This is a genomic window from Bacteroides sp. AM32-11AC, assembly GCF_003603515.1.
Taxonomy (GTDB): domain Bacteria; phylum Bacteroidota; class Bacteroidia; order Bacteroidales; family Bacteroidaceae; genus Bacteroides; species Bacteroides uniformis.
The window spans coordinates 374,810-432,480 of record NZ_QTNH01000002.1 but is presented as its reverse complement, the minus strand read 5'-3'; the positions used below and the strand labels follow the sequence as shown (position 1 = coordinate 432,480).

Sequence of the window (57,671 nt, the reverse complement as noted above, 5' to 3'; positions counted from 1 at the left end):
TGTTGGAGGCAGACAAACCCAGTGCCTCGGCTATCTCACTGGAGGTAAGCTTAGGAGTATTGAGCAGCGTGCACAACAGCATTCCTTCATTCAGCGATAAATCATACATCTGCGTAAACTGCACCTCGAACTCGGCAATAGCCCGATAAACATCACGGATTTTACATAAAGTCTCCATATCTTGTCCTCCTATATAAATAAGTTCACATTTGCCTTGTCCGCACGTTCCATATAGGTAGCCACGCCGCCGATGGTTACTTCATCCAGAAGTTCTTCGTGCTGGATGCCCATCATATCCATAGACATCTGGCAAGCAATGAATTCCACTCCCTGCGCCAATGCCTGCGAGCGCAACGACTCCAAAGAATCCACTCCCTTGCGCTTCATCAAGAAGCGCATCATGCGGCTGCCCATGCCAAACATATTCATCTGCGACAACTTCAGTTTCAAAGAGCTGGACGGCAGCATCATGCCGAACATCTTGCCGAAGAAGTCCTTCTGCACACTGGGTTTCTGCACTTTCTTCAAGACGTTCAGTCCCCAGAAGGTGAAGAAAATGGTTACTTTCTGTCCCGTTGCCGCTGCTCCGTTTGCTAGTACGAAGGTTGCCAGCGCTTTGTCCAGGTCGTCACTGAACAGAATCAGCGTCTTTCCCCTACCCCCGGCTGCGGAAACATTGGAAGCAGATGTACAAGCCGGAGCACCTTTCTCGATGACTACCGTATAGCGTCCTTTCTCGTCATGCTTCTCTATCAATTTATTTCCCGTCGTATCACACCAGGCAGAAGCATCGCGTGCAAAACCGGCATCGGTTGCCACAATCTCCACACGCTCGCCCACAGCAATGCTATCCATCGCCTTTTTCACCTGCATGATAGGTCCCGGACATTGCAAACCGCAAGCATTTATCTTCAACGTTTCCTTCTTGGACACTGATGCATCCGCAGGAACATCATCAGTAGCAGCCTCTACCGAAGAAGAAGAAGAGCCGCCGCCTGCCGGAGCAGATAGAGACGGCAGAGGTGCTGTTGCCGTGGAGTAGGTCTTATAACCACCTATCAGATTGCGCACATTGCGATAGCCGCACCCCATCAGGATGCGCAGGGACAGATAACCGCGCAGACCCACAGCACAGAAAAGCACTACCGGCTTGTCTGTAGGTATCTCTGCCAAATGCTCGCGCATTTCGTCCAACGGAATATTGACGGCTCCCGGAATGGTGCCGAAAGAGAATTCCTCGGGCGTACGGGTATCTATCAGCATCACTTTATCCTTCTCTTCTACCAGCTCGCGCCAAGAGATGACAGGCATAGCACCGCTGATAATGTTCGATGCTACATAGCCGCCAATAGCGATGGGGTCTTTGGCCGAGGAGAAAGGAGGCGCATACGTGTGCTCCGTCTCCATCAAATCGTAGACTGTGCCACCCCGCTTGATGAGTCCGGCTATCTGGTCGATTCGCTTGTCCACTCCCTCGTAACCGATACATTGCGCACCATAGAGTTTACCGGTTTTGGGATGGAAAGTCAGTTTCAAGGTCAAAGGCAGGGCATCCGGATAGTAACCGGCATGAGATGCCGAGTGAGTCACCGAGCTTTGATATTCCATGCCCCACTGCTTCAAGCGTTTGGCTGCAAGGCCCGTAGAGGCTACCGTCATGTCGAATACTTTGGCAATGGAGGTGCCGATAGCTCCTTCGTAGGAAACAGTATTGCCAAACACCATATTATCAGCAACGATACGTCCCTGGCGGTTGGCAGGATTTGCCAGATAATTGAGCCAGGGCTTTCCGGTCAGCGGATGAGGATATTCGATGGCATCGCCCACAGCATAGATGTCTTTTTCGGAAGTCTCCAAGTGTTCGTCTACCCAGATACCGCCCATCTCGCCCAGTTTCAAGCCGGCTTGTTGCGCCAATGCAGTGGCAGGACGCACACCGATGGAGAGTAACACCATATCGGCAGGAATGGCCTTTCCGCTTTTCAGGAATACGGTGATTCCGTTGTCCGTACGCTTGAAATGGGTTACTCCTTCTTCCAGATAGAGAGAGACGCCTTTCTGCAACAGATGCTGATGAATAGGTGCCGCCATAGAGAAGTCGATAGGTGCCATCACCTGATTACCCATTTCGACTACAGACACATGAACACCGGCATGATGCAGGTTCTCCGCCATTTCCAATCCGATGAAACCGGCACCTACCACCACGGCGCGTTTCACCTGCTTGTCCGAGATATAAGCCTTGATATGGTCGGTATCTTCTACATTGCGCAACGTGAAGATGCCTTCGGAATTAATGCCTTCCAAGGGGGGCTTCACGGGGTTGGCACCGGGAGAAAGCAAAAGTTTGTCATAGCTTTCGTCGTACTCCTTGCCTTCCACATTGCGTATGGTAACGGTCTTGTTTTTGGGATGGATGGCGATTACTTCATTCTGCACACGCACATCAATGCGGAAGCGCTTGCCGAAAGATTCGGGTGTCTGCACCAGCAGCTTCTCGCGCTCTGCTATCACTCCACCTATATAATAAGGTAAACCACAATTAGCATACGAGATGTAAGGGCCTTTCTCCAATAAAAGGATTTCAGCCATTTCGTCCACTCTTCTCAGTCGGGCGGCTGCCGTGGCTCCACCTGCTACACCGCCAATGATTACATATTTCATAATTCTTCGTTTTTTAAGTTTGATGATGCAAAGAAAAGAGTTATTTTCAATAAAACATAATTTCCAAAGGAAAATATTATTAAAAGACTCATTTTTAATAAGAATAGGCATAAAAAAACGGATTATTACAAGTTTTTACACCTATAATAATCCGTTCAGTATGCAAGTTTTTATAAGCTTACCAACCAAGCCGAGCAAGACCGACAGCACTATACCATGAAGTAGAACGATAAGCGGCATTAGCAGCTTGAGCAGCAGCAGAAGTGGCAGTGGAAGGTATATAATGGCTAACCCCATTTGCCCGCTTCATGGAGAACATACCAACAGACATCGAATAAATCATTGGCGTTTTTTTCCAACAGACAGAAGCTGCATCATATGCTTGCTTCCATTCATCCAAGACAACTTCATCCACAACAAGTTTTTCCATCATTTCTACGAAATCATAATAGCCTACATAATAAGACGATCCTACTTTACGCTGATCATAATCAAAGACCGATGATCGAAGAACTTCCCTATCTGCTGTCACTCCCGACAAAGCATTTGCTGTAGCAGCAGCTAAGTTCTCAAGCTCAGAAGATTTCAGCACATCTATAGCAGTACCCATTGTCCAATTGCTATTACTCCCTATTTTTCCAGTATAAATTTCATCATAAGCAGCAAAAGTCCCAATAGCCATTTCTACCGCTGCACCTTTCTGAAATATAAATGGAAACATTCTATCATAGGCAGCACCTGGACCTGGATTCTCAGCAGGGAAACCAATATAGTAATCGCAACAATCACGCAACTCATACGCGACTTCCACCGACTGCATAAAGCAAGCATCAAACATAATAAAGTCAAAATGAGGGGCATTCTGTAATACCGATTTCAAGTCCTCAATATTCATATAATGCCCTCCTCCAGTCTTATCATTTCCTATCCAGCGAGTAGAAGGCAATGGAGTAGGTATCCATCCTTCCCCATGCGACCAATAAATCAAACCATAACTTTCCGCTTTATATAAAGAATTCCCAAACACATCATTGAATACCTCTTGTGTCTCAGCTACTCCACATGAATTTCTATCTTCGTATTCTTTGACTATTGTTTCAACAACAGTACCACCTTTATTTTCAATTTCAATCAAACGAGGAGATCCCGTATCTATATACACCAATAAATGCATATCAGATGTATTATCAATTGAAGCCATCCCAGCTTTCAATTCCTCCAAATCCCCATCCGTAAAGCTAGCCAATGGATTTATACTATTATCCGCTGCCATATATACCAGCACAGTACGTTTCCCATCAACCGGAGGATCAGGTATCGGGTCATCACCACGACACGCCGACATGAACAAGGGGAAAACGAAGAAAAAAAGAAGATATAGTTTTGTTTTCATACTTGAAATCTTATTCCTGCGGTTTTGCAAATGTGAAAGCTTCAGGCTTCACCACCTGCAAAACCATATTCTTACTCTTCTTATACTTACCTTTTACCTTTACAGCCTCTTTTTCCAACTTTTTCCTGTTTTCAGAGAAATAAATCATACAAGTATAGTCCGGCTTCTTCAGATTGTACTCCAGATAGTTCTTGAGCTGGTAAGTGTATAAATCACGCTTGGGCAAGAATCCATTCTTATCCAGCTCTACGCTGTCCAATACCTGGATGTCTGTATAATATACGATGGAGTCATTGAAAGAAGCCGCCACCCCAAAAGCATATACAACCTTTTCCTTATCTTTCATTGTAAAAGCCGAACACAACGCAAAAACCAAAGCTACGGCACAAAGTATACGAACGTATTTCATTGAGTTATGAGTTATAAGTTATGAATTATCAATGGGGCAAAGATATAAAAAAAACCGCACGCCTACTAAAGACGTACGGTTTTTTAATTCCTTCTATTTGTCGGAAACTGATATTTCTTATTTATCCCAAATAAGATTTGAGCAATTTACTACGATTACTTTGTCTTAATCTTCTGATTGCTTTTTCCTTAATCTGACGCACACGCTCACGGGTCAAGCCGAATTTGTCGCCGATTTCCTCTAATGTCATTTCCTGCTGTCCGATACCGAAAAACATCTGTATGATTTCTTTTTCCCTATCGGTTAACGTAGAAAGAGCTCTATCAATTTCCCTCGCAAGAGACTCGTTCACCAAAGAGCGGTCGGCCATAGGGGAGTCGTCGTTGACCAGCACATCGAGCAAGCTGTTGTCCTCTCCTTCTACAAAAGGTGCGTCCACCGAAATGTGACGGCCGGACACCTTCAGCGTATCAGAGATTTTGTCAACAGGGATTTCCAGTTCATCGGCAAGCTCTTCAGGAGACGGACGACGTTCGTTTTCCTGCTCGAACTTGGAGAAGGCCTTGCTGATTTTATTCAGCGAGCCTACCTGGTTCAACGGAAGACGTACAATACGCGACTGCTCTGCCAAAGCCTGCAGAATGGACTGACGTATCCACCATACTGCATAACTGATGAACTTGAAACCACGTGTTTCATCGAACTTTTCGGCAGCCTTGATCAGTCCTAAATTACCCTCGTTAATCAAGTCGGGCAAACTCAAACCTTGGTTTTGGTACTGCTTGGCCACAGATACAACGAAACGCAGATTGGCACGTGTCAATTTCTCCAGTGCAACACGGTCACCCTTGCGGATGCGCTGAGCGAGCTCCACTTCCTCTTCAACAGTAATGAGGTCTTCGCGACCGATTTCCTGCAAATACTTGTCAAGAGAAGCGCTCTCTCTGTTAGTGATACTTTTTGTAATTTTAAGTTGTCTCATTCTTACTAATACAGATTTGGGTTGCAAAGGTACGACAAATTATTTTGTTACAATAATCTCATCCTAACTTTTTCACCTTATTTATATCTTATCCTATATAACAAAAAGGATGCCGGTATGTATTGTACCGACACCCCCTTTTCGCTATTGTTAGCTAATATTACAATCTTCTTACCTAACTATCCTTATTTTTTATTCTTGAGTCAAATCAACGGCATACATTGCACGTTTTCCTGACGGGAACATACCGGTGATGAACAAACCTTGCTCAGGAGACTTTCTTGCCTCTTTCATCGCCTTTTCCAAATCGTCCACCGTCTTCATCGGCACTCCGTTGGCTTTCAGAATGATGAAGCCCTTGCGAATACCTGCATCGGCCATCTTACCATTGGTAACCCCGGTAACTTCCAGACCGTACCCCAGGTTCAACTGCTTCTTCAGCTCGGAAGATACGGGCTTGAAGGCTGCACCCAAGATTTCCATTCCGGCATCCTTCACTACCTTCGTAGTGCCTTGCTCATTCTTCAGCGTGATTTCGAATTCCTTTTCCTTCTTGTCACGAACCACTGTTACCTTCACTTTGTCGCCCGGACGGTGTTTTGCCAGCATTTCCTGCAAATCCGAGAACTTGTGAATCTTCTTGCCGTTCAATGCTATGATTACATCATTTTCCTTCAAGATGCCGGCAGCGGAACCACCTTCAACAACTTCGGCCACATAGATACCCTCTTTCACACCAAGTTCGTCGGCCTTCTTCTTCAGTTCTTCGGTCCAGCGTTCGTCCATCTGCAGGTCTGTGCTCAAATCACTACCCTTGATGCCAAGGAGCGCGCGCTGCACGGTACCAAACTGTTTCAAGTCGGCTACCACCTTTGTCATAATGCTGGTAGGGATGGCAAAACCATAGCCGGAATAAGCACCCGTGGGTGAGTAAAGCATGGCATTGATACCAACCAGCTCGCCTTTGGCATTCACCAACGCACCACCACTATTACCTTGGTTGATGGCAGCATCCGTCTGAATGAAAGACTGGATGTTTGCAGCTTGTCCATTGGAGGCAGAAGAGCCAATGGAACGGGCTTTTGCACTGACGATACCAGCTGTTACGGTAGAGTTCAGGTTGAACGGATTACCTACTGCCAATACCCATTCTCCCACCTTCAACTGGTCGGAGTCACCAACCGGAATTGTCGGGAAGTCATCCCCTTCAATCTTAATCAATGCCAAGTCCGTGCTGGGGTCAGTACCGATGATGCGTCCTTTCAGCTCACGGTCGTCATTCAGTTTCACAGTGATTTCATCAGCACCTTCCACCACGTGATTGTTCGTCACAATATATCCGTCTTTGGAGATGATGACACCCGAACCGAAACCTACACGCGGCTGGGTCTGTATCTGGCGCTGGCGTCCACGACCGTCTCCAAAGAAGAAGTCAAAAATATCCGGCTGTTCTTGCACCGTCTGAGTCTTGCTCAACTGAGTGGCACGTATATGCACTACAGCATGGAGCGAACTCTCCGCTGCTTGTGTCAAATCCACAGGCTGGGCATCCGTTGCATGGAAAGCCGCCGGTAGCAGATTATTGGGGTTCTGTTGGAACAACTCGCTGAATGCGGCAGGCTTTTCCTTATTCAGCATCTTATAAGTGGTCAATCCAGCCACTCCAGAGCTCAGGAGCACGATAGCCGCAACTCCAAGGATGTTTTTTGTTGTCTGTTTCATACTATTCTTCCTATTCTTTAAATTGTTAATATTCAAGTTTCGTTTAACATTACGACGTTAAAATAACGACAAAAAACGTTCAGTTATTCCGCTTGTCACTCTTTTTTGTTCTCTTTTAACAGAGGATATTTAGGGCTTAACAGCGGTTAACGGCAAAGACTGACAAATTAGCATTTATGTACGATTGCTGACTGTTAAAGAACTGACAGATAGGGCATAAAAAGACGCATCACCCGTTGCGGCCGAAACGGATGATGCATTTGGGGTAAACAGATGATGCGTTTATACCAAACAGATGATGTGTTCGGGCTGAACGCATCATCTGTTTTTAGAGGGCAGATAGCACCTTAATAATTCAAGTAATCAATGTCCATGTGGTAGTCCCACTGCGGGAAGTAGAGGTTACCTCCCTCCCACTCCACCTCGCCACGCTGGAAGTCGACGGTCTCGCTGCGGGGATACTGCTTTTCGGGCTGTAGCGGCATGCCGTAATCAGTGTTCACAATCATGCGCCAAGAGTCTATACCACCCAGGAAGAAATATTCTTCGTCGGCATTGCGGGCAAAGGCAGGAATGCCGAATGACTGGTCGACAGGCACCCAACCCACACCCTCGAAGTAGACTTCTGCCCAATCGTGCAGATTCCATGCACGGGGATGCATCATGAAGCCGCTCTGGAAATGTGCGGGAATTCCACTGATGCGGCAAAGCGTAATGAACAGCAGGCTGACTTGGCCACAGTCTCCGTGACGGTTGTCCAACACATATTCCGGGATATTCTCAATGGTGGAATATTCGCGTGCAGAAGCCCACGGGAAGTTGTCATTCACCCAACGGAAGATACGTTTGGCTTTCAGGTAGGGGTTGGTTTCACCGGCTGTCAATTTGGCAGCAAGTTCGCGCAAGCGCGGGGAAAAGACGATATGCTTCTCACGCTCGGCAGTATATTCCTTATAAAGGGCGGTCGTCGTATCATAGGGCTGCACGTCTTCCGGCTTCAGATTATGCCATTCGCCGTTGGCGGTAAACTCAAAGGTTTCGGAGAATACGGTCGGTTCGCCTTCGACAGCACGTTTCTCCATGTACAATGTACTGTGACGGCACTCGGGCGACGAAAAGGTGTATTGCGGTTCGCTGGCCGAAATGAACTTGACATCCTGCTGCCGGGCCTGGTCCTGACGGGGATAGGGTAACCAGCAACGGATGATTTTCCCGGCAGGCACGGCATTGGTATCTACGGTCAACGTGTAGGTGACGCGCATGCGCTTCGGCGCAACAATGGCCTTGCCCTCTTTCTTCACAGCAGAAATGATTTCGGGCAGGTTCTCCATATTCACTTTCTCGCTGCCACTCGGCGAAGTGCCTTCCTTGGCTATCTTGATGTCATAGCAAGTGGAGTCCACACGAAACAGATTAGGTCCGGCATTGCGGAAATAGCGTTTCTCTCCATCCAGCATCATGCACTCCAAAGCTTTGGAGGCTTCCCACTGGCGCATCTGCTCATCGGTCACGTCGGGAATATACTTGCGGATATAGTCCTTCACCTGGGATTCCGTCATACAGAAATCCGTAAGCAGACGTTGGTGCAGGTCGTCCTCCCAATTATAGGGCTTGCTCTCGGGCTTCGTGCTGCATGCAGAAGCCATCACAAACAGAGCGACGGTATACAATAGCTTTCTCATAACTTCACCACTCCAATACCCGGCAAATCGGGCAACGTTATCTTACCTTTCACAACCTCCATACCCTTGAAACGGTCGTTCGCAATCAGCAGACTACCGTCCAAGTCGGCAAAGTCCACTGCCGGAGAGAATTGGGAGGCAGCGGTAATGGCACAAGAGGTCTCGGTCATACATCCTACCATCACTTTCATGTCCAATACACGTGCCAAAGTCACCATCTTCCAGGCTTCGCGCATGCCGGTACACTTCATCAGCTTGATGTTGATGCCCGTAAAGGCGCCCTTCAAGCCTGCCACATCCTTCAGACGCTGAATGGACTCATCGGCAAATATGGGTAACGGGCTTTGCTGGGCGACCCATGCGATATCGTCCAATTGTTCCTTGGGCATCGGTTGCTCTATCATGACAATTCCTTTTTCGTGCAGCCAATGTATCATATCGAGCGCATGATGTTTGTCTTTCCAGCCCTGGTTGGCATCAATGGCAATCGGAAGGTCTGTCACCGAACGGATGGTCTCTATCATTTCTTTGTCGTTCTCCCGCCCCAGCTTCACTTTAAGGATATTGAACCGGTCGGCACACTCTTTCGTCTTTTCACGCACCACGTCGGCCGTATCAATGCCGATGGTGAAAGTTGTAGAGGGAGTCTTTTCCTTGTCCAACCCCCATATCTTATACCAAGGGGCTTGCAACAGTTTGCCCACAAGGTCGTGCAAGGCGATGTCCACAGCAGTTTTAGCAGCGGAATCCCCTGCCGAGAGGCTGTCTATATAAGCCAGTATATCTTCCAGCTGAAAGGGGTCTGAGAATTGGCCGATAACATCCTGCACCTTCTTCAGAAAAGCCAGTACACTGTCCATCGTGCCTAATTCGTGTTGCAGGTACGGGGGCATGGAGGCTTCACCATAACCGATAATGCCATCATATTCTATCTCGACTTGAACGTCGGGAGTGGTAGTACGCGAGTAGGTGGCCACTGTAAAGACATGGCGCAATTTCAGTTCATAGGGGAAGAAACGCAGTTTCATTTTGGGGGTTACACCTGCCCTACTGTTCACGTTGAACAAGGAAGGAGCGTCATTTCCTCCGGCAAATACATGATTGATTGCCATGCCTGAGCCGAGTGCGGCAAAAGCGGCGGTTTTCAGGAAATCTCTTCTGTTTGACATAATTGTGTGTGTATTAAATGTGCCAATATGCTAATGTACTAATGTGCCAATGGGCTGCGCTATATATATGCTACGTCATGTTTGCACCGTCACGCCGAGGTCATTGGCATATTGGCACATTAGCACATTGAATATATTGGCACATTAGCATATTATTACATTGAATAAAATGGATTCGTTTTCGTTGTATTGAGCGACGCCTCCTTATTTATATAAGGTAACACGCGCGTAGCGAACAACAGTCTACCGAGGTTGTATTCATCGAACAGCTCGTCGTCGGGGCTGAAGCTATTGACGCGCACATCGCCTTGCGAATGGATGAAACGCTTGTTGCCGATATACATGCCGACATGTACCACACGTTCCTTGCGTTCCGGCGTCGCCTTGCGCCCGAAGAAAATCAAATCGCCCGGCTGGAGGTTACTGAAATCAGGAGCAATATCGATATGCTCGCCCACGTATGCCTGCTGGGAAGCATCCCGCGGAATGATGATGTCGTGCATGAAAAGAACGGTGCGCATGAAGCCGCTACAATCCACCCCTTTGGAGGAAGTGCCAGCCCAAAGATAAGGGATGCCCATCATGCTATGCGCCGTAGCTATAATGCTGGCTGCGTCCTGCTTCAAGGCTGCCCGCCATTTCTTCTCAGGCATAGAGATGGATTTGGAGATATATCCCTGGCGGCCGTCGGGATAAGCCACCTTATAAAAGGCACCTTTTGTCCCCTCCCACTTCAGGCGGTTTCCGGCAGCAACATCAGAGACGGTCTGCGATGCCTGGCTGGGCTGTGAGTAGACAAAGCCATAATGCGAAGTCACCACTATTTTCTCTGCATTGTTCCAAGCGGTCAGCTCTTCCCGCGTGACGGGATGTATGCCTACTCGGTGTACCCATGCAATGTAGTTGTCCGGTGTCTGGATACGGTACCAGCCGTCGCGCTGCAACACCCGCACCGGCATACCCATCAAGCCTTGCGTCATCATTTCTGAAGAGAAATCCGGGGCTACCCGAAGATTGCACACAGACACATTGACAATGCCATACGTCTTGCCTTCAAGTCCGGCCTCATCCGGAAGCACTTGCAGACAATCCATCACCGCATATCCTTTCTTTGCCAAACCATCCAGCAAAGCCGTCTTTGCCTCTGCCGAAGTGGTGACACCACGCAACATCACATTCTTTCCGGAGAAAGAGTAATCCACATCGAACAAAGCCACGCGCTTGTCCGGTGCAAACTTTTGTTTCAAACTGTCAGCGAGTTGCGCCACTTCTGCAGGTATTGTACGGTCACCCACTTCCGAAGCGACAGCAAAAAGCGGGATTAACAGAAATAAAGAAAAAAGAGAGGATAACTTTTTCATTGGCCAAAAGGATTTGGGGGTTATTACTAATAGCAAAGCTACGAATTTATTCCGAAATAGATACATGTTTTTAAGATAATTAAGGGTAAAGAATGAAGAATGAAGGATTCATCCGTACTGCATCCGCACACTGCACAACAAATTCTTCATCCTTCATTCTTCATTCTTCATTAATATTCCGTATCTTTGTACCCTATAAAGCAGTTGGTCGGTCTGTCGCTTGCGCCTCGTGCGTATGAGGAAAGTCCGGGCAACACAGAGCGTCCCACTTCCTAACAGAAAGCTGTCCGTGAGGGTAGAGTAACGTAGAAGAAAATAACCGCCGTCGCCCTTGGGCTACGGTAAGGGTGAGAAGGTGGGGTAAGAGCCTACCAGTCTTGTGGCGACACAAGGGCTGTGCGTCTTGGGAGTTGTAAGGTCATGTAAACCGACGTTATGAGAGTTGCTCGCTCCATGTCGGAGGGTAGACCGCTAAAGCTTGTATGGTGACATGCGGCTCAGATAAATGACAGACACTTCTTTAATGGAGAATGGATAATGAAGAATGGATAATTCCTAATTAGGCTTTTTCAGAAACAGAAGAACAGAACCCGGCTTACAGACTGACTGCTTTTTTATTGACAATGGATAATCGAGATAATAGCATGAACAAGCGTATTGCTGCCCTTTGGAAATTCCTCACCTACGACATCTGGCGTATTACGGAAGATGAAGTCACGCGAACGACCTTTTCCGTATACAATATCATCAAGACGATTTATCTTTGCATCAACCGCTTCACCAAAGACCGGATAGTAAACAAAGCCTCGGCGCTGACTTACAGTACGCTGCTTGCCATCGTGCCTATTCTTGCCATTTTGTTTGCCATAGCCCGCGGTTTCGGATTCGATAATCTGATGGAAAGCCAGATTGTCAACGGTTTCGGCGGTCCTACGGAAACCACGGAAGTCATCCTGCAATTCGTGAATTCGTATTTGTCTCAAACCAAGAGTGGAATATTCATCGGAGTGGGTCTGATTATGTTGCTGTGGACAGTCCTGAATCTAATCAACAATATGGAAATCACCTTCAACCGCATCTGGCAGGTGAAAAAGGCGCGCAGCATGTACCGCAAAATAACGGATTACTTCTCTATGCTTCTGCTGATGCCCATTCTGCTGGTGGTGTCCGGTGGTCTTTCCATCTTCATGAGTACGATGGTGAAGAACCTCGAAGACTTTACCCTGCTGGCTCCCGTCGGCAAGTTTATGGTGCGCCTCATCCCCTTCGTGCTGACCTGGTTCATGTTTACAGCACTGTACGTCTTTATGCCGAATACAAAGGTCAAGCTGAAACACGCACTCATATCCGGTATTCTGGCAGGTACGGCACACCAGGCATTCCAATTCCTTTACATCAGCAGCCAGTTGTGGGTTTCCCGTTACAATGCCATCTATGGTAGTTTTGCCGCCCTTCCGATGTTTCTGCTATGGTTGCAGGTATCCTGGACCATCTGCCTATTCGGTGCCGAACTGACCTACGCCGGACAGAATATCCGGAACTTCAGCTTCGACAAGGATGCGCGCAATATCAGCCGGCGCTACCGCGATTTTATCTCCATCCTGATAATGTCTCTCATAGCCAAGCGCTTTGAACAAGACGCCCAGCCCTATACAGCCGAAGAGATATCCGAAGAGTGCCAGATTCCCATCCGGCTGACACACGAAACCCTTTATGAATTGCAGGAAATCAACCTCCTACATGAAGTGGTGACCGATGAAAAGAGTGAAGACATCGCTTACCAGCCTTCCATGGATATCAACAAAATGAATGTGGCCCTCCTACTGGACAAACTGGACACGCACGGCTCAGAAGATTTCAAAATTGATAAAGAAAATGAATTCAACAACCAATGGGGAGCATTGCTGAAGGCACGGGAGGAATACTACAAGAATGCAAGCAAGGTGCTGCTGAAGGATTTGTAAGCACGCGGAAGTCTTTCCGGAAACTCCGTATCTGCTTTCTTTTTGATTATTTTTTAGACGCGGATGACGCGGATTGGAATATTAAAAAAATCCGCGTCATCTGCGTCATCTGTGTCTAAAAAGTAAATCACCGATATTTCTCAGGCTCCACGGCACGAGTCATATCATAGGCACGGTCACTCTGACGGGATGCCACTAATTGCAGGAAATCGTCCATAGTGCCGTTACCTTATTTATATTGTATCATGCGGCTGATGTACTTACCAATGATATCGAACTCCAGATTCACCACACTGCCCACTTTGAAAGCATGGAAATTGGTATGCTCAAAGGTGTAAGGAATAATGGCCACCTGGAAAGTATCGTCGGTGGGATTGCACACGGTCAGGCTGACACCATTGACCGTTACCGAGCCTTTGTCTACCGTGATGTAGCCGCGCTTTGCCATCTCCTTGTCAAAAGCATACCGGAAAGTAAAGTAATAGCTTCCTTCCGCATCCTTTATATCGATGCAAGTGGCAGTCTGGTCCACATGTCCTTGAACGATATGGCCATCCAGCCGGCCGTTCATCATCATACTACGCTCCACATTCACTTCATCTCCCACCTGCAACAAGCCAAGATTGGAACGGTCCAGCGTTTCCTTCATGGCCGTCACGGTATAGGTATCATCTGTCAGACTGACTACCGTCAGGCAAACACCATTGTGAGACACACTCTGGTCTATTTTTAATTCACTGACGAATGAACACTTGAAAGTAAAATGTACATTCTCCTGGTCTTTGACCATCGCCACCAATGTGGCACATTCTTCTACTATTCCGGAAAACATGGTTCTATATACTTTTAGGTTATACGCGATTTATTATTAATATGCGCAAAGATACAAAAAGCCCTTCGTATAGGTACAAAAAAAGGAAGCTTTTCACAAAGCCTCCTTTTTCAGTTTTCAATAGGTATTAGTTTTTTTTTAAGGTAAAAAGATTGTTTTCAGGATAACGATGCAAATATAGGCGCTTTTCGTGATACTAACCAAATTAAAAAACATGTCTTATAACATCTTTTTGAAAAATCATTTAAGTTTATTATCATTTCAAAGCATTTTTCTACACCTGCAATCGTTTTCAATGGACAAATATAAGGCTATTTTCCATGAAACACTGAAATTATCCTAAAATTTTGTTTATTTCTTATCATTTAAGTAGTGTTCGTCTGTCCGCCCACTATGTTTTAACACTTTTGCGTCGATAAAGAACACTATTTCTTCGGCAATATTCGTGATGTGGTCGCCGGAACGCTCCAATTTGCGGAACACGCTCACCAGATTCAGACAAGAGAGTGCACTCTCCGGATGCCGGCTGATGTAGTCGGCAAGAATGGCAGTGGCCTCCGCATTGATTTCGTCCAGCATATTGTCCTTGGCAAACACGGCGGTAGCCAGTTCCTGGCTCTCCTCCTGAAGTGCCTGCTTGGCAAGCTCGAGCATGGAGAGCACCTGGGCTATCATCTCTTCGAGACGAAGTTGCTTGACCAGCTCAGTATCCAATGCCGGTTCATGGCAGTTGAGGGCAAAGCGGGCGATGCCTTCTGCAAAGTCGCCCAGACGCTCCAGATTCGTATTGATTTTGAGCATGGCAAGCACAAAGCGCAGGTCGATGGCAACGGGGTTGTAAAGGGCAATGATATCCTCCACGTCGCTGTCTATTTTCAGTTCGAAAGCATTGACGCGACGTTCGCGCACCAATACCTGCTGGGCCAGTTCCCGGTCCAGCGTAAGCACGGCATCACCTGCACGGTCGAGCTGATTATATACCAGGGTCCACATTTCGTCTATTTCCTTTTTCAGCAAGACGAGTTCAGATTCGATAAACTTCACCATAATGTTTCTATTTTAAAATTACTTTTGTACAACTTATTTTTGCTTGTATGGAACAATCCGCTACCCGAAACGTCCCGTGATGTAGTTCTGCGTCTCCACCTTATCGGGATTCGTAAATATCTTCCGGGTATCTCCAAACTCCACCATCCGCCCCATATAGAAGAAAGCCGTATTATCACTGACACGCGCTGCCTGCTGCATGTTGTGGGTGACGATGACGATAGTGTACTGCTTCTTCAACTCGTGGATAAGCTCTTCCACCTTGGCGGTGGAGATGGGGTCGAGGGCGGATGCCGGCTCGTCCATCAGCAGGACCGAAGGAGACACCGCCATGGCACGGGCTATGCAGAGGCGTTGCTGCTGACCGCCGGAGAGGGCGTAGGCGGAGACTTTCAGCTTGTCCTTCACCTCGTCCCAAAGGGCGGCGCCTTTCAAGGTTTCTTCCACCCGCTGACGGATGAAGGCGTTATCGGTGATGCCATTCACACGAAGTCCGTAGGCAACGTTCTCGAAGATGCTTTTGGGGAAAGGATTGGGCCGCTGGAACACCATGCCTACGTTCTTGCGGAGTTCGTCCACTTGCACTCCTTTTCCATAGATGTCTTGTCCGTCAATGCGTATCTCGCCGGTCAGACGGGTGTCGGGAATCAAATCGTTCATGCGGTTCAGCAGGCGCAGGAAGGTAGACTTTCCACAGCCCGAGGGGCCGATGAAGGCTATCACAGACTTCTCCTCAATGTCCATGCTGATGCCTTTCAGGGCATGGAAATCGCCATACCAGAAGTTCACGTCACGGGTTTCTATCTTGTTCTTCATACCTATTGTATATGTTTTCAATTCGTCTTAATCTTCTTCTCAAAGTATTTCCGCAGGGCGTTTGCCAACAGATTCACCAGGAGGATAATCAGTATCAGCACCAATGCTGTGCCATAAGCGATGGGAAGCTGCGCTTCCATATCCGTACCGCTGGTAGAGATGACATAGAGGTGATAAGGAAGCGCCATGCACTGGTCGAAGATACCGGTCGGCAGTTGCGGCAGGAAGTAGGCGGCACAGGTGAAAAGGATGGGTGCCGTCTCGCCCGAAACGCGCCCCAGCGCCAGAATCAGTCCGGTGATGATATTGGGCATTCCCATCGGCAGGATGACATGCCAGATGGTCTGGAGCTTGGTGGCTCCCAACGCGCGGCTTCCTTCGCGCATGCTGTCGGGGATGGCTTTCAGTGCTTCTTCCGTGGTGCGGATAACCAAAGGCAGACTCAGCAAGCCCAGTGTCAACGAACCTGCCAGGATGCTGTCTCCAAAATCCATATAGTTGACGAACAGTGCCATGCCGAACAGACCGAACACGATGGAAGGGATGCCGCTCAGATTATTCGTCATCATCCGTATGAAGCGTACTACCCAGCCTTTCGGCACATACTCATTCATATAAATGCCGCTCATCACTCCCACCGGAAAAGCAAACAAGGCACTACCCGCCATCAAACAGAACGTACCTACAATGGCAGGAAGGATTCCGCCGGCAGTCATACCGTTGGTAGGAGCTGTAGTGAGGAACTCCCAATCGATGACTCCTATACCTTTATATATAATGAAACCGAGGATTGCAAAAAGAATCCCCACCACACTCAGGCTCAACAGACGGAACAAGCCGAATGCCATGTTTTGCGAAAGATGCTTCCTATTAACCATATCTATCTTCTTTTATTTTCGTCTTGGCGAAACCGCTTCCACCGTGAAGTTTATCAATAAACTGATGAAGAACAGCACAACACCCAACAGGAACAATGCTTCGTAGTGAGGTCCGCCGGCAGGCGCCTCGCCCAGTTCGGCGGCAATCGTTGCCGGAATGGTGCGCAGCGGTTCCAAGATGGTATGGGGAATGACGGCGGCGTTGCCTGTCACCATCAGCACAGCCATCGTCTCGCCCACCGCACGGCCGATGCCTAACACCACCCCGGAGGTGATGCCCGAAATGGAGTAAGGAATCACCACCTTATATATAGTTTGCCATTGCGATGCTCCCAGTGCCAAGCTGGCTTCGCGCATGGCGCGGGGACAATTCCTCATCGCGTCTTCTGTCACCGTTATGATGGTGGGCAACGCCATAATGGCAAGCACAATACTGCCCGCCAGCCCGCTCTCGCCTACCGGCAAGTTGAACACCTGCTGCAAAAACGGCACAATGACAATTAAGCCGAAAAAGCCGTAGACCACCGACGGTATGCCACTCAGCAACTCAATGATGGGCTTCAGCAGATTCCTTACCCGGGAATTGGCTACCTCCGACATATAGATTGCCACCGACAGACCAAACGGCAATGCAAAGAGGATGGCAAACAGACTGACCCACAGCGTCCCCGTAATGAGCGGCAAAAAGCCGAACTGCGCAGCAGGTATTGCCGTGGGAAACCATTCGGCACCGGCAAAGACGTCCTTCACCGAAATGGTGTTGTCTTTCAGCAGATGCACCGAATCCGGACGGACAATGAACTGCTGCGGTACAAAGGCTATAATGCCAGGCGTACGCTCCACCAGCTCCGTAATGCAGGCACCTGCATTTTCGTAGGAAGCGCCCAACTGCTCTTCCGTATAATACAGTGTGATGTCCTCCAAACGGAAAAGGAGGATAGGAAGGTCCTCCCCTCCCACTTCGTTCCAGTTTGTCAGCTCTTCATCAAAGACATTCTTTATCTGTGCCGGAGTCAGTTCGCCCACCCGGTTCTCCTTATTCAAGGCCAATACATACCCTTCTTCTATCACCTTGCTGCTGAACAAGCCCAGCGCTTCGGAAAAGAGGAACACGACGATAAGTACGATGGTAAGACTCGTCACAAAGCCGCTACAAGCCAGTATACCTTCTACAATCTTCTCAAAAATCTTTTTCATGTTGCCTATTGATTTCTGTATGCAAAGGAACGAGCCGGATGTTAAGGCAGTGTGACTAACGTTTGAAAGAAATGTTTCAAAGGTGTTACAAAACTATTACAACGACTCAAAGCACATTCCATGTAACACATTTGTAATATCCATTACCTTAATTTGCATCATGTGTTTACCCTATTTGCACCATGTGTTTTATGAAGACAAGAAAATTACTCCTACTCCTCGCCCTGGCAGCTGCCACCACTGGCATGCAGGCGCAACGCATCAAAGGCAGCGACACCGTGCTCCCCATAGCGCAGCAGACCGCCGAACGCTTTATGACCCTAAACCCCTCTGCCCGTGTCACCGTGACCGGCGGCGGAACCGGTGTCGGTATTTCAGCCCTGCTGGACCAGACCACGGACATCGCCATGGCTTCCCGCGCCATCAAGTTCAGCGAAAAGATGAAGGCCAAAGCCGCCGGAGAAGACTTGGCAGAAGTTCCCATCGCCTACGATGCCCTTGCCGTAGTGGTCCACCCCTCCAACCCAGTGAAACAACTGACCCGCCAACAACTGGAAGATATCTTCCGGGGCAAAGTCACCAACTGGCAGCAAGTGGGCGGAGACGACCGCAAAATCGTAGTCTACTCCCGCGAGACTTCCTCCGGTACCTACGAGTTCTTCAAGGAAAGCGTACTGAAAAACAAGAACTACATGAGCAGCAGTCTCTCCATGCCTGCCACGGGAGCCATTATCCAATCCGTCAGCCAAACTCGCGGAGCCATCGGATATGTGGGTCTAGCCTATGTATCACCGCGTATCAAGACACTCGCCGTTTCATACGACGGGCAGCATTATGCCGCTCCCACGCTGGAGAATGCCATCAATAAGACTTATCCGATAGTACGCCCGCTATACTATTATTATAACCGAAAAAACGCCTCGGTCGTAGCCACTCTGCTCGATTTCATCTTGTCTGCCGCAGGACAGAAAATCATCAAAGAGAGCGGATATATCCCGGTACATAAAGAATAAATCTTCATTCTTCATTCTTCATTCTTCATTTTTTTACCCTATCTTTGTCCCCACGATACGAAAATAGTAACATTATGGCAGAAATAAAGAGCGAAGAAACAAGCGAAAAAAAGAGCTTGAACTTCATTGAGCAAATAGTAGAAAACGATTTGAAAGAGGGTAAAAACGGGGGAAAAGTACAGACACGCTTCCCGCCCGAACCAAACGGTTACCTCCACATCGGACACGCCAAGGCCATCTGCCTTGATTTCGGTATTGCCGCCGCACACGGCGGTGTCTGCAACCTGCGTTTCGATGACACCAATCCCACCAAAGAAGATGTGGAATACGTAGAGGCCATTAAGGAAGACATCCAATGGCTGGGCTACAAATGGGGTAACGAATATTACGCTTCCGACTATTTCCAGCAATTGTGGGACTTCGCTATCCGCCTCATCAAAGAGGGCAAAGCATACATCGACGAACAGACTTCCGAGCAGATTGCCGCCCAGAAAGGAACTCCCACCCAGCCCGGTGTGGAAAGTCCCTACCGCAACCGTCCTATCGAAGAAACACTGGACTTGTTCCAGAAAATGAACAGCGGCGAGATTGAGGAAGGTGCCATGGTGCTCCGCGCCAAGATAGACATGGCAAGCCCCAACATGCACTTCCGCGACCCTATCATCTACCGTGTAGTGAAGCATCCGCACCATCGCACGGGCACCACTTGGAAGGCTTATCCGATGTACGACTTCGCCCACGGGCAAAGCGACTTCTTCGAAGGCGTGACACACTCGCTCTGCACACTGGAGTTTGTGCCCCACCGTCCACTCTACGATCTCTTCGTGGACTGGGTGAAGGAAGGCAAAGACCTCGACGATAACCGCCCCCATCAGTATGAGTTCAACAAACTGAACCTCAGCTATACGCTGATGAGCAAGCGCAACCTGCTGACTCTAGTCAAGGAAGGCTTGGTAAACGGTTGGGACGACCCCCGTATGCCGACTATCTGCGGTTTCCGCCGTAGGGGATACTCTCCGGAGTCCATTCATAAGTTCATCGACAAAATAGGATATACAACCTACGATGCGCTCAATGAATTCGCCCTGCTGGAAAGCGCCGTGCGCGAGGACTTGAACGACCGCGCCACCCGCGTATCTGCCGTACTGAATCCGGTGAAGCTTATCATCACTAACTATCCCGAAGGGCAAGTGGAAGAGATGGAAGCCGTCAACAACCCCGAGCATCCCGAAGAAGGCAACCACGTCATCGAATTCAGCCGCGAACTCTGGATGGAGCGCGACGACTTCATGGAAGATGCCCCAAAGAAATACTTCCGCATGACACTGGGACAAGAGGTACGTCTGAAGAACGCGTACATCGTGAAGTGTACCGGCTGCAAGAAGAACGACGCCGGTGAAATCACCGAAGTATATTGCGAATATGACCCTGATACCAAGAGCGGTCTGCCCGGAGCCAACCGTAAGGTGAAAGGCACCATCCATTGGGTAAGTTGTGCCCACTGCCTCGAAGCAGAAGTACGTCTCTACGACCGTCTGTGGAAAGTGGAGAACCCGCGCGATGAGCTTGCCGCCATCCGCGAAGCGAAGAACTGCGACGCACTGACAGCCATGAAAGAAATGATCAACCCCGACTCCCTGAATGTGCTGCCCTGCTGCTACATCGAGAAGTACGCTGCCGGCATGCAGCCCCTCTCCTACCTGCAGTTCCAACGTATCGGTTATTTTAATGTTGACAAAGATTCTACGCCAGAAAAAATGGTATTCAACCGTACTGTAGGTCTGAAAGACGTTTGGGGTAAAATCAATAAATAAGAATATGAGTAAAAAAAACCTGCTGTCCGGAAGAGACAAAGAACTGCAAGAAATGGCAGAACAATATGAAGCTGCCAAAGCAGAGAACAGAACCATCTATCTGGACGCAGACGACTTAGCCGACCTCGCAGACTGGTATGCCGTGCATCATAAATATGCCATGGCTACCGAGGTCGTAGAGTATGGCTTGGGAATACATCCGGATAATACGGCTCTGCTGGTGGAACAGGCATACTTGTTCCTCGACACCCAGCATAAAGAGCAAGCCAAAGATATATTGGAACGGATTGCCGAAGAATCTTCCGAAGTGAAAGTGCTGAAAGCCAACCTACTGTTGGGCGAAGGCAAAGAAGAAGAAGCGGAAGCGATACTCGACAGCATAGACGATAAGGACGACCTGGCCAATATCGTTGATGTATCCTATATGTACATCGACATGGGATTCCCGGAAAAAGCATTGACATGGCTGACGCGCGGACTCGAAAAATATGCCGAAGAAGAAGCCTACCTTGCCGTCACCGGCGATTGTTACTATGCCCAGGGACTGTTTGAAAAAGCCACCTTCTTCTTCAATAAGCTGATTGACAAGAATCCGTATTCGGCTCCTTACTGGTTTGGACTGGCCCGTTGCTACTTTGACCAGCAGATGTTCGACAAAGCAATCGAAGCATGCGACTATGCCACGGTGGCCGATGACGAGTTTGCCGATGCCTACCTGATGAAAGGACATTCCTTCTTCCAATTGGGAAATGAGGAAAGTGCCATGGAGAACTACCTGCAAGCCGAAAAGTTCCATCTCGTCTCCCACGGTTTCATCAACACCTTCATCGGCCTGAACAAAACCTCCAAAGGAGAGTGGAAAGAAGGATACGACTATCTGGAAAAAGCCATAACGGCCGAAGACAGCCATGACTTCGCCTTGCCTTCTCTTTATGCCAATGCAGCCCTATGCCTGCACAAGATGGGAAAGAAACGCAAAGCACACCAGTATTGTAAAAAAGCATACGACCTGGCACCCGAAGAGATAGACCCGTACCTGATTGAGGGACGCATCTACATGGAAGAAGGTGAGTATGAGAAAGGTGTGAAGAGATGGGCCAAAGCCTTAGAGTATGCCCCCTATGCGGATACCTGGCACGAAATAGGCATGTGTAGCATGGAAATAGGACAACTGAGCTATGCCAAGCTGGCCTTTGAACATGTCAAAGAGATGGAGCCGGACTTTGAAGGTATCAACGAAAGGCTGACCTCTCTGTATATGCTGCTCAAAGACAAGGAGAACTTCATGAAGTACAACCAGCTGTGCGAACATCCGTTCAGGCTGGAAGAGTTGGACAAATTGCAACAGATACTACAAGAAGATAACCAGGAAGAGCTGGCCCTAGTGATGAAGAATATTTTCAATGCATTACAATAACAGTAATTATATACCACTAATCTAGCAAATGGAATCAGTAGCCTTTATCCAATGGTGTCTCGACCACCTCAATTACTGGACCATCACTTTATTGATGGCCATTGAAAGTTCGTTTATCCCCTTCCCTTCGGAAGTTGTAGTCCCTCCTGCCGCTTGGAAAGCCGCCAACAATGACAACATGAATATATATCTGGTGGTATTGTTTGCAACCATAGGGGCAAATATCGGAGCCTTGATAAACTACTATCTGGCAAAATGGCTGGGACGCCCCATCATTTACAAGTTTGCCAACAGCCGTTTCGGGCACATGTGCCTCATCGACGAAGCCAAAGTGCAGCATGCGGAAGAATATTTTGACAAGCATGGAGCCGTATCAACCTTTGTCGGCCGCCTGATACCTGCCGTACGCCAGTTGATATCCATCCCTGCCGGTCTGGCACGCATGAAGCTGGGAACTTTCTTGCTGTACACCACCTTGGGTGCAGGCCTTTGGAATTCCATCCTGGCTTTTATCGGCTATTACTTGTCCACAGTACCCGGCATCGAGAACGAGGAACAGCTGCTTGCCAAAGTAACGGAATACAGCCATGAGATAGGTTATGTATTTATCGGCATCGGCGTACTCATCGTGGCATTCTTCATCTATAAAGGCATGAAGAAGAAATAAAAAAAACGGCATGATAATAAAAAAGCGGTGGACAGCATGATAAATTCTGTCCACCGCTTTTTATTGCTTATCCCAAATCCAAACTTTCTACTTTACAGCTGCAATAGCTTTATCATAGTCAGGCTCTTGTGTAATTTCAGGTACCAATTCCGTATAGGCAATCTTACCATCTTTGCCGATAACCACTACCGAACGCGCCAATAGACCTGCAAGCGGTCCGTCGGCCATGCGTACCCCGTAGTTTTCATCAAAATCGGAAAAACGGAAATCAGACAAAGGAATCACATTCTCAATACCCTCCGTTGTACAGAAACGTGCATGTGCAAAAGGCAAATCCTTGGAGATTGCCAACACCACGGTATCGGGCAGGCCGGTAGCCAGTTTGTTGAACTTACGTACAGAAGTAGCGCACACACCAGTGTCAAGGCTGGGGAAAATATTCAAAATAACATTCTTCCCGTTCAGTTCCTTCAAAGAGAATGAAGACAAATCTGTTTTTACCAATTCGAAATCGGGGGCAACAGAGCCCACCTTTATAAATTCACCGATAACCTTTACCGGTTGTCCTTTAAATTTTGTTGTAGCCATAGTTTTATCAAATTATATGTATACATAACAAATTACATACAGAAAAAGTTCACCCGAAACTTTTTTCCGGATAAACTGTTATTCTACGGACGAATTAATGATAATCACTTAAAAAATTAAATTCACATGAAAACTATTTTTGACGAACTTCAGCAGGAAGTAAAGAATTGGTGGATTTCACTCATTCTTGGTATTCTTTATGTAATAGTGGCTATAAGCCTGATGTTCTCCCCTCTCAGCGGGTATGCGGTATTGAGCATTCTGTTCAGCGTCTCCATGTTGTTCAGCGGTCTGCTGGAAATATCCTTTGCAGTAAGTAACCGTAGAAGGGTATCCAGTTGGGGATGGTATCTGGCTGGAGGCATCATCGACATGATTCTGGGATTCTACCTGATAGCCTACCCGATGCTCAGCATGGAAGTCATTCCATTCATCATTGCCTTCTGGCTGATGTTCCGCGGCTTCTCATCCGTAGGCTATGCCATGGACCTCAAAAGATACGGGACAAGAGACTGGGGATGGTATGTTGCTTTCGGTATTCTTGCCGTCATCTGCTCGCTCATCATCTTGTGGCAACCGGCAGTAGGTGCCCTTTACGCCGTGTACATGATTTCGTTTGCATTCCTGATTATAGGCTTCTTCCGTATCATGCTGTCATTCGAGCTGAAAAACCTGCACAAGCGCGGGAAAGAGTGGAAGGAAAAGAAAGAAGTATCAGCCGAATAAGTAGCCCACACGAAGCGTGTCAAAAGGAATCCCACCTTTGACACCTTCGTTTAGCCGAATTGCTCAATAACGTCTCAGAAAACGGAACATCGTAGTCCGTGACACTCCCATCTGTCGGGCAAGCTCGGCACACGACTCTCCTCTTTGGTGCTCCCTCACAAGTTTCCTCTTATTCGCATAGAGTATCTTCATTTTGGGTGTGTCCCCTTTCTTCCTGCCCAGATGTTTTCCCTCCTTCCTCCGTCGTTCCAGTGCTTCTTTGGTGCGCATGGAAATCAGATTACGCTCTATCTCGGCCATCAGTCCAAAAGCAAAACCCAGCACTTTGCTGTTGATGTCATTCTGGAACACATACCCCTCTTTGGTACTGTACAGCACCACTCCCCTTTTGATACAGGAGTTAAGAATGGTCATTATCTCCAGCAGTGTCCGGCTAAGCCGTGAAATCTCCGTTATAATCAAGGAGTCTCCCGGTTTCATCCGGTCCAACAAGCCCGCCAGTTTACGCTCTTTGCTACTCACTTTTCCGCTGACCGTCTCCATGTACCATCTGTCGATACTCAACCCATTCTTCTCCGCGAAGCGTATAATTTCCTCGCGCTGATTCTCTAAAAACTGTTTTTCTGTACTTACTCTTAAATAAGCTACTACTGCCATAATTGATAAACGTTTATTGGTTATTATTCACCACCAAAGAACGGTTATTCAAGTAAGAGTGGCAACACACAACTATGACTCTCTATCACAGAGGATCACATTATGGACATCCCCCGAAGTCAGGGAAGACTTCTCGGTAACCATCTCAAATATGCCTATAAACAAAGAAAACAGCCCCACTGAAGCTGTTTTCTGAAATTAGTTCATAAAAAATTGATACTATGTAGTTTCATAGTATACTCTTCTTCATTTCATTCACTATGTATCTCACATCCTCATCCGTCACATAAGGACCACTCGGCAAGCAAAGACCACGCTTGAACAAGTCCTCACTGACACCATTCACATAGGCAGGATTAGCCGCATAAACCGGCTGGAGATGCATGGGCTTCCATAAGGGACGGCTCTCGATACCGGCTTTATCCAAGCAAACACGCATGGCCTCTACATTACGGTTAGGCTCACAAGAAGTATGGGCACTCACTGACTCATGCGTAACACCGGCGGCACCACCTACGGCGCCTTTTACTGTCTCACGGTAGGCATCCTCCTCACCTCTCACATGCAGATTCCCGTCAAGTAGTACCGTGTTCAGCCAATAATTGCTGTCGTAGCGTCCGGAAGGATTCTCATGAAGCGTGATTCCCTCCACATCAGCCAACAGCTCACGATACAGACCGCACAGATACTTATGGTGCGCTATGTGCTCATCCACCACCGTCATCTGGCCGCGACCGATACCTGCACAAATGTTACTCATCCTATAATTATAGCCTATACGCTCATGCTGGTAGTAGGGATAGGACTCACGGGCCTGGGTAGCATAGAACATTATCTCACGTTTGGACTCTTCATCAGGGCAAATCAAAGCACCGCCACCGCTGGTGGTTATCATCTTGTTGCCATTGAAAGAAAGCACACCATATTTGCCAAAAGTTCCAAGAACTTGCCCGTCAAACTTGCTTCCAAAGCCTTCGGCGGCATCTTCTATGACCGGAATATCATATTTATCTGCCACCGACATGATTTGGTCTATCTTGTAGGGCATCCCATACAAAGCCACCGGAACAATCGCTTTGGGCTTTCGGCCGGTCTTGTCGATACGGTCCCTGATAGCCTGCTCCAGAAGAACCGGGTCCATGTTCCATGTATCAGCCTCAGAATCCACGAATACCGGAGTAGCACCGAGGTAGGTCACCGGATGGGAAGAGGCACAAAAGGTAAAGCTTTGTACTATCACTTCGTCACCCTGACCAACTCCGCAAGCGAGCAGGGCCAGGTGTACCGCTGCTGTACCTGCACTCAAGGCCACTACCTTTTTATCCTGTCCCACGAAGCGTTCCAAATCCTGCTCGAAGGCATTCACATTAGGACCGAGGGGTACTACCCAGTTGGTATCGAAGGCTTCCTGTATGAAGCCCATCTCCTTGCCGCTCATGTGAGCGAGGCAAAGATATATTCTCTTATCCATAAAATTATAAATGAATTCTTTTCAAAGAAGTACAATGAATATTATGAAGATATATCTCTTTTTACATAATGTGGAATTAGCAAAAAATCAAGGTTTTTACACATACTCTTCCAATGGCGTATAAATAATAGCCTCAACATCATCTTCAAAATAATAAAATATTTTTCTTATTCAATATATAGAAACACTACATTTATACAAATCAGTGTAAAAATCAGGCTACACTCATACGACTACTAAAAATCCATAAGGCATCAAACACTCTTATAAAATTCTTCAACTTCGCCTAATAAAAAAGAATCTCCATGTCCCGGATATACAGTTGTATCAAGTGGAAATAAACAGAAAATCAAGTTCACACTATTTCTTAGTTCTTCGATAGAAGCCTCATGCCTTTTTTTTAAAATAGGCTGAAAACCTTTCATTACTGTATCACCAGTAAATAATGCATTATTCACCGAAATACAAATCGAACTACTAGAATGTCCTGGAGTATTAATAAAATTAAAATTCAATCCAACCCAATTTACATGAGATGTATAATCTGTTATAATATCAACAGAATCTATTTGAAATGATGAACTATCATTGTAGTACAATAAATTAAAGTAATTCTGAGGTATAGAAATCTTTTGCAAACATCTCTTCGAACAAGCTATTTGAGCATTATATCTTCCTCTCAACACATTAGCTCCCCATACATGATCAAAATGTTCATGTGTCAAAATAATACCTATGAGCCTCAATTCATTCTCATCTAAAAAAGATATTAGCTCTGTAACATCTTTAGATCCAGGATCTATTATAACACATTCCTTAAAACCTTCATTACTGACTAAATATGAATTAGAAGAGACTGGAAAATTTATAAAACGCCTAACATTCATATTTACTGTAAAGTATATCCTCCATCTATTGTGAAAATACTACCTGTCACCCATTGGGCAGCATCAGACAACAAATAAATACAAGCATTTGCTATATCAGTAGGCGTGCCAAAACCAAGCGGATGTCTTTCTGCATACCAGCGAAGCATACTGTCTTCTTCTATACCACTCTTATTAAGAATATTAGAAGGAATAAAACCAGGTTGAATACAATTCACTCGTATTTTTAATTTTGCAACTTCTAAAGCCATAGCCTTAGCAAAAGAATTCATTGCGCCTTTAGTACTTGAGTAAAGTGAATTACCAACTTTAACATTAAAAGTCGAAACCGAAGAGATTAAAACAATTGAAGCCGAATGAGCAAGTTTTTTCCGTTTAAGCAACTTACTCAATAGTTTAATATTAGAAATGATATTAACATCAAATATTTCGTCTATGGCTTTACTGGAAATATTTTTCACCGGCATTGTTTTAATCATCCCTGCACTCAATACAATACCATCTATAACCGGCAAGGAATCAACTATTCGATTAATATCATCTTCAAAAGATAAATCTGCGATGACGTAACTATGGTCTTTCCCTTCCAAAAAAGACATAGTATCCTTTAATCTCTCCTCATTACGAGCAGTGACTATTAAACTTGCTCCCATTTTAGATGTATCAATAGATATCCCCCTTCCAATGCCAGAAGAAGCACCTGTCACCAATATCTTTTTGTGCTCAAGAGAAAATGGATTATACATAACATCCCCCAATTATAGATACAACAAATCTGGACAAACAATTTTATTTGTCTTAATACAGCCTGACCCCAAAGAAAATCCAACTCCAATAGTAGTCATACAAAGAGTTAAGGGTCTAGATTCTAATTCTTTCTTTAGATTTGTCACCATCAACAGAGGAATTGTTGCTCCACTCGTATTACCGAATTCTTGGATATTATATGGACACTTTTCCGGGGGAAAACCTATTTTTTTTCTCAATTTTTCACACAAAAATTTATTTGCTTGATGAATTAACATATAATCTACAGCCTCTTTATCAAGATTAATTCGCTCACATAAATCTTTAAAATTTTTAGGTACATAATGAATTGCGAATGAAAAGACCTCTGCACCATCCATTTTCTCTTGTAATCTAGTCCTCTTAATCCCATCACCGTAATCTTCCAAAATAAAAGATTTATCATTAACAGGATTTCGACTTCCACCATCAGGAACAATAACAGAAGCTCTGCCCGAACCATCTGTTAAATAATTGAAATTCATTTCATCATAGTCCTCCTCACTATATTCTAAAGCTGTAACAGTACCAGCATCCCCCAATAGAAGATACATACTTCGATCTTCATAACTTGCGTATTCAGATTGAGTATTACCAACCATAACTAAAGCTTTTTTAATAGTACCATTCTGAAGTAGACTGCCGGCAGTTCCCATACCTAAAAGATATCCGGAACAACCCAATGTTATATCAAAAGCCAAACAATCTTTAGTTATTCCCATCTTATCTTGTAAAACACAAGCTGTCGCTGGTAAACGATAATCAGTAGTATGAGAAACAAACAACAAAAGCCCAATATCAGATTTAGACCAACCTAATTCATCAATTAATTTTTCTGCTGCTTTCTGGCATAAATCAGAGGTGCATATTGACCCATCATGTATAGCACAGTGTCTCCTTTCAACCCCTGTGGTCTGTATATATTTCTCTATTTCTTCATGAGAAAGTCTAGTATAATCACGATTTTCTTCTATGCGAGAAGGAACACATGCCGCGATCCCTCTCACTTTCACATTCTTTATATTTAAGAATGACATATTTATTTCGTCAAAATAAGATTATACAAATCTTCGATTGTATCCATACTTCTCAAGTCAGCCCCGGTCAATCTTTTGTCAAACTCTTCGTCAACCATAGAAATAATTGACAATGCAACTAATGAACTCCACTCATCCAATGATTTATAATTTGTTTTAGCCGTAAATACATCTTCTGCAGTATTATCAAATTCTGCAGCAAATAATTTAATAAATTCTTCTAATGTCATAATCAAATTTGTTTAAATGTTAATAACCGAAATCATTATTTTATAGTTTTATAATTCTTCACCTTACCTTTATAAGCACTAATATCCAATAGTGATTGAACATGCTTATCAGGATACATTCTTGCCACAATTTTTTCAAGCGTATCATCTGTACCAACCTCATAAAAATCAGACACTCCATTTCCAACCATATTGTGAACCATTTGTGTCCACAGCACTGGATGAGTGATATGTTGAATAAGATTATCCTTTATTTCACGAGGATTAATATGAGGCTTCGCATCAACGCATTGATATATTGGAATAGAAGGGGTTCTAAACTCTGTATCTTCAATAATCCCTCCTAACTCAATCCTTGCTTCTTCCATAAATGGAGAATGGAACGAACCTCCGATAGGCAACAATACCGCTTTTCTAGCACCCTCATTACGAAAAGTTTTTAATGCTATTTTTACACCTTGACGACTCCCTGTAATTACAACCTGACCAGGTCCATTATAGTTGGCAAAATAAATAGGTTCATTAGCTTCCTCTGATATTTCTTGTAGTCTCTTTTCGATATATTCATCAGAAAATCCAATAATTGCTCCCATTGCCGTTTCATACTTTTCGCATACTTTCTGCGCAATAAGAGCTCTATTTAACACTAAATTAAGACCATCTTCAAAAGATAGACAACCATTTACAACTAACGCTGCAAATTCACCCAAAGAATGACCTGCCACAACATCTGGTTTTATTTCTTCTTGACATAATGCCAGTGCTACTTCATACAAAAATACAGATGGTTGAGTGTTTTTTGTCTCCATTAGTTCTAATTCGGAACCATTAAACATCACATCTGTAATTTTACGTCCAAGATAGTCATTCGCTCTCTCAAATATTTCCTTTGCTTTGGGAGAAAGAGTGTATAAATCTTTCCCCATACCCTCTTTTTGACAGCCTTGTCCTGGAAAAATAAATGCATTCATAATACTTCTATTTTAAACATTTTGCAGGACTACCAAAAACCGTAGTCCCTGCCTTAACTCTCCTTATAACAAAACTTGCAGCACCCACGTGTGCATTTTCCTCAACAACAACATTGTGACTAAGAATAGCACCCGTATGCACCATAGCCCCAGTTTCAACTATCACTCCTCCTACACATACACAATGAGTATCAATTCTCACATAATCACCTATTATACAATCATGAGCTACTATAGCATATGATTGAACTAATGAATTACATCCAATTCTAGCATCTGCTCCTATTGAGGCATAATCAGCAATAATACATCCAGTATCTATCATTGCATTTTGACGAATTATGGCAGTACGATGAATTAATGAAAAGAATTGTCCACCTTTACTTTTAATTTTCTCACATAAAATACGTTTCAAAGATGAATTACCAATTGAACATACAAACACATCATCTTTTTCAATCACATAATCATCAATTGAAGATATTATGGGAGGATAATTACTGAATCCATCCAATGAATTTAAATTATCATCTATAAAACCTTTAATAATAAAATTTTCATCGTAACCAATACACCCCAAAGCAATACAATAGACTGAACGTCCCATTCCACCTGCGCCAATTATAACAAGTTTCTTCATTGTTTTATATATTTAGTAAAACCTAAATCGTCAGAATCTTTAGCAACATGATTCCCAATAGAGATATCTTTCCTAAATAAGACTCTATGAATTGATAGACATACAATCTTTAAATCAAGCATAAATGAGCAATGATCCACATACCATACATCCAATTCAAATCTTTTACTAAAAGGGAGAAAATTTCGTCCATTTACCTGCGCCCAGCCAGTAATCCCCGGACGCACTTCATGACGACGAGCCTGCTCTTTTGAATAGAGAGGCAGATATTCCGGTAATAAAGGTCTTGGACCAATCAATGCCATATCCCCTTTCAAAACATTAATTAATTGCGGAAGCTCATCAATACTAGTGGCACGAACAAATTTACCCACATGAGTCAATCGTTTAGCATCCGGCAATAATTTGCCTTCTGCATCCCGCTCATCCGTCATACTTTTAAACTTTATCACACGGAATATTTTTCCATCCTTTCCAGGACGCTCCTGAGTAAAGAATGCTCCTGCACCTTTATTGGCAAAATATAACCAAATAGTAATAAGTAATAAAATGGGCCAAATAAAAGCTAGTGTACACAAAGCTATGATGAAATCAATCAACCGTTTAAAGAAACATTTATACATAACATTTATTTTGATAAAATAGTTCCTATTTGAGAATATATAGCTTCCTTATCAAGGAGTTCATCCACCAATCTCTCATTATTCAACTTCCACTCCCTATAATCATCCCAAAATTCCAAACACTGTAGAAGCACCTTATCAAAAGTATTGTCCTTAAAATCAAAATTGAGTCCAACCTTATATCGGTCAATCATATCAGCTGTTTCTCCTGGCAAAGAATTTAAAATAAAACAATTTGTTGCTACATAATCATTGAATTTATAACTATGAACAACTTTCGTCTTATCACGAAAAATATTCACCGCAATATCGCAATTAGCTAAGTATTTCAACAAGTCTCCATATTCCATAAATCCCGTAATCTCTGCATTTACTGAATATTGACTTATAAGATTTTCTATTTTAGCACGGCATACTCCATCTCCTATAAAAAAAAGTTTATATTGATATTTTCCATTAAGAACAGCCACCCCTTTTATCAATGATTCAAAATCATAACTCGTACCTAAGCTACCAGCATAACCAATCCATCTCTCTTCATTTGGCTTATTTAGAGTAAGTTTACTTTCAGCTACAAGTTTCTTCACTTCCTTCTTATCGACTCCTAAATATAAAGGATATATAGGAGCCCTATGATTATAAAAAGCAGCTTCGTTAGCATATTGTTTTGACTCTCCTAATATCACATCTGCCATCTTATATGATTGTATCGTAATATACTTCCAAGGGAAAATAAAAAGATTCAAAAGCCTATTTTTTATTCCAACCACAATTGGCATTAAAGAATCAGGCCATAAGTCAATTACATCTATCACAAACTTCACACCATGTTTCTTGCAATATTTTCCACAAACATAAGCAGCAGTTGAAGTTGGCATGGCACAATAAATGGCCGTTGGAATTTCCTGAAGTGAACTCAAAAACTTTTTTAATCTATAAGCGAAAACAATATGACTATATATACGCTCAATAGAAATATTCTTTTTATATGCAGGAACATGAAGATAATGATTATTGATATTATCTATACATTCTTTATATCTTTTACTTCCATGATTAAAGTCAGAGGTTACAACATTTATTGCTAGATTTGATGTGTAGTGGAATATATTAGATATGCGTGAATTATTTGTATTAATACTCCCAAAAAGCGAAACTAATAGTATCATATTATATTTAACTTAATTTTCCAATCAATAAATCAATAAGCCTATCAATTTTATTAGACACCATAAGCCTTTGATCTATATCTATATATTCTCCATTTAAAAAATGTAACATACAGTCCGATATATCAGAAGAATCATAAGGATAGAAAGTTATAGGATTATGTACCACTTCAAAAGTATAAGGCAAGTTTGAAGCAATTACTGTAATTCCTTGTTGGAGTGCCTCTACTAAGGGTAGTCCAAACGATTCTTTTAATGAAGGGAATAATAAAGCCCGGGATTGCGAGAAAACCTCTAAAACCACATCGTGACTAATTGTTCCGAGATTATGTATTATTTCATATCCCGCACTTTGATTTATTTGCTTTATACGATTTTGTAAAATGGTATTTTTACATCCTATAGTTAGTGCGATGGTAAAATGGGCATGCCGAGACGCCTTTTCAATCGCATCTAACAACACATTGTTATTTTTATGAGTAGCACTTGATCCTGGATAAAAAAAATCATATTTCTTTTCAGCAACTTTTCTCTTTATATCTTCAAAAAAAGGAAGCACTAAAGGAGATATTCCAAATGTATTTTTCAACCGTATTGCCATTTCCGAAGTTTGACAAGCTACTATATCAACTTTTCGCATGAACAATTTTAATAAAATATAATATAAATATTTTCGCAAATTTAACCCAATGGTACTATCTATATTTGTCCATTTAGGTCTTTCTGCAAAAAAAAGATTATGGATATAGATGATTGAAGAAAGATTACGGCGAAATGGAGGCAAGTTACACAAAAAAAGAACCTTATTTCTACGACTAACGTATCTGACAAAAGTCTTGAATAGAGAAGTTCTCACAAGTCTGATATTTTTAGATTCTAAATATTTAAGTCTATTCAAAACATGCCCATAACCTATATAAATTATTGCATCTATATTTCTTTCTTTAATTCTTCGCAATAACAAATCCAATAACACTATCCCACCATTAGAATTAATTTGGGATGCTTCAATATATAGCATAAATAACTTATTGATTTATATAGTATAAATTCAAAAACTGATTTGCCACATTGACAATATTGAATTGCGATAAATCTATAGAGTCTAAATTATCATATATTCCATTATAGAATCTCAAAAAACGTTCAGAATCATAAAGTTTTGATGAAAAAGAAAAAATAGGACGATTTGCTAAGGTGTAATCTATTAATTTACTTGGGCTTTGATTATTTGAGGAATTTTTCACATTTATCAGAAAATCCATTTTACTGAGTTCCAAAATCAATTTATCACGTGGTATAGAATCAATTATCAACATACGTCCATCCAATTTATCAATATAGGGTCTAAGACACTTCATACTATCTTGAACATTAATATTTGTATAAATAACAAAACGAAAATCCAAAGTAAAGTCAGACAAAAAATCTAAAAATATTTGAGGATTCCGAATATCAGAATAGAATAAGCCAGCAAAAGCAAATGTAGGTACAGAATTTGGCGTATATGTCGATAATTTAATTCCGTTAAAATTGAATCCTTGAGGTATAACTTTTATATGATCATCATCCTTCAACCACCTATAGGAGTTGATTGCTATATCTGTTGGAATAGAAATAAAATCAAATCGATTTATACATTTTTTTTCTATGAACTGGAAATAGGGAGCAACTTTAGTTGCAATATTAAATTTAGAAAAAGGATCACCATAATCTGCAACATAACAATCGGCAATATTCCGACCTGCAATTTTATGTGCTACTGCCCAATGAATGGCAAAAGGAAGACCTATTGAGATTAATAAGTCGTATTTTTGTTCAAAAGTCAATAAATTCTTAACTTTTAGGTACAAATAAAACCATTTATTGGTAGAAATATAAAACAAAAACTTCCCGAGATATTGTTTAATATTTGAAAAGAATCCACTATTACTGTATTGTACTTTTTTGGAACTATCAATACACCATTTAAAGGCATGCAAATTTATCAGTTTAACATTAGGTGTTTTATCTATAGACAACAATACCCCATCGGAGTTTAATACTGTTATTGCATTTATAACCGTTACTTGATGTCCTCTTCTAGCAAATTCATGAGCCAATTCCGTTGCACGAAAAGCCCTTGGTACGTTTAATGGATAATAGTAAGCTGTTACAATTACAATTCTAAGATTTTCCATATTCTAATTGATAAATTGAAAATACAGATGACAAAGAAACCCAATACAATGGTAATGCTATGAATGAACGTGAAAACAATGAATAAGTCAACATCTGAATAAAAAAGAGTGCAAAAAATATATATCTACTGCGATTATTAATTAGCTTATAAGAACAAGTCACTCCCCAAAGAGTCATTATTATATATAGTATTCCTCCCAAAAGTCCCCCTGCCATTAAGCTTTCCAAAAAAGAATTATGAACATAATCCCCCTTTATATCACCTGAAGTGAGCAAAAAAGATTGTCCTAATAAGGGATTATCAGAAAAGATTGCCCAACCTTGGTTATAGTAAATATTTCTTCCAGACATACCATTTCCATCCCCTTTAAAAATTGTAAGAAAGCGATCTATAAATTGACTTTTAAAAACCTCTTGAAAAAAGATATTAATTTCATCAATATAGATAACAAACAAAGAAACTAAAATAGAAATAAGCAATAATAGTCTGAAACTAATACGATTACTGAAGATAATTATTAAGCATACTAATAAAGCCAACATTGGACTTCTTGAATTAGCAAGGATAATAGACAATGCCCCACATAATATTCCTAATCCTCCCAATATACCAATAATCAGTTTTTTATGATGACAAATAAGAAGAGAAAATGAAATGAGAACCAGTGTCAGTCCTAAATGTCCATAGCCAATCGTATCTAGCATAGCGTTAGCCTCAAACCGCCCCTCATTGCCAACATAAGTTTTCATCGCAATAGAAGTCATTACATTAGAAAACGAATAAATTAAAGCTAAAAAATAAAACACAAATAATATTACAAGAAGAGTTTCTATATGTATCTTGGAAAAAGGAATGCGCCTACATGCTTGATAAGGAAGAGCTGCAAGCAGAAAGAAATACACTATGTATGTTATATTATTCTCAAAAATTGTATTATAAATACCATCTATATATATATTTACATAAACTCTAGCACCATATATACATAAAAACAAAAATACTATTACATCGAAGAATCTAATATAAATTTTAGGATATAACACACATAAATACAAATAACACACAAGATAAAAGAATATTAATCCCGATGTTATGATTGATATTCCACTTCCAGTCACCAAATAAGTCCTCAAATCGAAAATAATGAGCAAACATAGAAATAAGTGCATTATCCAATTGCGAAAAGAAATTATATTAATCCGAAACAATTTCATAAATCAATCTAAAAAGAATTTCTCCATTGACTTGTAACTAGTTCGCAGAAATCGTTTTGCTCTCATAATTAGAATTTTATCCTTATTGATAGAATTAGATCTTCTGATTAATTGCAATATATCCTCTTCTGACAATTCTCTCACAAATTCAGCAGCATTAGTATTAGGTAAATGAATAGCAGCAAGTTTATTATAACAAATAATCTTAATGAACGAATTAAACATAACACTTTGGGATTTATAGCTCAATAATATATTTTTCTTATTTTCAATAAAATCAGTAATATCAATATATCTATTAGCATATAAATAAGTCAAAGGCGTTTGTACTTCATATAAACACATTCGACCTCTATAATGAATATTTTGGATAGCTGCAAATGATGCCAAGGCTGCATTGGTATGGTCTATATTAACATCTATAGGAGATAATACATAAATTATATCAGGATTGGAGTTTTGGATAGCATGAGCTATTTCAGATATAAGACTTTCAGAAACAGTAAATTCAAAGCTTATTTTATTTAGAAAAATTGTTTTTATTTTAGAAAAATAATTTGACAAGTTAAGAGCTTCATGTCTTCTCATAGCAACCATTTCTTGACGAGTAACAGATGGATTGAAACTTTTACATCCATCTGTTACATACAATATAGTAATATCATGATTCAATGTACTATGCTTTAAAAGAGTTCCTCCTAATCCTAATATCTCATCATCACTATGTGCAGCAATCACTAAAACTTTTTGAGAGGTAAGATCAAGAGGCAAGAAATTTGTTTTCTTCAGCCTAAAGAAAAAAACATAATCTATAATGAATAGTAATCTATCAACTATAAGATGAGCCAAAAACCAATATAGTTTAATGAAAAAACTTTTTATTTTATATAAAATCATAAAGTTGAGAATAAATCTATCCATTTATCTGTTACACTCTCAAGGGAAAAAGATTTTGTCATTTTTTTTGCTTCCTTTGCCAACTTAATCCGTAAATCAACATCCATCATCAACATCTCAAGTTTTGATATGTACTCTTCCTGTTTATAAGGAGTTATAGAAAACCCATTAACATTATTAATAATAAAATCATTGATTGACGAAAAACTTGCATAAGCAATAGGTATTGCACCGAAATACATTCCTTCTAACAATGACATACTTAATCCTTCTGATTCTGAAACGAGACATACAATACTAGCTTTTATGAGGTAAGGTACAACATTTTTTCTCCTCCCTATAAATGAAATATTCTGCAAATGCAATTTCTCAGCAATGTCCATATTATATGTTAAATCATCCCCATCTCCTATCAATTCTAGCCGCCAATCAGCATGTTTATACCATATTTTATCCCATATATACAACAACCGACTAACATGTTTATGGGACTCAACAATTCTTCCAACATAGACAATTTTCTTTTCTTTGTTAGCAAGGAACTCATCATCTATATTTATATCTTCAAAATTTACACAGTTGGGTATAACATAAATGGGCTTCACTATTTTGGGACAAAGTGCCTTAAAATCATTAATATGCGATGCAGAGAGTAATACAAATGCAGAAGAAAATGCTTCTGCAGCTTTTAGTCTATTAATATAAATGCTCTTAATCCTTTGTTTATACAATGATAAAAAAGTACGTTTTATTAATGGTTTGAAACCTTTTTGGGATATCTGATATTTCAAATCCTTAATTTCACCCAAAGGATCACTGTGTATAACAGACAGTACCTTATATTTTTTCTTATGCCTTAATGCAACATACAAAAATGTTGTAACATCGCGATATACCCCCTGATTAATGATGATATCAACTTTATCATCTTCCAATATCGTATGGAAATATTGAATATTAATATCACTCATCAAAACAGAAGATGGTAATGATAAATGATGAAAACGAAACGAATTCAAATTATCATATTCATTTAATGTCTGAATACAAGATAATACAGTAACGTTTAATCCTCTATCTAACAAAGATTCCGCTATTATCTTTGTAATAGATTGCACACCACCACAGGATGGGAAACTTCTTAATACAAATAAAACATTCATAAAATTATCTCTTCATTACCAATGACAATATTTGCTTCAAGAATTTACGTTCCACAAATAAGAAAATCAATAAAACTGAAACAGTAGAAAATAATTTCAATAGAAAAAGTCCAAACCGTGATTCAACACCAAGCCCCTCCAAACAATAATTTAAGAGTAACATTATTATTATAGAAATTAAAATGAAACGAACATTGTAAACAGATTGCTTAAATGAAATTCCTATTTTTTTATCAAGTAGATAAAAAATACCGGGATAATGTATATATAAAGCTAAACTCCTAACAACAACATAATAAAATAAACCATATTTAACAGAAAGCAATAAAAACGGTATTGCCACCAAAATACTTACACTTGTATTAACCGCAATTTCTTTAAAATATCCCTTAGACCTAACCCCCTCGATAAAAGCAGAATAAAAAGACTCAAGTCCCATAATCAGAAACATAATACCTAAAATTGATGATATTTCACTCCATGTGTTAGAAAAGAAGCAATCTGATATATAACTATTAAATATATATACAAATAATCCAAGACTTGCTCCCAATAAAAATACAACCTTTTGACTAAATAAAAGTGCCTCTCTTAACAGCTTTCCACTATTCTGGTAACGTGAGAAAGCACTGAATAACACAGGTAATATAGGAGTAAATAACAATCCGATTGCAGTATTAAACAAGGTTTTGGAAGTAGTATATAAGCCTAAATCATTTACAGATAAAAACTTTGATATCAAAAAAGTATCAAAGCATACTGGTATCCAAACACATATTTGCTCTATCGTATTCCATATTGATTTACCTATAACACGATAAATCATATGCCAATTAATGTATAATATCGGTTTCCATTTACTTTTAACCCATAATACCACAGTATTTAATAAAGAACCTGCAATAGTACTTAAAACTATGGCCCAATAGCCACCACCTGAAAAAGCGATAGGCAATGCTATCAATAATGGAGAACATATTGTTATAAGTCTTATATAAAATAAAAATCTAAAATCTAAATTTCTTTTTCTAATGGCATTTTGAACAGAACACAATGAGTACAACAATATTTGTACAGACATGACTTTTATCACAGAGTCTGATTGAGGCTGAGAATAAAATGATGCGAGTTCTTTTGAAAAAAGAAAAACCACCAAAAATAATATAATGCCAACAAATATATTTAGATAAAAAGCAGCATCATATAATTTTTGGATATTACCCTCATCATCTTCTGCTTGAATAAGAACTTTACTTGTCCCCATATCACTCACAACATAAATGAGTCCTAAAATTGTTGTAGCAACTGAAACAACTCCAAAATCCGATGGTGACAGTATATGAGTAAGTATTAAGAAAACAGCAGGGCTAATTATTTTTGCAATAATTTCAGCCAATACTGACCACAATGTCGCATTTAAAGTATCTTTCAAAAGTGGCATTACTCACATTATTTCAACGTATACACAATTCTACTACACGCCAGCCCATCCCCGTAAGGATTCACCGCCTTACTCATTCTTTCATAACATGCTTCATCATCCAACAAAACAGCAACTTCACCTATAATCTTATCATAATTTGTTCCTACTAATTTCACAGTTCCAGCTTCCAGCGCCTCTGGACGCTCTGTCGTATCACGCATCACAAGTACTGGCTTCCCAAGTCCGGGAGCTTCTTCCTGAATACCACCGCTATCTGTCAAAACTATAGCGGATTTCTCCATCAGATAAACAAAAGAAAGATACTCTAAAGCCTCTATGAAGAACATATTCCCTAAATTGGATAAATCTTTGCCAAATACCTCATGAATTGGTTTACGAACATTGGGATTTAAATGCATCGGATAGACAAAATCAACATTTGGATATTTCTTTGTAAGAGTCTGAATAGCCCGACACATAGAAACAAATCCGTCACCGAAATTTTCACGACGATGACCTGTTATCAAGACTAATTTTTTTCCATCTAACAAGCGGTTGATGTCATAACCGGCAGTTTTCAAAATGCCTTTCAGCTCTTCATCAAACCTCTTATCACTCTTTATCTTATCTACAACCATGTAAAGTGCATCTATTACTGTATTACCTGTCACTATTATAGCTGATTCCTTTACACCTTCATCCAACAGATTCTGACGACTCAAAGGAGTTGGAGAGAAATGATAACTGGCAATACGCCCTGTTATCACTCGATTCATCTCCTCCGGCCAAGGGCTATATATATTATGAGTCCGAAGTCCCGCCTCTACATGTCCCACTGGAATCTGCTGATAAAAAGCAGCCAATGCCGAAGCCGTAGAAGTGGTTGTATCACCATGAACCAAAACAACATCTGGCTGTACCTCTTTCAAAACATCACGCATACCTATCAAAACACGAGCTGTCACATCATACAAATCCTGTCCTGGTTTCATAATATTCAAATCATAATCAGGAATGATTTCAAATATATGCAATACCTGATCAAGCATTTCGCGATGCTGACCGGTAACACATACGATTGTCTTGAACTCCTCCGGATATTTTTGAAATTCTTTCACCAGAGGAGCCATCTTTATGGCTTCGGGACGAGTCCCGAAAACCAACATAATCTTCTTCATGCTATAAGGTATTTATTATTTCTTGTAAATTCCGCAAAAGTCAAGAATTACTTTCCGATCATTATATGGCAGAGATTTAAATACAGAATGAGCAACCAGAAAAACGACGATATCAGCCTTCTCATAGGCTTCTTTATAATCTGTAAGTTTAAATACGTTGTGTTCCTGCACATTAGGTTCCACTACTAAAATATCTGCATTATTACAGCTTTGCATCACTTTAGTAGTAATATACTTGGCAGGAGCTTCACGCAAATCATCAATATCGGGTTTAAAAGCCAGCCCCATCATAGCAATAGTAGGTTTACGATGATATTCCAATTCAAACTTCAACATAGCATTCCGCACTTTCTCTGCACACCAGAATGCTTTATAGTTATTGATTTCACGAGCGGTAGATATGATTTTAGATTCCATAGGAAATTCAGCCGTAATGAAATAAGGATCAACCGCTATACAGTGTCCTCCAACACCACAACCAGGTTGAAGGATATTCACACGGGGATGCTTGTTCGCCAAGTTAATCAATTCCCAGACATTGATTCCTGCTTTATCACAAATCAGAGAGAGTTCATTGGCAAAAGCTATCTGTACATCACGGGAGGAGTTTTCTGTCAGTTTACACATTTCTGCCGTTTTACAATTAGTGCGATGGAGCGTTCCTTGTACAAACTTACTATAAAACTCAATAGCCCTATCTGTAGAAGCTTCATTCAGACCGCCAATGACCCGGTCATTATGAACTAACTCATAAATGACGTTCCCAGGAAGAACACGCTCCGGACAATAAGCAATATAAATTTTATCTCTCAATTCCGGACGTAATCCAAATATCAAATCACACATTTTATCAGTAGTACCTACCGGTGATGTAGATTCTATGACATACAAATCTCCCTCTTTCAACAAAGGAATTACGGCACGGGTAGCAGCTTCCACGTAAGAAATATCAGGCTCATGATTTCCCTTAAAAGGAGTAGGTACCACCATAAAATAGGCATCACTCACTTCTGGAGTTGTTGAAGCCTTCAACTGACCGATAGTAACGACTTCTTGAAGAAGCTCCTGCATACCTGGTTCAATGATATGCAACTTACCCTGATTAGTCATTTCTACAACTTTGGGATTAATATCAACCCCGATAATCTGAATTCCGTGTTTAGCAGCAATAATCGCAGTAGGCAGGCCAATATAACCCAACCCCATAAAACATGCTTTCATATCAATAAAAGTTATCTATTTTTTATGATTTCCTTATCACACCCAAATCCTATTCCACTTCCTCAAACGGATATGGATTTTCTTCGATATTTTTCAATTCTTCGATGATTACAGTTTGTTCCGAAGTCAAATTATCTTTGTTCCAACCTTCAATAATCGCATAGGCTTCTTGAAACAAGACCTCTTCATAAACCTCCCCATATGTATAAGTCAGTAGTCGGACTTTAAGTAAAGAAGCAGGCAACTGCTCCAAAACAAGACAAATCCGATTCAATACCATTTGTTTCTTTTGCTCCTTATCCCCATCATCATAAATGGTAGCATTATACCCCATCAAAAGAGCCAGACACAAATTCGCCTCCTCTTCAACATCGGAACTCTGAGCAGAAAAAAGAGAATCGGACTTAACAAGCACTTCCTTATTCAACCGGCAAAAAGTGTCGGAATAGACCGGCTCACCGTCCATACCAAGATACATCAGCTCATGAGCTGCATGCTGAAGCTCAAGAGCACGGGAAGTTAAATCATTCATTATTATGATATATGATTAAAATATAAGATTATACTTATTTAGAAGTCACCCGATTATTTTCAGATAGGATTTGGGGACTTTGACACTTGCAGTCAAAAGGTCTTTAATACGGATAACGACGTATGTTTTATTGGCTTCGATGGCAACCTCACCTTCAATACCGCTGAGTTCGCCTTTGATAACTTTTACTTTATGCCCAACAGTAAGAATTTCGCTATTAAGGCTGACACCGTCAGGATTCAGATCCATCACGAACATAAAATCCTCCATTTGCTTATCCGGCACCACCAGCATGGAATGCGTGGAAAGGTCCTTCATATAAAAAAGGGGGACATTATAGATGTTGGATATATCGCAGGCTGTCTGCTTGGTGGAATGAACAAACACCAGATTACGGATTACTGGAACTTCGCTACGCTTACGGCGATACTTCAATTGCGAAATGACAAAACGCGTGGGAAGATAATAATCAAGGTCCAAATGTTCTTCCGATTTAAGTCGGTCCAGAGATTTCCGAACTGTGAATTCCTGCTTGTCACGGGTGCGGGCTGCAAACCAATATTTCTGTTGTTCAGTCACTTAGGAATTTTCTTTCGAATGAATCAGCTCAGTTCCGGGTGCGCTTCGCGGTTTGAACGAGACATTTTCCCACTCAAACCGTATTGTACACTTTTGCAATAATAATAAGCTATTAAAGAAGATATTAGACTCATAGAAGTGTCCAATAAACGTTCGTTTAATGGACGCAAAGATAAGCTGTATTTTTTGAAGTAACAAAATGTTTAATAAAAATATTTCCAAAGCGTTTCCTATTTTATCTTAATATATTGAATAACAGTAGTATATATCTAATATTTGACATCTTAAAGTTCTGTTCCTTTTTAACTTTTATGCCTCTACTTATTTTCTTAAAAATAGACGTTTATTAAACGAACGTTTAAAAAACACCTCATCATTTCCAATATATCATTCTACATTCCAATATCTTACCCTCATAAATGCATTATTGAAGTTGCGTAAGTAAGTATGTCTACTGTTGCATAGGGAATTAATAACGCCTAACGGCCATGAACAGCTCTGCTTATGACCGTCAAACGATTGCTTCATGGCCATAAGCAGGGTTGTTCATGGCCGTTAGGCGTCACTAACTCCAAGGCTTTTACAGATGAAGTACGTAGCCCGCGCCTATTGCGCACAAGGCACAAATGTATTGTACAGCAACTTAAAAGACATTAGACTCCATTATTCATAGTCGGGCAAGCTCGAAAATGCAGGAAAACTACACCGACCGATTTATGTAACCCACGCGCGGTATTATGGTAGAGGATAATAAGTTACGGCAAAACTCAGACGTTTTTGGCAGGTGGAAGCAAATTTTGCTTCCACCTTTTCAGGTTGCTTCCACCGCAGAGTAAATGCCGATGGATAGGGAGATGCAGGAGGTGGGTGGAAGTGTGGAAGCAAAACAGATGCAAATTTATGTTTCAGCAACACGCCTCAAGTTTTAAAAAAGATGTAGTACAAAGGTATAAAACATAATAAGTGTTATAAATACACACCTTATACCCCGTCACTCTTGCAAATGTCGAAAAAGTCCGTACCTTTGCAATGTGTTTTTCATAGTATTAGATTTAAGGTTAACAAAGGTTGGAGTACAGCGGTACTCCTTTTTTTATGCCCATACGTACCGTCCCGGTTCTCCAATAAAATTTTCACGTAAAATGCAAGGCAACTTTTTATATCCATTTAGTTTTTGGCTATCTTTGCACTGCTTTCGGCGGGCATAGGCACGCATAAAGCAGCTTAACTAACAATAAATCAATAATTAAAAACAGAAAATTATGGCAATGCATACATGGTTTGAATGTAAGATCCGTTACGAGAAAACAATGGAAAATGGAATGAACAAGAAGGTGACCGAACCGTACCTGGTAGATGCCCTCAGTTTTACGGAAGCGGAAGCACGCATCATCGAAGAGATGACGCCGTTCATTTCGGGAGAGTTCACCGTATCGGACATCAAACGTGCCAACTATAGCGAATTGTTCCCCAGCGAAGAGGAAGCTGCCGACCGCTGGTTTAAATGTAAACTGGTTTTCATCACACTGGACGAGAAAAGCGGTGCGGAAAAGAAAACCTCTACCCAGGTATTGGTGCAGGCTGCCGACCTGCGTGATGCAGTGAAGAAACTGGATGAGGGCATGAAAGGCACAATGGCCGACTACCAGATAGCATCTGTAGCGGAAACTGCCATTATGGATGTATATCCGTACAGTGCAGAGCCCGACGACAAACCGGAAGTTTAATTTAAGTTATGAGTTATAAGTTATGAATTATTATTGCGACCCATAACTTATAACTCATAACTCATAACTCAAAAAAACGATGATTGCAGAGAATTTAAAACAAGTACTGAGCGAACTGCCTGAAAAGGTACGGCTGGTGGCTGTTTCCAAATTTCACCCCAACGAGGCGATAGAAGAAGCGTATCGTGCCGGCCAGCGTGTGTTCGGAGAAAGTAAGGTGCAGGAAATGACCGCCAAATACGAAAGTCTGCCCAAAGACATAGAATGGCATTTCATCGGGCATCTGCAAACAAACAAAATAAAATATATCGTTCCTTACGTAGCGCTGATTCATGGCATAGACTCCTACAAGCTGTTGGCCGAAGTGAACAAGCAGGCTGCCAAAGCCGGAAAAACCGTCAACTGCCTGCTACAGCTACACATTGCCCGGGAAGAGACCAAGTTTGGATTCAGCTTTGACGAATGCCGGGAAATGCTGGCAGCCGGTGAATGGAGAGAGCTCAATCATATCCGGATATGCGGATTGATGGGCATGGCCACGAATACGGACAATGACGAACAAATCAAAACTGAGTTTTGTTCTTTAAGTAGCTTCTTCAATGAAGTGAAAACCAAGTGGTTTGCCGATGCAGAGTCATTCCGGGAATTGTCCATGGGAATGTCTCACGATTACCACGAGGCCATTGCAGCCGGGAGCACCTTAATACGTGTAGGAAGCAAGATTTTTGGAGAAAGAAACTATTAACCATAAAAAATCATTATCATGGCAACATTAGAAACTACTTTTGCAGGGCTGAAACTCAGAAACCCCATTATCGTCAGCAGCTCCGGACTGACAGACAGCGCCGCCAAGAACCAGAAACTATCTGAGGCCGGCGCAGGTGCCATTGTGCTAAAATCACTCTTTGAAGAGCAAATCATGATGGAGGCTGACTGGATGGGAGACCCGAACATGTACCCCGAAGGCAGTGACTACCTTGTAGGATATATCCGCGAACATAAGCTGGGTGAATATCTGAACCTGATTAAGGAAAGCAAAAAGGTTTGCAATATCCCCATCATAGCCAGCATCAACTGCTATCAGAATGCCGACTGGGTGGAATTTGCCGCCAAAATAGAAGAAGCCGGTGCAGACGCACTGGAAATCAATATCCTTGCACTGCAGACGGATGTACAATATGTTTACGGCAGTTTCGAGCAACGCCACATCGACATTCTGAGCCACATCAAGAAGACGGTCAAGATACCCGTCATCATGAAGCTGGGTGACAACCTGACCAACCCGATAGCGCTGATAGACCAGCTGTACGCCAACGGTGCCGCCGCAGTAGTGCTGTTCAACCGCTTCTACCAGCCGGACATCAACATTGAGAAAATGATACAAGTATCCGGTAACGTATTCAGCAATGAAGCCGATTTGTCTAAAGCCCTGCGCTGGATAGGCATCGCTTCGGCGGCCGTAAACAAGCTGGACTATGCCGCTTCCGGTGGTATCCACTCGCCCGAAGGCGTTGTCAAGACAATATTGGCAGGTGCTTCGGCCGTAGAGATATGCAGTGTGCTTTATCAGAATTCAGCTACCATCATTGAAGAATACATCCGCTTCCTCAACTTGTGGATGGACCGCAAAGGTATGGAAACCATCAGCCAGTTCAAAGGTATTCTGAACGTAAACGACCCGAAGGGAGTCAATACTTTCGAACGTACACAGTTCTTGAAATACTTCTCTTCACATGAATGAGACAAAAGGCTGACAAGAAGACAATAAAATTGAAAGGGTGATAACACTACAATGACGTTATCACCCTTTCATTTTATACTATACCGCTATCTTTTTATTTCTTCTTATCCAGCGCCTCAAAGCAGGAATTCTTGCTCACGAATTCCGGAACAATATCCTTCATGGCAGCAACAATTTTCATCTGGTCATAGGTGTAACTTACATCAATCAGCTTCTGGATACGCTCCTTCACCTCGTCATAGTCATACTCACGCACCGTGGCAATCATAATCTTCTCATGATAGGTGGGCTTTGTAAGCTCCTTCACATTCAAGAGTTCCTCGTAGAGCTTCTCGCCATGACGAAGACCGGTAAATTCAATCTTCACATCCGTACGTCCGGAAAGGCTGATCATACGCTTGGCAAGATCCACAATCTTCACTGGCTTACCCATGTCGAAGATGTAGATTTCACCGCCGTTGCCCATACTGCCGGCCTCAAGAACAAGGCGGCAAGCTTCGGGAATGGTCATGAAGTAACGGATTATCTCAGGATGGGTCACTGTTACCGGGCCGCCACGCTGAATCTGGTCGCGGAAACGGGGAATGACAGAACCGTTGGAACCCAGCACATTGCCGAAACGCGTAGTGATGAACTGAGTGGCATGGCCTCCCTCCTTCTGCAACTTCTTCGCAAGAGACTGCACATAAATCTCGCAAATACGCTTGGAACAGCCCATCACGTTTGTAGGGTTAACAGCCTTGTCCGTAGAAATCATCACAAACTTCTCGGCACCGTATTTCACGGCAAGATCGGCAACGGTGCGCGTGCCGAATACGTTCACCTGGATGGACTCGGAAACGTTGTCCTCCATCATCGGCACATGCTTGTAGGCGGCCGCATGGAAAATATACTGGGGCTTGAACTCCCTGAAGATATCCTCCATGCGCGTGGCATTGGAGATGTCGGCTATGATGGTCTCGGCATCGATGTCGCGCCAACGGTCCTGAAGTTCCAGACGGATGTCGTGCAGAGGGGTCTCGGCCTGGTCCACTAAAATAAGTTTATAGGGATTGAACGAAGCCACCTGGCGCATGATTTCACTGCCGATGGAGCCGGCGGCGCCCGTAATCATCACGCGCTTGCCCTCCAGATGAGAGGCAACCTTACGGATATCTATCTCGATGGGATTGCGCTGAAGCAGGTCCTCAATCTGAATTTCCTTCAGCTGCGTACGGCTCAGCGCCTGGCCGTTCCACTCGCTCAAGGGGGGTGCGGTCATCAGTTTGATGTTGTGCACCAGCAGGCGGTCAGCCATGTCGGACTTCTTCAATTCTTCCATCTTGGCGGGAGAAATGATAATGGTCTGCACATCGCGGTCGTTCAGCACATCAATCAGCGTATCATCGTTGGGGAACACCTTGACACCCATCATCACCTTATTGATAAGCTCAGGTTCGTCCGCAATGAATCCGCGCAGACGGTAGTGGTTGCGCAGATTGACACGTAATGCCTTGGCAATATTGACCCCGGCTTCCTTGGCACCGTAAATGAACACATTGGCACTATGGGTGCCGTCGAAGTTCAGCGCCTCGAAGAAAGTCTTGACAATCACACGGGAGCATGCCATCATGGCAAAGCTGATGATATAGGACATGAACAGCACGCTGACCGGAGCCAGGTTAAACTCCAAATAGCTTTCCGTCAGGACGCTCGTTATCATCAGCAGTGCATACGACACCGTCAATGACACAAAAATGCGCATGATATCCACAAAGGAGGAAAAGCGCAGTACATTGGAATACGTACGGAAAACACGGAAGAAAATCAGGTTGACAGCAACCGTCCATAAAATGGTCTTGTCAATGGTAGATGATTCCAGAAAAATGCTTCTGAAATCATATCGGAGAGCATAGGCCAACAGACTGGATATGACGATGATAAATACATCAATTAACAGAATAGTCCATATCGGAAGCACTTTCGCGGAAAGATACCGATGAAAAAAATTTCGCTTCATTTCGCTTGACAGTTTTGTTTTAGGCGAGGCAAAGATACACTATTTTAGTCAAAACAGACAATAAATCGATAAAAAAATGTTATAACAATTATTTATCGTCTATAAAGAAACCATCCCACCTCCCCCGTTTTAACAGTCAGAAAGCGGGATAGAAATAGTTTTGCCCCGGAAAATGCGGTATCCGCTACATCAGATTACTTGCCAACTCGCTCAACTGGCTGCGCTCCCCTTTCACCAGATTGACATGGGCAAACAAATTCTGGTCCCTCATGCGGTCTATCATATAAACAAGCCCATTGGACTGACTGTCCAGATAGGGTTGGTCTATCTGCTGAATATCACCGGTAAACACCATTTTTGTGCCTTCACCGGCACGGGTGATGATGGTCTTAATCTCATGCGGAGTCAGGTTTTGGGCTTCATCAATAATACAGTAGGTCTCGCTCAAACTGCGCCCACGGATAAAGGCTAATGCCTCGATGACCAATTGTTCACTTTTTTGCATATCCTCCAAGCGTTTCACTTCAGAGGAATTGGCAGCGAACTGATGCTTGATTACATTCAAATTATCGAACAAAGGCTGCATGTAAGGAGCCACTTTCTCATTGGCATCACCAGGAAGGAATCCAAGGTCTTTATTGGATAGGGCCACGATGGGACGTGCCAGGAGAATCTGCTTGTAGTCGGTAAGTTTTCCCAATGCGGCGGCCAATGCCAGCAGGGTCTTGCCGGTTCCCGCCTTGCCGGTCAGGGCAACCAGCTTGATGTTCGGGTCGTTCAGCACCTCAAAAGCAAAGCTCTGCTCGGCATTGCGCGGTTCAATGCCATAATTCTTTGTCTTGTGGACCCGGCAAATCGAATGGGCAAAGGGATTATAACGCGCAAGCACACTGCTGCGGTCACTCTTCAGCACAAAACATTCGTTGGGACGAATGATGTCCTTAAAATCGAACTCGTTGATGTCCAGTCCTTCTTTGGAAGAATAAATGCGATCTATCAGCGCAGGGTCAATACCCTCGAACACTTCATTCGACTTTTCGAATATATCCACATTGATTACCTTATCATTGATGTAGTCTTCGCACAGCAGACCGATGGAACGCGCCTTCATGCGCAGATTCACGTCTTTCGTGACAAGGATGGTTTTCATTTTAGGCTTTTTGGTGGAAAGCCAGTCCACTACCGACAGAATCTGATGGTCGGGGATGCGTTCGGGAAAGGAATCACGTACCCGGGGAGAGTCCACCATACCTGCCACCACAAACAGACGGCCCAAGCCCTCTCCCAATGGCGCCCCTTTGGTGAACAGATTATCATCGGTAATCAAATCTAGCTCACGGACGAACTCACGCGCATTGAAATTAATCTGCTCATTACCTTTCTTGAATTTGTCCAGTTCTTCAAGGACTACGATGGGAAGATAAATGTCATTCTCTTGAAAATTCTTCAAACAGTTATAATCGTGAAGAATCACATTCGTATCAATCACAAAATTTTTCTTAGCTCCCATACACGTTAGATTTAAATTGTTAATACCTTTGCATAAGCTTAAGATAAGCTACACTGCAAGCAATTTCAAGCAAGCTTGATTGCGTTCGGTCTGCATTATCTTTGTCGCTTTTAAAGATAACAAATTAATAGGGAGAAAGGATTGCTTCTCCGTTAAATATTATAAAAGATGGATTATCAGGACACTTTAACTTACTTATATAACAGTGTGCCCATGTTTCAGCAAGTGGGCGGCTCAGCATACAAGGAAGGGTTGGAAAACACTCTGACCCTGGACGCACACTTCGAACATCCCCACCGCAGTTTCCGCAGCATTCATGTGGCCGGTACCAATGGAAAGGGTTCCTGCTCGCATACGCTTGCCGCCATACTGCAAGAGGCAGGATACAGGGTCGGGCTCTATACCTCGCCCCATCTGGTGGATTTCCGGGAGCGCATCCGGATTAACGGACAGCCTATACCCGAGGAATACGTCATCCGTTTTGTAGAGCAGGAACGTGGCTTCTTCGAACCCCTCCATCCCTCTTTCTTTGAGCTGACCACCGCCATGGCCTTCCGCTACTTTGCCGATGAAAAGGTGGATGTAGCCGTAATCGAGGTGGGACTAGGCGGACGCCTGGACTGTACCAATATCATCCGTCCGGATGTATGCATCATCACCAACATCAGTTTTGACCATACCCAATTCCTGGGGGACACCTTGGCAAAAATCGCAGGAGAGAAGGCAGGAATCATTAAAAGCGGTATCCCCGTTGTAATCGGCGAGACCACTCCCGAAACGAAACCGGTATTTCTGGAAAAAGCACAGACAACGGGTGCTCCCATCTACTTTGCCGAGGAGAATGACCGTGAAGACTATCCCGGAATAGAATACGAACTGAAAGGGCTCTACCAGCAGAAAAATGCCCGGACCATCCTCACCGCCCTCCCGCTACTGAAAGAAGCCGGCTACCGGCTGGACGGACAAGCAGTGCGCAGTGGCTTTGCCCGTGTGGTGGAACTGACGGGCTTGATGGGACGCTGGCAAAAACTGCAGGACTCGCCCACCCTGATTTGTGACACCGGCCACAATGTGGGAGGCATCACCTACATTACAGAACAACTGAAACAGCAGGCTTACCGCCAGCTACACATCATCATAGGCATGGTGAATGACAAGGATATACGGGGGGTACTGGCCCTGCTGCCCCGGGAAGCGACCTACTACTTCACCAAAGCCAGCGTGAAGCGAGCATTGCCCGAAAGCGAACTACAGGAGCTTGCCGAAGCAGCAGGTCTGGAAGGACATTGCTATCCTGATGTACCTGCTGCCGTGCGGGCCGCACAAGAAAAAAGCCTCCCGGAAGATTTCATCTTCGTGGGAGGCAGCAGTTTCATTGTGGCCGACTTGTTAGCGAACCGCGATGCACTCAATCTCTACTAAGGCATCTTTGGGCAACGCCTTCACTGCCACAGCCGAACGTGCCGGGAAAGCACCGTCAAAATAGGTGGCATATACCTTGTTCATATCAGCGAACAAGGACATGTCTGCCAGAAAAACGGTTGTCTTCACAATATTCGCCATGCTCAGACCTGCCTCTTCCAGGATATGCTTTATATTCTCCAAGGACTGGCGGGCTTGCGCTTCCGTACCTTCAGCTATCACTCCGGTAGCTGCATCAATAGGCAACTGACCTGATACAAATACCATTCCACTGGCTTCGATAGCCTGGCTATAAGGGCCTATGGCGCCCGGTGCCTTCTGGCTGCAAATCACTTTCTTCATGATTGTCAAAGTTTGTTTTTATTAATAATCGAGTCTATTTTCTTTTTTGAAATAAAAAAAATCCGAAGTATATGCAGTATTCCGGAAATCCACGCATTTTATAAATAAAACAACGTAATTTCACTCATAACCTGTTATACCTAGACTTAACTCATTTAACACGGGGGAGTTCCCCAAAACAGAGGCTCTGCTTGCGAAAGCAGAGCCTTTATTCTATCCCATCCCTTTACTTGCAATGCTTCTCAATCAAAGCATCCACATTGGGGTCACCCAATTCCTTTGCCTTGGCAAAGCTGGCACAAGCTTCCTTGTCCTTCTTCATCTGCAGCTGGGCGATACCCATCAGACGGTAGGCCTCGGCATACTTAGGGTCTTTCTCCAGAGCAGCCTTCAGCACATTCAACGCCTCTTCGTAACGTCCCACGCGAAGATTCACCACTGCCAGTTCGGCACGGTAAGTCAAATCCTCCGGATTCAGTTCGATGGCTTTCGCCATATCGTCCAGCGCACGCTGGTACTGCTTGGCCTTCAAAGCAGCCTGCTCACGGTAATAGTAGAACATGTCGTTCACTTTACCGTTCACGGCATTGTAATAGGCGTCATAATCCAGCATGGCATTACGCGCCTGGTCTGCATTCATACGGGCTTGGGCACGCTCCAGCAAGTAAGGGGCGGCTTCCTCCGTATAGGGCTGGGTAAAGCGGGCCACACAACTGTCCATCAGAGCCAGTACCTCCTCGGCAGGCGCCTGCATCAATTCCTTGGTCTTGGCGGCACTGAAGAAGGTAGCCGGAGAGGCCAGAATGGTCTTATTCACTTTATCATAGCTGGTAAATGCCGACGGATAGTCCTGCTTGGCAAACTGGATGTCACCCTCCAACTGGACATAAACCGGAAGCTCGTCAATGGCTATCGCTTTCCGTACCTCGTCCAGAGCCTTGTCGAGCGACCAATCCTTATAAACTTTCTCGGGCTTGCCCAATGCATAATTATAGATTATCTTGGCCCGGTTGTAATACACATCATCTTTCTTTGCCGCAACCTCCAAAGCCTTATCCATATCTGCGGCGACCTTATCCATGGAAGCATCTTCACGGGACATGAACAGATGCTGGGAAGCGCGGCGCAGATAACCGTCGGCACTGGCAGGATATTGTGCAATGAAATCGTTCAGAGTCTCCATATACTTCTCTGGAGACAGTTGGGAAGAAGCCATGTAGAGGAACACCAAAGCCTGCTCTTCGGTATCGGGCAATGCCTTCTTGATACCGATGCCCTTCAATGACATATCTCCATAAGACAATGCGGAGATATTCTGCGACATGGCGAAATTGGCATCAATGGCATAGCAGATGGTAGCCGTGTCTTGTCCGGAGGACTTCTGCGCAAGGCCGAAGACCTGCCCGTCCACAGTCATCAGCGGACAACTCACCATCTTGTCCTTCAGACGCATATCGAGCGTATAATAGGAATAGTTGCCGGAAATCTTATCAGCTTCCTTTACTTTCCCGGCAGTGTAGGAACGGTCTTTCTGGGTGGAATAAGGCAGCAGATATACATCCGCACCGACGGCCGGAGCCACAGCAGCCAAAGTGAGTGCCGTGACTTTCTTTCCGGGGATGCCGACACGGAACTTGACAACATCGTACATGTCATCAGCTCCCATAATGGCCTCCACCGGCATCTGTGCCCCGTCCGAGCTCATCACAACGGCGCGCCGGGCACCTTTGAACAAGGTGTAGTCAGAAAGCGCAACGCCATCTTCAGTGACAAAAAAGCCGTTTCCAGTATTCAGTATCTTATCGTCCTGGTCGTAGGTCACCACCGAAAAAACGGCACGTTTGGCTTTGTCTACCCACTTCGGGGCTTGTGCCACACTCCACTGAGCCAATAAACAGAGAGTGAGCATCAACAGCAATTTCTTTTTCATATCTTAGTTGGTTCTTTGTTTTACCGCTTCATAAATCAAAATGCCGGCTGCAACGGAAACATTGAGGGACTCGATGGTTCCCAACATGGGAATTTTCACCCACTCGTCACACAACGCCAGATTGTCATAGGACACCCCCTTGTCTTCGGCACCCATAATGATGCACATCGGACCGGTATAGTCGGCTTTGGTATAGTCGTAATCGCCTTTCTCCGTGGCTGCCACGATATGGAAACCACTATTCTTGAGGAATTGCAGGGTCTCTTTCAGGCTGTGTTCGCGGCAAACGGGCAAAGTGTGCAAGGCTCCTGCCGAAGTTTTCATGGCATCTGCGTTGACTGATACACTGTTCCGTGCAGGGATAATCACGGCATCTACCGCCGCACACTCGCAAGTACGGGCAATGGCGCCGAAATTGCGGACATCCGTGATGCCGTCAAGCATCACAAACAGAGGATTCTTGCCCTGCTCGAAAAGGAAAGGTACCAAGTCCTCCGTCTTCTGGTAAGTGACTGAAGAGATGAAGGCAATCACTCCCTGGTGATTCTTACGCGTCACGCGGTTGATGCGTTCCACCGGAACGCGCTGTACCGGTATCAAAGTCCCTTTCAAGACAGCGAACAGCTCTTTTGACAAATCACTCTGAATGTCCTTCTTTACCAATATCTTGTCTATCTCTTTTCCTGCCTGAATGGCTTCTATCACGGCACGGACGCCGAAAATCATTTCACTGTTATCAACCATATATGGGTATTTACTATTTGACGATTTACTATTTACTATTTGATACTTCCAGCAATGCTCTGGCATTGTTCAGTGCGGCTTCGGTCAGCTTAGCGCCACTCAGCATATGGGCTATTTCTTCCACACGTTCATCGTCGGTCAGACGACGGATGTGACTGTTTGTTTCCGTCTCGTTGTCCTGCTTGTACACCTTATAATGGGCGCGTCCGCGGGCAGCAATCTGGGGCAGATGGGTGATACTGATTACCTGGCGGTCCTGCTCGCCCATCTCCTGCATGATATCCGCCATGCGGTCGGCTATCTCGCCGGAGACTCCGGTATCTATTTCGTCGAATACAATGGTAGGAAGCTTGACGGCACCGGCTATCATTGCTTTGATGGAGAGCATGACGCGGGCTATTTCACCACCCGAAGCTACGGAGGAGACGCTTTGCAATGCCCCGTTCTTATTCGCGGAAAACAAGAAGTTCACAGTATCCGCCCCGTGTATGCCCGGCTCTTTGCGGGCACCTATCTCTACCTGGAAACGGACATTGGGCATGCCCAACGGAACCAGCCGCGCAGCCATCTGCTTCTCCACTTCACGGGCAGCGGCAGTACGCGCCTTGGTGAGGACGGCAGCCTGCTTTTTCACCTTATTATATAAAGCGTCGCAACGCGCTTTCAGTTCCTCGATGTGCTCGTCGGACGAAGTGATGGCGGAGAGTTTGGCGGCGTATTCATCCGTCAGCGCCAGAAGTTCACCGACAGTGGAAACGCGGTGCTTCTGTTGGAGCGTATAAATCAAGTTCAGACGTTCGTTCACTTCATCCAGACGTTCGGGGTTGAACTCTATTTCATCCTCCTTACCCGACACTTCCTGCGAAATATCCTTCAACTCGATATAAGTGCTTTCCATGCGTTCGGCAAGTTCCCCGGCAACCGGATAAACCCTCTGCAGGCCGAGCATCGTATTCAGGCATTCCTTCAGCCCGGACAACAAGCCTCCTTCGTCCGAGTAGAGCGTCTGCCCTACCCGATAGAGTCCGGCCTTTATCTCTTCCGCATGGCTCAGCGTATCTGCCTCTTGCTCCAGCTCCTCCTGCTCACCGGCAGACAAGTGTGCCTCTTCCAACTGTTCCAGTTGGAAACGGATATAGTCTTCGTCCGACTTATCCTGATTGGCACGGGCAACAAGGGCCTCCAAATCCTGCTGTGCCTGCTTCCATGCTCCGAAGATATGCTGGTAAGCAGACAAGGCCTCTTCGTTATGCGACAAGATGTCCAGTACATTCAACTGAAATCCTTCCTTGTTCAGCAATAGGTTCTGATGCTGGGAATGCACGTCAATCAGCTGTTCTCCCAGCTCCTTCATCTGAGCCAATGAAGCAGGCGTGTCATTGATGAATGCCCGGCTCTTGCCCGAAGCGGACACCTCGCGGCGCAGGAGGCATTCTTCCTCGTACTCCAACTCATTCTCCTCAAAGAAAGGCTGCATACCGTAAGCGGAAATATCAAAACGGGCCTCAATAATGCACTTCGAAGCTCCTACACGAATGGCTTTCACATCGGCACGCTGTCCCAGCAGCAGACCGATGGCACCCAGAATAATGGATTTTCCAGCACCGGTCTCACCCGTTATCACCGAGAAACCGCTGCTGAAGCTGATATCGAGCTTTTCAATAAGCGCATAATTCTGTATGTAAAGCGAACGCAACATAAGGATATTGACGATTTGACGATTTACTATTTACTATTTAAATCTTTCACCAGACGGTCTACGATGTCGGCAGCCACTTCGGCTTTGGACTTCAAGGGGTAGTCCGTCTTTCCCTGGTGGTCTATGATACTGATTTTATTGGTATCGCAACGAAAACCGGCTCCCTTGTCGTTCAGGGAGTTCAGCACGATGAAGTCCAGATTCTTGCGGTTGAGCTTGTCTTCCGCATTCATCTGCTCGTTATGAGTCTCAAGGGCAAAGCCTATGAGGAGGCGTTGACAGTGCTCCGCATCGTTCTTCAGATTGCCTAAGAAAGCGGCTATGTCGCGGGTAGGTTTCAAGTTCAAACTCATCTCCCCGGTCTTTTCGCGCTTGATTTTCTCATCCGCCACTTGTTCGGGGGTGTAGTCTGCCACGGCAGCCGTCAAGATGGCGGCATCGGCATGGACAAAGGCGGCAGATGCAGCCTCGAACATCTCCTGCGCCGACTCTACCGCATAGTACTGGTGCATCGGGAAGTAAGTGCCTTGCTGCACCGGACCGGCAATCAGTATCACCTTGGCCCCTCTGGCGGTACATTCATCTGCCAGGGCAAGTCCCATCTTGCCGGAAGAATAGTTGCCGATGAAGCGCACCGGGTCTATCTTCTCATAAGTAGGTCCTGCGGTTATCATCACTGTCTTGCCCACCAGGTCGCCCTCTTTGGCAGCAAAGTACATTTCCAGGTGGCGGATGATATTCTCCGGCTCCTCCATACGGCCTTTCCCCACCAGATGGCTGGCGAGTTCTCCCGTAGCAGGTTCTATGATGTGGTTTCCATAAGAGCGGAGTGTATCCAGATTCTTTTGGGTGGAAGGATGGGCATACATGTCCAGGTCCATGGCAGGCGCCACAAACACCGGAGCTTTGGCGGAAAGATAGGTGGTAATCAGCATATTGTCTGCCACGCCATTCGCCATCTTGCCGATGGTGGAAGCCGTAGCCGGGGCTATCAGCATGGCATCTGCCCACAGACCGAGGTCCACATGGCTGTTCCAGGTACCATCGCGTTGGGCAAAGAACTCACTGATAACCGGTTTGCTGGTCAGGGCAGAGAGCGTGATAGGGGTAATAAATTCTTTTCCGGCAGGCGTAATGACCACCTGCACCTCTGCACCACGCTTAATCAGTCCGCGAATAATATAGCATGCTTTATAGGCGGCAATGCTGCCCGTAATGCCCAATACTATTTTCTTCCCTTTCAGTATATTTGCCATTTATTTCTGAGTCATTTCACGCAGACGTATCTTGGTCAGCGTGGCTTTGGTATTCAGGGTAAAATCACTGTTCAGAATCCAGCTGTAATAGCCGGGATCG

General features: G+C 43.8%; 53 protein-coding genes, 1 other RNA gene and 1 pseudogene (2 of these 55 running past the window's edge). 11 read left to right on the top strand and 44 right to left on the bottom strand.

All coding sequences use genetic code 11. From position 1 onward, the window contains the following. The 9 genes from DW800_RS03845 to DW800_RS03805 all read right to left on the bottom strand — a co-directional run. Positions 1-178: the 5' portion of a MarR family transcriptional regulator gene (locus DW800_RS03845; RefSeq protein ID WP_005832281.1), read on the bottom strand. Its footprint begins 179 nt before the window's first position; 178 of the gene's 357 nt are visible here — the first part of the coding sequence; its start codon is at positions 176-178; its stop codon lies off the left edge, out of view. An 11-nt stretch (positions 179-189) separates the two neighbouring features. Next, positions 190-2,664 carry an FAD-dependent oxidoreductase gene (locus DW800_RS03840; RefSeq protein WP_005832282.1) on the bottom strand — a complete coding sequence of 825 codons (2,475 nt, stop codon included), beginning with the start codon at positions 2,662-2,664 and terminating at the stop codon, positions 190-192. Between the two features lie 178 nt (positions 2,665-2,842). After that, positions 2,843-4,057 carry a clostripain-related cysteine peptidase gene (locus DW800_RS03835; RefSeq protein WP_119957827.1) on the bottom strand — a complete coding sequence of 405 codons (1,215 nt, stop codon included), beginning with the start codon at positions 4,055-4,057 and terminating at the stop codon, positions 2,843-2,845. A 10-nt stretch (positions 4,058-4,067) separates the two neighbouring features. Then, entirely contained in the window at positions 4,068-4,466 is a 399-nt protein-coding gene (locus tag DW800_RS03830) for a hypothetical protein (RefSeq protein ID WP_119957826.1), read from the bottom strand. A 121-nt stretch (positions 4,467-4,587) separates the two neighbouring features. Continuing rightward, complete coding sequence (locus tag DW800_RS03825; protein ID WP_002561589.1) at positions 4,588-5,448, bottom strand: RNA polymerase sigma factor RpoD/SigA; 861 nt, start codon at positions 5,446-5,448, stop codon at positions 4,588-4,590. A gap of 192 nt (positions 5,449-5,640) precedes the next feature. Next, positions 5,641-7,170, bottom strand: coding sequence for a Do family serine endopeptidase (locus DW800_RS03820; RefSeq protein ID WP_005831283.1), 1,530 nt, complete (start codon positions 7,168-7,170; stop codon positions 5,641-5,643). Positions 7,171-7,517: 347 nt separating this feature from the next. Beyond that, positions 7,518-8,852: a transglutaminase-like domain-containing protein gene (locus tag DW800_RS03815; protein ID WP_119957825.1), complete on the bottom strand. Its 1,335-nt coding sequence runs from the start codon at positions 8,850-8,852 to the stop codon at positions 7,518-7,520. After that, entirely contained in the window at positions 8,849-10,021 is a 1,173-nt protein-coding gene (locus tag DW800_RS03810) for a dipeptide epimerase (RefSeq protein WP_119957824.1), read from the bottom strand. Before DW800_RS03810 ends, DW800_RS03815 begins: the two co-directional genes overlap by 4 nt. 155 nt (positions 10,022-10,176) lie before the next feature. After that, positions 10,177-11,382, bottom strand: a complete 1,206-nt coding sequence (locus tag DW800_RS03805) for an NlpC/P60 family protein (RefSeq protein ID WP_044468207.1) — start codon at positions 11,380-11,382, stop codon at positions 10,177-10,179. A gap of 200 nt (positions 11,383-11,582) precedes the next feature. On the opposite strand from DW800_RS03805, the gene rnpB reads away from it, so the two are divergent. Continuing rightward, positions 11,583-11,996: RNase P RNA component class A (gene rnpB, locus DW800_RS03800), an RNA gene on the top strand. A gap of 30 nt (positions 11,997-12,026) precedes the next feature. Then, positions 12,027-13,346, top strand: coding sequence for a YihY/virulence factor BrkB family protein (locus DW800_RS03795; protein WP_005832288.1), 1,320 nt, complete (start codon positions 12,027-12,029; stop codon positions 13,344-13,346). A 136-nt stretch (positions 13,347-13,482) separates the two neighbouring features. Here the strand turns inward: DW800_RS03795 and DW800_RS03790 are convergent. From DW800_RS03790 to pstC, 6 genes and pseudogenes are all read right to left on the bottom strand, one after another. Continuing rightward, positions 13,483-13,563 (bottom strand): annotated as a pseudogene (locus DW800_RS03790) (NAD(P)H nitroreductase); the annotation flags it as partial. Between the two features lie 12 nt (positions 13,564-13,575). Further along, on the bottom strand, positions 13,576-14,178 hold the full coding sequence (locus tag DW800_RS03785) for a riboflavin synthase (protein ID WP_005832292.1): 603 nt from the start codon (positions 14,176-14,178) through the stop codon (positions 13,576-13,578). Positions 14,179-14,529: 351 nt separating this feature from the next. Next, positions 14,530-15,225: a phosphate signaling complex protein PhoU gene (phoU, locus tag DW800_RS03780; RefSeq protein ID WP_035448804.1), complete on the bottom strand. Its 696-nt coding sequence runs from the start codon at positions 15,223-15,225 to the stop codon at positions 14,530-14,532. Positions 15,226-15,285: 60 nt separating this feature from the next. After that, positions 15,286-16,041, bottom strand: coding sequence for a phosphate ABC transporter ATP-binding protein PstB (pstB, locus tag DW800_RS03775; RefSeq protein ID WP_055288615.1), 756 nt, complete (start codon positions 16,039-16,041; stop codon positions 15,286-15,288). A gap of 17 nt (positions 16,042-16,058) precedes the next feature. Beyond that, on the bottom strand, positions 16,059-16,919 hold the full coding sequence (pstA, locus tag DW800_RS03770; RefSeq protein WP_057089507.1) for a phosphate ABC transporter permease PstA: 861 nt from the start codon (positions 16,917-16,919) through the stop codon (positions 16,059-16,061). Between the two features lie 12 nt (positions 16,920-16,931). Beyond that, positions 16,932-18,116, bottom strand: a complete 1,185-nt coding sequence (gene pstC, locus DW800_RS03765) for a phosphate ABC transporter permease subunit PstC (RefSeq protein ID WP_119957823.1) — start codon at positions 18,114-18,116, stop codon at positions 16,932-16,934. 191 nt (positions 18,117-18,307) lie between these two features. On the opposite strand from pstC, the gene DW800_RS03760 reads away from it, so the two are divergent. From DW800_RS03760 to DW800_RS03745, 4 genes are all read left to right on the top strand, one after another. Beyond that, entirely contained in the window at positions 18,308-19,129 is an 822-nt protein-coding gene (locus DW800_RS03760; protein WP_119957822.1) for a PstS family phosphate ABC transporter substrate-binding protein, read from the top strand. A gap of 74 nt (positions 19,130-19,203) precedes the next feature. Further along, positions 19,204-20,943, top strand: coding sequence for a glutamine--tRNA ligase/YqeY domain fusion protein (locus DW800_RS03755; protein WP_119957821.1), 1,740 nt, complete (start codon positions 19,204-19,206; stop codon positions 20,941-20,943). 4 nt (positions 20,944-20,947) lie between these two features. Further along, the gene (locus DW800_RS03750) at positions 20,948-22,360 is read left to right on the top strand and encodes a tetratricopeptide repeat protein (RefSeq protein WP_005831314.1); all 1,413 of its coding nucleotides are present in this window, start codon (positions 20,948-20,950) and stop codon (positions 22,358-22,360) included. 28 nt (positions 22,361-22,388) lie between these two features. Continuing rightward, complete coding sequence (locus DW800_RS03745; RefSeq protein ID WP_005831315.1) at positions 22,389-23,027, top strand: DedA family protein; 639 nt, start codon at positions 22,389-22,391, stop codon at positions 23,025-23,027. Positions 23,028-23,114: 87 nt separating this feature from the next. On the opposite strand, the gene tpx is transcribed toward DW800_RS03745, so the two are convergent. After that, complete coding sequence (gene tpx, locus DW800_RS03740; RefSeq protein WP_117878497.1) at positions 23,115-23,615, bottom strand: thiol peroxidase; 501 nt, start codon at positions 23,613-23,615, stop codon at positions 23,115-23,117. 126 nt (positions 23,616-23,741) lie between these two features. Here tpx and DW800_RS03735 point away from each other — a divergent pair, with 126 nt between their 5' ends. Beyond that, positions 23,742-24,341: an HdeD family acid-resistance protein gene (locus DW800_RS03735; RefSeq protein ID WP_005831320.1), complete on the top strand. Its 600-nt coding sequence runs from the start codon at positions 23,742-23,744 to the stop codon at positions 24,339-24,341. 63 nt (positions 24,342-24,404) lie between these two features. Here DW800_RS03735 and DW800_RS03730 read toward each other — a convergent pair whose 3' ends face one another. The 20 genes from DW800_RS03730 to DW800_RS03635 form a co-directional block, all read right to left on the bottom strand. Beyond that, entirely contained in the window at positions 24,405-24,998 is a 594-nt protein-coding gene (locus tag DW800_RS03730; protein ID WP_005831322.1) for a master DNA invertase Mpi family serine-type recombinase, read from the bottom strand. Positions 24,999-25,227: 229 nt separating this feature from the next. Beyond that, entirely contained in the window at positions 25,228-26,469 is a 1,242-nt protein-coding gene (locus DW800_RS03725) for a DegT/DnrJ/EryC1/StrS family aminotransferase (RefSeq protein WP_119957820.1), read from the bottom strand. 254 nt (positions 26,470-26,723) lie between these two features. After that, the gene (locus DW800_RS03720) at positions 26,724-27,356 is read right to left on the bottom strand and encodes an MBL fold metallo-hydrolase (protein ID WP_119957819.1); all 633 of its coding nucleotides are present in this window, start codon (positions 27,354-27,356) and stop codon (positions 26,724-26,726) included. Between the two features lie 2 nt (positions 27,357-27,358). After that, positions 27,359-28,102, bottom strand: coding sequence for an SDR family NAD(P)-dependent oxidoreductase (locus tag DW800_RS03715; RefSeq protein ID WP_117713885.1), 744 nt, complete (start codon positions 28,100-28,102; stop codon positions 27,359-27,361). Positions 28,103-28,114: 12 nt separating this feature from the next. Then, a complete protein-coding gene (locus DW800_RS03710; RefSeq protein WP_117713884.1) occupies positions 28,115-29,179 on the bottom strand; it encodes a 3-oxoacyl-ACP synthase III family protein in 1,065 nt (354 codons plus the stop codon). Positions 29,180-29,181: 2 nt separating this feature from the next. Continuing rightward, positions 29,182-29,409: an acyl carrier protein gene (locus tag DW800_RS03705; protein ID WP_117713883.1), complete on the bottom strand. Its 228-nt coding sequence runs from the start codon at positions 29,407-29,409 to the stop codon at positions 29,182-29,184. Positions 29,410-29,444: 35 nt separating this feature from the next. Further along, positions 29,445-30,380: an ACP S-malonyltransferase gene (fabD, locus tag DW800_RS03700; RefSeq protein ID WP_117713882.1), complete on the bottom strand. Its 936-nt coding sequence runs from the start codon at positions 30,378-30,380 to the stop codon at positions 29,445-29,447. A 7-nt stretch (positions 30,381-30,387) separates the two neighbouring features. After that, positions 30,388-31,020 carry a NeuD/PglB/VioB family sugar acetyltransferase gene (locus DW800_RS03695; RefSeq protein ID WP_117713881.1) on the bottom strand — a complete coding sequence of 211 codons (633 nt, stop codon included), beginning with the start codon at positions 31,018-31,020 and terminating at the stop codon, positions 30,388-30,390. Then, positions 31,017-31,643, bottom strand: coding sequence for a sugar transferase (locus DW800_RS03690; RefSeq protein WP_117713880.1), 627 nt, complete (start codon positions 31,641-31,643; stop codon positions 31,017-31,019). Before DW800_RS03690 ends, DW800_RS03695 begins: the two co-directional genes overlap by 4 nt. 5 nt (positions 31,644-31,648) lie before the next feature. Beyond that, entirely contained in the window at positions 31,649-32,812 is a 1,164-nt protein-coding gene (locus DW800_RS03685; RefSeq protein ID WP_119957818.1) for a glycosyltransferase, read from the bottom strand. Between the two features lie 7 nt (positions 32,813-32,819). Then, positions 32,820-33,833 (bottom strand): glycosyltransferase, encoded by a 1,014-nt coding sequence (locus DW800_RS03680; protein ID WP_087333033.1) that lies wholly within the window; start codon positions 33,831-33,833, stop codon positions 32,820-32,822. A 7-nt stretch (positions 33,834-33,840) separates the two neighbouring features. Continuing rightward, positions 33,841-34,992: a hypothetical protein gene (locus tag DW800_RS03675; protein ID WP_087333032.1), complete on the bottom strand. Its 1,152-nt coding sequence runs from the start codon at positions 34,990-34,992 to the stop codon at positions 33,841-33,843. Then, complete coding sequence (locus DW800_RS19590; protein ID WP_162612932.1) at positions 34,979-35,743, bottom strand: O-antigen ligase family protein; 765 nt, start codon at positions 35,741-35,743, stop codon at positions 34,979-34,981. The genes DW800_RS03675 and DW800_RS19590 overlap by 14 nt, the downstream gene beginning before the upstream one ends. Before the next feature lie 468 nt (positions 35,744-36,211). Continuing rightward, entirely contained in the window at positions 36,212-37,129 is a 918-nt protein-coding gene (locus DW800_RS03665; protein WP_087333030.1) for a PIG-L deacetylase family protein, read from the bottom strand. Further along, positions 37,102-38,268 (bottom strand): glycosyltransferase, encoded by a 1,167-nt coding sequence (locus DW800_RS03660; RefSeq protein WP_087333029.1) that lies wholly within the window; start codon positions 38,266-38,268, stop codon positions 37,102-37,104. Before DW800_RS03660 ends, DW800_RS03665 begins: the two co-directional genes overlap by 28 nt. A 4-nt stretch (positions 38,269-38,272) precedes the next feature. After that, positions 38,273-39,709 carry a lipopolysaccharide biosynthesis protein gene (locus DW800_RS03655; RefSeq protein ID WP_087333028.1) on the bottom strand — a complete coding sequence of 479 codons (1,437 nt, stop codon included), beginning with the start codon at positions 39,707-39,709 and terminating at the stop codon, positions 38,273-38,275. Positions 39,710-39,717: 8 nt separating this feature from the next. Beyond that, complete coding sequence (gene wecB / locus DW800_RS03650) at positions 39,718-40,869, bottom strand: non-hydrolyzing UDP-N-acetylglucosamine 2-epimerase (RefSeq protein ID WP_087333027.1); 1,152 nt, start codon at positions 40,867-40,869, stop codon at positions 39,718-39,720. A gap of 15 nt (positions 40,870-40,884) precedes the next feature. Continuing rightward, positions 40,885-42,090 carry a UDP-N-acetyl-D-mannosamine dehydrogenase gene (gene wecC, locus DW800_RS03645; RefSeq protein WP_117713877.1) on the bottom strand — a complete coding sequence of 402 codons (1,206 nt, stop codon included), beginning with the start codon at positions 42,088-42,090 and terminating at the stop codon, positions 40,885-40,887. Between the two features lie 49 nt (positions 42,091-42,139). Then, positions 42,140-42,622 carry a UpxZ family transcription anti-terminator antagonist gene (locus DW800_RS03640; RefSeq protein ID WP_117713876.1) on the bottom strand — a complete coding sequence of 161 codons (483 nt, stop codon included), beginning with the start codon at positions 42,620-42,622 and terminating at the stop codon, positions 42,140-42,142. Between the two features lie 45 nt (positions 42,623-42,667). Beyond that, positions 42,668-43,201, bottom strand: coding sequence for a UpxY family transcription antiterminator (locus DW800_RS03635; RefSeq protein WP_119957817.1), 534 nt, complete (start codon positions 43,199-43,201; stop codon positions 42,668-42,670). 1,262 nt (positions 43,202-44,463) lie between these two features. Here DW800_RS03635 and DW800_RS03625 point away from each other — a divergent pair. The 3 genes from DW800_RS03625 to DW800_RS03615 all read left to right on the top strand — a co-directional run bounded on the left by DW800_RS03625 (position 44,464) and on the right by DW800_RS03615 (position 46,669). Continuing rightward, positions 44,464-44,928 carry a DUF4494 domain-containing protein gene (locus tag DW800_RS03625; RefSeq protein WP_005831367.1) on the top strand — a complete coding sequence of 155 codons (465 nt, stop codon included), beginning with the start codon at positions 44,464-44,466 and terminating at the stop codon, positions 44,926-44,928. A 79-nt stretch (positions 44,929-45,007) separates the two neighbouring features. Next, positions 45,008-45,673, top strand: a complete 666-nt coding sequence (locus DW800_RS03620) for a YggS family pyridoxal phosphate-dependent enzyme (protein ID WP_119957816.1) — start codon at positions 45,008-45,010, stop codon at positions 45,671-45,673. 18 nt (positions 45,674-45,691) lie between these two features. Next, a complete protein-coding gene (locus tag DW800_RS03615; RefSeq protein WP_119957815.1) occupies positions 45,692-46,669 on the top strand; it encodes a dihydroorotate dehydrogenase-like protein in 978 nt (325 codons plus the stop codon). Positions 46,670-46,763: 94 nt separating this feature from the next. Here the strand turns inward: DW800_RS03615 and DW800_RS03610 are convergent, their stop codons facing one another. Next, a complete protein-coding gene (locus DW800_RS03610; RefSeq protein WP_057256434.1) occupies positions 46,764-48,668 on the bottom strand; it encodes a polysaccharide biosynthesis protein in 1,905 nt (634 codons plus the stop codon). A gap of 184 nt (positions 48,669-48,852) precedes the next feature. After that, positions 48,853-50,178, bottom strand: a complete 1,326-nt coding sequence (locus DW800_RS03605; RefSeq protein ID WP_005831374.1) for a PhoH family protein — start codon at positions 50,176-50,178, stop codon at positions 48,853-48,855. Positions 50,179-50,346: 168 nt separating this feature from the next. Here DW800_RS03605 and DW800_RS03600 point away from each other — a divergent pair, with 168 nt between their 5' ends. Beyond that, entirely contained in the window at positions 50,347-51,600 is a 1,254-nt protein-coding gene (locus tag DW800_RS03600) for a bifunctional folylpolyglutamate synthase/dihydrofolate synthase (protein ID WP_035448828.1), read from the top strand. Here DW800_RS03600 and DW800_RS03595 read toward each other — a convergent pair. The 6 genes from DW800_RS03595 to DW800_RS03570 form a co-directional block, all read right to left on the bottom strand. Beyond that, positions 51,568-51,942: a RidA family protein gene (locus DW800_RS03595; protein WP_119957814.1), complete on the bottom strand. Its 375-nt coding sequence runs from the start codon at positions 51,940-51,942 to the stop codon at positions 51,568-51,570. The genes DW800_RS03600 and DW800_RS03595 overlap by 33 nt on opposite strands. 226 nt (positions 51,943-52,168) lie before the next feature. After that, positions 52,169-53,872 carry a serine protease gene (locus DW800_RS03590; RefSeq protein WP_119957813.1) on the bottom strand — a complete coding sequence of 568 codons (1,704 nt, stop codon included), beginning with the start codon at positions 53,870-53,872 and terminating at the stop codon, positions 52,169-52,171. Between the two features lie 3 nt (positions 53,873-53,875). After that, positions 53,876-54,616 carry a 23S rRNA (guanosine(2251)-2'-O)-methyltransferase RlmB gene (gene rlmB, locus DW800_RS03585; RefSeq protein ID WP_005831382.1) on the bottom strand — a complete coding sequence of 247 codons (741 nt, stop codon included), beginning with the start codon at positions 54,614-54,616 and terminating at the stop codon, positions 53,876-53,878. Positions 54,617-54,644: 28 nt separating this feature from the next. Beyond that, positions 54,645-56,315 carry a DNA repair protein RecN gene (recN, locus tag DW800_RS03580; RefSeq protein WP_087333018.1) on the bottom strand — a complete coding sequence of 557 codons (1,671 nt, stop codon included), beginning with the start codon at positions 56,313-56,315 and terminating at the stop codon, positions 54,645-54,647. Between the two features lie 26 nt (positions 56,316-56,341). Further along, complete coding sequence (gene coaBC, locus DW800_RS03575; protein WP_117689191.1) at positions 56,342-57,571, bottom strand: bifunctional phosphopantothenoylcysteine decarboxylase/phosphopantothenate--cysteine ligase CoaBC; 1,230 nt, start codon at positions 57,569-57,571, stop codon at positions 56,342-56,344. After that, positions 57,572-57,671: the final stretch of a 3'-5' exonuclease gene (locus DW800_RS03570; protein ID WP_005831385.1), read on the bottom strand. Its footprint extends 671 nt past the window's final position; 100 of the gene's 771 nt are visible here — the last part of the coding sequence; its start codon lies beyond the right edge, outside the window; the stop codon is at positions 57,572-57,574. It lies immediately after the preceding gene.

Excerpts from the sequence above, each read along its gene's own strand:
- DW800_RS03835 (WP_119957827.1), bottom strand. The coding sequence starts at position 4,057 with ATGAAAACAAAACTATATCTTCTTTTTTTCTTCGTTTTCCCCTTGTTC.
- DW800_RS03620 (WP_119957816.1), top strand. The coding sequence starts at position 45,008 with ATGATTGCAGAGAATTTAAAACAAGTACTGAGCGAACTGCCTGAAAAG.
- recN (WP_087333018.1), bottom strand. The coding sequence starts at position 56,315 with ATGTTGCGTTCGCTTTACATACAGAATTATGCGCTTATTGAAAAGCTC.
- DW800_RS03785 (WP_005832292.1), bottom strand. The coding sequence starts at position 14,178 with ATGTTTTCCGGAATAGTAGAAGAATGTGCCACATTGGTGGCGATGGTC.
- DW800_RS03690 (WP_117713880.1), bottom strand. The coding sequence starts at position 31,643 with ATGTATAAATGTTTCTTTAAACGGTTGATTGATTTCATCATAGCTTTG.
- DW800_RS03840 (WP_005832282.1), bottom strand. The coding sequence starts at position 2,664 with ATGAAATATGTAATCATTGGCGGTGTAGCAGGTGGAGCCACGGCAGCC.
- DW800_RS03760 (WP_119957822.1), top strand. The coding sequence starts at position 18,308 with ATGAAGACAAGAAAATTACTCCTACTCCTCGCCCTGGCAGCTGCCACC.
- fabD (WP_117713882.1), bottom strand. The coding sequence starts at position 30,380 with ATGAATGCATTTATTTTTCCAGGACAAGGCTGTCAAAAAGAGGGTATG.
- DW800_RS03820 (WP_005831283.1), bottom strand. The coding sequence starts at position 7,170 with ATGAAACAGACAACAAAAAACATCCTTGGAGTTGCGGCTATCGTGCTC.
- rlmB (WP_005831382.1), bottom strand. The coding sequence starts at position 54,616 with ATGGTTGATAACAGTGAAATGATTTTCGGCGTCCGTGCCGTGATAGAA.
- phoU (WP_035448804.1), bottom strand. The coding sequence starts at position 15,225 with ATGGTGAAGTTTATCGAATCTGAACTCGTCTTGCTGAAAAAGGAAATA.
- DW800_RS03755 (WP_119957821.1), top strand. The coding sequence starts at position 19,204 with ATGGCAGAAATAAAGAGCGAAGAAACAAGCGAAAAAAAGAGCTTGAAC.
- DW800_RS03615 (WP_119957815.1), top strand. The coding sequence starts at position 45,692 with ATGGCAACATTAGAAACTACTTTTGCAGGGCTGAAACTCAGAAACCCC.
- DW800_RS03625 (WP_005831367.1), top strand. The coding sequence starts at position 44,464 with ATGGCAATGCATACATGGTTTGAATGTAAGATCCGTTACGAGAAAACA.
- DW800_RS03675 (WP_087333032.1), bottom strand. The coding sequence starts at position 34,992 with ATGGAAAATCTTAGAATTGTAATTGTAACAGCTTACTATTATCCATTA.
- DW800_RS03665 (WP_087333030.1), bottom strand. The coding sequence starts at position 37,129 with ATGGATAGATTTATTCTCAACTTTATGATTTTATATAAAATAAAAAGT.
- DW800_RS03680 (WP_087333033.1), bottom strand. The coding sequence starts at position 33,833 with ATGCTATATATTGAAGCATCCCAAATTAATTCTAATGGTGGGATAGTG.
- DW800_RS03715 (WP_117713885.1), bottom strand. The coding sequence starts at position 28,102 with ATGTATAATCCATTTTCTCTTGAGCACAAAAAGATATTGGTGACAGGT.
- coaBC (WP_117689191.1), bottom strand. The coding sequence starts at position 57,571 with ATGGCAAATATACTGAAAGGGAAGAAAATAGTATTGGGCATTACGGGC.
- wecB (WP_087333027.1), bottom strand. The coding sequence starts at position 40,869 with ATGAAGAAGATTATGTTGGTTTTCGGGACTCGTCCCGAAGCCATAAAG.
- DW800_RS03705 (WP_117713883.1), bottom strand. The coding sequence starts at position 29,409 with ATGACATTAGAAGAATTTATTAAATTATTTGCTGCAGAATTTGATAAT.
- pstB (WP_055288615.1), bottom strand. The coding sequence starts at position 16,041 with ATGAAGAACAAGATAGAAACCCGTGACGTGAACTTCTGGTATGGCGAT.
- DW800_RS03805 (WP_044468207.1), bottom strand. The coding sequence starts at position 11,382 with ATGAAAAAGTTATCCTCTCTTTTTTCTTTATTTCTGTTAATCCCGCTT.
- DW800_RS03605 (WP_005831374.1), bottom strand. The coding sequence starts at position 50,178 with ATGGGAGCTAAGAAAAATTTTGTGATTGATACGAATGTGATTCTTCAC.
- DW800_RS03660 (WP_087333029.1), bottom strand. The coding sequence starts at position 38,268 with ATGAATGTTTTATTTGTATTAAGAAGTTTCCCATCCTGTGGTGGTGTG.
- DW800_RS03720 (WP_119957819.1), bottom strand. The coding sequence starts at position 27,356 with ATGAATGTTAGGCGTTTTATAAATTTTCCAGTCTCTTCTAATTCATAT.
- DW800_RS03730 (WP_005831322.1), bottom strand. The coding sequence starts at position 24,998 with ATGGCAGTAGTAGCTTATTTAAGAGTAAGTACAGAAAAACAGTTTTTA.
- tpx (WP_117878497.1), bottom strand. The coding sequence starts at position 23,615 with ATGGCTACAACAAAATTTAAAGGACAACCGGTAAAGGTTATCGGTGAA.
- DW800_RS03655 (WP_087333028.1), bottom strand. The coding sequence starts at position 39,709 with ATGCCACTTTTGAAAGATACTTTAAATGCGACATTGTGGTCAGTATTG.
- wecC (WP_117713877.1), bottom strand. The coding sequence starts at position 42,090 with ATGAAAGCATGTTTTATGGGGTTGGGTTATATTGGCCTGCCTACTGCG.
- DW800_RS03695 (WP_117713881.1), bottom strand. The coding sequence starts at position 31,020 with ATGAAGAAACTTGTTATAATTGGCGCAGGTGGAATGGGACGTTCAGTC.
- DW800_RS03590 (WP_119957813.1), bottom strand. The coding sequence starts at position 53,872 with ATGAAAAAGAAATTGCTGTTGATGCTCACTCTCTGTTTATTGGCTCAG.
- DW800_RS03825 (WP_002561589.1), bottom strand. The coding sequence starts at position 5,448 with ATGAGACAACTTAAAATTACAAAAAGTATCACTAACAGAGAGAGCGCT.
- DW800_RS03640 (WP_117713876.1), bottom strand. The coding sequence starts at position 42,622 with ATGAATGATTTAACTTCCCGTGCTCTTGAGCTTCAGCATGCAGCTCAT.
- DW800_RS03745 (WP_005831315.1), top strand. The coding sequence starts at position 22,389 with ATGGAATCAGTAGCCTTTATCCAATGGTGTCTCGACCACCTCAATTAC.
- DW800_RS03595 (WP_119957814.1), bottom strand. The coding sequence starts at position 51,942 with ATGAAGAAAGTGATTTGCAGCCAGAAGGCACCGGGCGCCATAGGCCCT.
- DW800_RS19590 (WP_162612932.1), bottom strand. The coding sequence starts at position 35,743 with ATGAAAACTTATGTTGGCAATGAGGGGCGGTTTGAGGCTAACGCTATG.
- DW800_RS03710 (WP_117713884.1), bottom strand. The coding sequence starts at position 29,179 with ATGTCATTCTTAAATATAAAGAATGTGAAAGTGAGAGGGATCGCGGCA.
- DW800_RS03735 (WP_005831320.1), top strand. The coding sequence starts at position 23,742 with ATGAAAACTATTTTTGACGAACTTCAGCAGGAAGTAAAGAATTGGTGG.
- DW800_RS03810 (WP_119957824.1), bottom strand. The coding sequence starts at position 10,021 with ATGTCAAACAGAAGAGATTTCCTGAAAACCGCCGCTTTTGCCGCACTC.
- DW800_RS03685 (WP_119957818.1), bottom strand. The coding sequence starts at position 32,812 with ATGATACTATTAGTTTCGCTTTTTGGGAGTATTAATACAAATAATTCA.
- DW800_RS03600 (WP_035448828.1), top strand. The coding sequence starts at position 50,347 with ATGGATTATCAGGACACTTTAACTTACTTATATAACAGTGTGCCCATG.
- DW800_RS03815 (WP_119957825.1), bottom strand. The coding sequence starts at position 8,852 with ATGAGAAAGCTATTGTATACCGTCGCTCTGTTTGTGATGGCTTCTGCA.
- DW800_RS03725 (WP_119957820.1), bottom strand. The coding sequence starts at position 26,469 with ATGGATAAGAGAATATATCTTTGCCTCGCTCACATGAGCGGCAAGGAG.
- pstA (WP_057089507.1), bottom strand. The coding sequence starts at position 16,919 with ATGGTTAATAGGAAGCATCTTTCGCAAAACATGGCATTCGGCTTGTTC.
- DW800_RS03830 (WP_119957826.1), bottom strand. The coding sequence starts at position 4,466 with ATGAAATACGTTCGTATACTTTGTGCCGTAGCTTTGGTTTTTGCGTTG.
- pstC (WP_119957823.1), bottom strand. The coding sequence starts at position 18,116 with ATGAAAAAGATTTTTGAGAAGATTGTAGAAGGTATACTGGCTTGTAGC.
- DW800_RS03610 (WP_057256434.1), bottom strand. The coding sequence starts at position 48,668 with ATGAAGCGAAATTTTTTTCATCGGTATCTTTCCGCGAAAGTGCTTCCG.
- DW800_RS03750 (WP_005831314.1), top strand. The coding sequence starts at position 20,948 with ATGAGTAAAAAAAACCTGCTGTCCGGAAGAGACAAAGAACTGCAAGAA.
- DW800_RS03795 (WP_005832288.1), top strand. The coding sequence starts at position 12,027 with ATGAACAAGCGTATTGCTGCCCTTTGGAAATTCCTCACCTACGACATC.